This is a genomic window from Shewanella colwelliana, assembly GCF_001735525.1.
In the GTDB taxonomy this organism is placed as follows: Bacteria; Pseudomonadota; Gammaproteobacteria; order Enterobacterales; family Shewanellaceae; genus Shewanella; species Shewanella colwelliana.
Genome location: NZ_MCBT01000041.1, coordinates 1 through 57,671, shown reverse-complemented (window position 1 = coordinate 57,671; position 57,671 = coordinate 1). Strand labels below are relative to the sequence as shown.

Genomic DNA, 57,671 nt, shown 5'->3' with positions numbered 1-57,671 from the left:
TGTAAGTAGCAGTTAGGTAGTGTGCCCAACCAGTTGTTTCTAGACCTACGATACCAGCGCCATCTTCAAGAAGATAAACGTCTTTATAACCTTTTAGGCCATAACCCAGTGCGTAGTTGTCTGAATGCCAGTGAACACCGAAGTATGCTGCACCACCGCTTGAAGTTTGAGGAACGAATTCATTACCGTACTCGTCGTCAGCACCAAACTGATAATCAACATAACCTTGGAAAGCTACGAAGCTACCGTTGTCGAAGTTAGCAAATGGCTTGAACCAGTTTGCAGAGAACTGGTAACCGTTCCACTCTTTACGGTTCATGTCATAGTGAGCGTACAAGTTCATGCCAGTTTTACCTAACCATGGAACCATAACGTCAGCACCAACACCCCAGAAAGAAGCGTTCACGTCTTCACCAACTGCTCCACCACCCCAGTTGAATAGAGTAGAGAAATAAACTTCTTGGATAGGACCAGCTGAAAGATCCCAACCAGTGATCGCGTCGATAGAGAAACGAGGCGCGAACTTCATGAACATTTTGCTAGCACCAGAACCAGCGGCTTTATCACCTGAATCACCAGTGAATAAGTTGAAAACATCAACATAACCGTATAGGTCAACAACACCAGCGCGGCCGCCGAATTCCATTTCTAGGTAATCGTGTCCGCTTTCACCTGAGCTTGGTAGCTCATCGAAAGCATACATTGCATTGAACTGCATCCAGCTGTAGTCGCCAGCGCGAAGGTCTGTACGATCTGCTGCGAAAGTCGGTGCAGACATTGCTGCTACTGCTGTTGCTGCTAAAGCTAAAGTTTTAACGTTTTTCATCATCAACCCCATTATCTTATGGTTTTGCCGCTCTTATCGAGTCAGCGTTTCTTTCTTTGTTGGCGCCGCATTTTACTCAAATTCTACCAAAGCACAATAAAATTAATGTAAAAATGCGAACACAATATTCTAACATTAAAACAAACTTCTGATTTATTGCCAAAATAAGTCTTACATCTCATTTCTGACTAAAGTTTGTTTGGGCACAGCTATCCTATAACAGTGATAAAGAATAGCTCTGTTTTACAAATCTGCTTGAAAATGGTTTGGTTAACTCTGACTCTGCTCTGTTGAGCAGAGTCATAGTTCAGGGGCATCCCCCCAAGGAATTACCTGAGAATTACAACGCTAGGAATAGACCTGCTAGCGTAGCACTCATCAAGTTAGCTAGTGAACCGGCGATTACTGCACGGATACCAAGCTTAGCTAGGTCATGACGACGTGATGGCGCCATAGCTCCTAGACCACCTAGTAGAATTGCGATTGAAGATAAGTTAGCAAAACCACAAAGTGCGAACGAGATGATAGCTTTAGTTCTATCAGACATTACCGCTTGAGTTGCTTCAACCAAGATACCGCCGTCAGCAACATCTTTTAGGTATGGAGCAAAGTTTAGGTAAGCAACGAATTCGTTAACAACAATCTTCTGACCGATGAAAGAACCCGCAACAAGTGCTTCGTTCCAAGGTACACCAATTAGGAATGCCAAAGGCATGAAGATGTAACCTAAGATTAGCTCTAGCGTGATACCTTCAAGACCGAATATACCAGTTACGCCACCGATGATACCGTTGATCATAGCAATTAAGCCTACGAAAGCGATCAACATTGCACCAACGTTTAGTGCTAGGTGCATACCAGATGAAGCACCCGCTGCAGCTGCATCAAGTACGTTAGCTGGCTTATCAGGGTCTTCTGGAAGATCATCCATCTCATTAACAGTTTTATCTGTTTCAGGATGCATAAGCTTAGCCATCAATAGACCACCTGGAGCCGCCATGAATGACGCTGCTACTAGGTACTCAATTGGTACACCCATCTGCGCATAACCAGCAAGTACTGAACCAGCGATAGACGCTAGACCACCAACCATGATGGCAAATAGCTCTGACTGAGTCATAGTCGCGATAAACGGACGAACCACTAGTGGCGCTTCAGTTTGACCAACGAAGATGTTAGCAGTAGCTGACATTGACTCTGTGCGGCTTGTACCTAGTGCTTTTTGTAGACCACCACCGATAATACGGATGATCCACTGCATGATGCCTAGGTAGTAAAGCACTGCGATTAGAGACGAGAAGAATACGATAACTGGTAGAACGTTAATCGCGAAAATGAAACCAACTTTAAACTGGGCTAAATCGCCGAATAAGAAGTTGATACCGTCTTGAGCATAACTGATCACGCTTGATACGCCGTCAGAAACACCTTTTAGAATGTCTTTACCTACTGGAACATATAAAACGAAACCTGCAAAGAACGCTTGAATCGCTAGTGCACCGAACACAGTACGTATATTGATAGCTTTTTTGTTATTTGATAACAAGAAACCTATTGTAAGTAAGGTGACCACCCCTACTAAACTCATTAAAATATCCATTAACCATCACCCTATTGTTAATACTTTTTAATTATGTTGTTAACCAACCTTTTTCAACGTCAGATTATACCCGACGCTATGGTTAAAATCGTCGTTTTGATCAAGTTTTTGAAGTTTTATTTCAAGACGTTAGAAAAAAAAGTTGATGCGATTTACATCTGTTTGTCAAAAAATAAACTAGAGGTCAAAGAGTTGCAGTGTATTTTGAAACACTTGTTCTGATACCAGAACGTTAGTTTTTTTTTGCAAATTTGCGATTTTCTCAATTAGCAAATGCAAAATTAAGCTGGATCCGTTGATTTTATCGGCAAATGGGTATTTTTGGAGGTCAGATACCATGGCTAAATCGGTCTCAATGACAAAAGATGTCAATGGTAAGTTGACAATGGCTTCTGGTAGTTTCTTAGCTTTTTCGTCTAACAAGAGATGTCCAATACCCAACTTGAAACCAAGATCGAGGTATCTTTTCGCTAACTCAGAGCCACCATAAAAGCCATGAATTACCCCACCACGATCCAAAGGGTAACGTTTGAGCAACGCGAGCACCTCATTATGGGCCTTGACGCTGTGAACGATGATCGGCAGTTGGTAACGTTGCGCCAGCACTAAATGAGCTTCAAAACATGGCAACTGCCATTGCCAATTATCACGATAAAAACCATCTAAACCACATTCACCAATGGCCACCAAAGACAGCTCTTTATTACGTGACAAAATATGCCGTTCCAGCGCTGCCACCCCCACTTGCCAATCTTGATTGCAATACCATGGATGGATACCTAACCCATAATGGCATTGATATTGTTTTGCGACCTCTGTCGTTCTGTCCCAGCTCTCACTCGATACACCAGGAATCACCGCATTCACGAGGCCCAACTTTCTCATCTGTGCAATAAGCTGCTCACGCCGCGCATCAAATTCACTAAAATCGAGATGAATATGGCTATCAATAACCTTTATAACATCACTTCGCATTGTCTTTTGTCTCGTCGACTATCACTTCTGGCGCTTGCTGCTCACGCTTTAATGGTGGGTCAGAGAGATTCGGGGCGCAACAACGTTTATTATCCGCGGTCAAGCCCATGCGATCGCACCACGCAATATAAGCGCGCCACCATTTTCTAATCATCACAGTTACTCCGTTATCACATCTCTAGTCACTCTAACAAAACGGGTAAATTTTGGGCACAAAAAAAGCAGACGAATCTGCTTTCTAGTGATGCTTGAGCGATTAATTTTCGCGAGTTTTCGCAAACGAGATATCGGGATAACGCTCCATCGACAAGTTCAAGTTAACCATAGTCGGTGCTACGTACGTTAAGTTATCACCACCATCTAAAGCTAAATTGTTACTGCATTTGCGCTTAAACTCTTCTAACTTTTTATGATCGTCACAATATACCCAGCGCGCAGTAGCCACACTTATCGCTTCATAGATAGCTTCGACCTTATATTCGCTCTTTAATCGCTGTACCACCACTTCAAACTGCAGCACACCCACAGCACCGACGATAAGATCGTTGGTATCTAGCGGTCTAAACACCTGTACAGCACCCTCTTCTGAAAGCTGCACTAAACCTTTTAGCAACTGCTTTTGCTTGAGTGGATCTTTGAGACGAATACGGCGGAACATCTCTGGCGCAAAGTTTGGAATACCAGTAAAGCGGAACTTCTCACCTTGGGTAAAGGTATCACCAATGCGCATGGTTCCATGGTTATGCAGACCGATAATATCACCCGGATAAGCCATTTCGGCTCGGTTACGGTCACCCGCCATAAAGGTCAAGGCGTCACTCACGTTGACATCTTTACCTAAACGCACGTGATGCATCTTCATGCCTTGCTCATAACGACCGGAACAAATACGCATAAAGGCGACACGGTCACGGTGTTTAGGATCCATGTTGGCTTGAATTTTAAACACAAAACCACTGAACTTTTCCTCTTCAGGCTCAATGGCCCTCAGCTCAGTTTCTCGAGCTTGCGGCCGTGGTGCCCACTCAACAATACCATCTAAGATATGGTCAACACCAAAGTTACCCAGTGCGGTACCGAAAAAGACTGGCGTAAGCTCACCTTTAAGGAATGCGTCTAAATCAAATTCGTTTGAGGCACCCAGCACAAGTTCCATCTCATCACGAATATCATCAGCATAGCTGCCAATCGCTTCATCTAACTCTGGGTTATCGAGCCCTTTAATGACTCGAGAATCCTGAATCGTATGACCCATGCCATTTTGATACAGGATCACTTCATCACGCAGCAGATGATAAACACCTTTAAACTCTTTACCCGCCCCGATAGGCCAAGTGATCGGCGCACAGGCGATATTTAGCACGTCTTCGACTTCATCCATTAACTCAATCGGATCACGGATATCACGATCCAACTTGTTCATGAAAGTAACGATTGGCGTATCACGCAAACGCGTCACTTCCATTAACTTAATGGTACGTTGCTCAACACCTTTTGCTGAATCGATGACCATCAAACAAGAGTCAACAGCCGTAAGCGTACGATAGGTATCTTCAGAGAAATCTTCGTGACCAGGCGTATCGAGTAAGTTGACCAATGCATCGTTGTAAGGAAACTGCATCACAGAGGTGGTGATAGAGATACCACGGTCTTTTTCCATCTCCATCCAGTCAGACTTAGCGTGTTGGCCTGATTTCTTCCCTTTTACTGTTCCCGCTTTTTGAAGGGCGTTCCCGAACAAAAGAACCTTTTCAGTAATTGTGGTTTTACCCGCATCGGGGTGAGAGATGATGGCGAAAGTACGACGCTTGTCGACTTCAACTTTATAGCCTGACATGTTTACCTGCGAATTGATGGAGTGCTAAAAGCCGGCAATTATAGCGCCTAGGCTTCAAGTTGGCTAGGCGCGCGAGGTCAAATAGCCTATCTAGACAGAATACAGTAAAAAACGCGGTGATCTGAAACTAAAACAGCCCTAATTATTAGGGCTGTTTTCTACTGTTCGGCTATCATTTGAGAGACTTTAGCCAGTTCGACTCGGGCATAACGATGCTCGACAAAGTCATAAATGTTAGTCGCCAATGCTAACCGGAAATAGTTAGCCGCATCGTTATATCGGCCCTGCTTTTGGGCTACTTTAGCGATATAAAAATACGCTTCGCACAGACGTTCAGCATATTCGTTGGGATGATTAACGCCCTCTTTTGCGGCGCTAAATACTTGTTCACGGGTAAGCTTCCCTAAATAGAAGTCGACCAAGGTTGTTGACCATGCGGAATCAGTAAGCTTCTCACGGTGACTCATTAAATGTGCTTTCGCTTGTTCAGCATCAATTTCAAGCTCAGTGATAAACAACCACAACGCACGATAGCCATCTTGCTCATCAGCACCATAAAAAGATTGCATATCGGACACAGCTAATTCATTTCGCTCGCCATAGTAGAGCGCGATTCCACGATTTAAATAGGCATAATCATACTCAGGTGCCAGCTCAAGTACGGCATCAAATGCCTCATAGGCCGCTTCGAACTCCCCTTCTTGCGTATAGTAAATACCGATGAAGTTATAAGCATCTGCTAAGTTAGGTTGAAGTTTTAATGCCTGATGAAAATCAATTCGGCTAAGAATGCGAAGACCGACACTGTCATATATCACGCCTCTATCATAATGAAAGCGCGCGCGCTGTTCTGGCGTTAACTCTGCAGAGGTTAAGATGTCATTCAGTCTAGCAAGCGTCACTTCCAATTTATAATCCGGCATAACCGGTGCAACCATCAGTTTACCTTGCTCTGCACTCGCGCTCGATTGGGTTGATACACATCCTGTCAGTAACATACTCAGACCTGCCATAACTGCTACTGTGGCGGTGCGCAATTTATAAGTCATCCATTTAACCTTTTAACTTCAGCATGAGCCTCAATCATAGCAATCCCAAATACTAACGGCTATCTGCATTTAAAAAAAACCAATAAAAAAGGAGACCTAGTGGTCTCCTTTCTTCAAACAGTTAGCAATTACTCGCTAGCAGCTTCTTCTTTAGGCTGTGCTTCTTTCATAGAAAGACGTACACGACCTTGGCGATCAACTTCCATCACCTTAACTTTAACTTCTTGACCCACTTCTAGGTAGTCAGACACATTTGCTACACGCTCTTCAGCGATTTGAGAAATGTGCACTAGACCATCTTTACCTGGAAGGATTGTGACGAATGCACCGAAGTCAACGATACGAACCACTTTACCGTTGTAAACCGTGCCCACTTCAACTTCAGCAGTGATCTCTTGAATACGACGAATCGCTTCTTGAGTTGCTTCACCATTTGAAGACGCAATTTTTACAGTACCGTCATCATCAAGTTCAATTGTCGTACCGGTTTCTTCAGTCAATGCACGAATAGTCGCACCACCTTTACCAATAACATCACGGATCTTCTCAGGATTGATCTTGATAGTTGTGATACGCGGTGCGTGATCTGAGATATCTTCACGGTGACCAGAGATAGCTTGATCCATAACGTTTAGAATATGAACACGAGCACCATAGGCTTGCTGAAGAGCAATCTGCATGATCTCTTGTGTGATACCTTCAATCTTGATATCCATCTGCAGTGCAGTGATACCGTCACGGGTACCCGCTACTTTAAAGTCCATGTCACCTAAATGATCTTCATCACCAAGGATGTCAGAAAGTACAACGAAATCGTCGCCTTCTTTAACTAGACCCATCGCAATACCAGCAACAGAAGTCTTAATTGGTACACCCGCATCCATAAGCGCAAGAGACGTACCACACACAGAAGCCATAGAGCTTGAACCGTTAGACTCAGTGATTTCAGATACGATACGAACGCTATATGGGAACTCCTCAGCAGAAGGCATAACCGCGTTGATACCGCGCCAAGCTAGCTTACCGTGACCAATTTCACGACGCTTTGGCGAACCAACCATACCCGTTTCACCAACAGAATACGGAGGGAAGTTATAGTGCAGCATAAAGCGATTTGTTGACTCGCCCATAATGCTATCAACTTTCTGTGCGTCACGCTCAGTACCAAGGGTACATGTCACTAACGCTTGAGTTTCACCACGAGTAAACAGTGAGCTACCGTGAGTACGTGGAAGTACACCAGCCATTACGTTTAACGCGCGGATCATATCTGGTTCACGACCATCGATACGTGGGTTGCCAGCAATAATACGGCTACGAACCACTTTCTTTTCTAAGCTAGCAAGAAGGCCATCGATTTCACGAGTATTAGCATCTGGGTTTTCAGCCAATAGTGCTTCTTTTGCTGCAGTTTTAACAACACCGACTTGAGCGTAACGGTCTTGCTTAACTTCAATTTGGTAAGCTTCAGTTAAACCAGCTTCAGCCAAATCTTTGATCTTAGCTACCAAGTCTTGGTCTTGAACTGGCGCAGCCCATTCCCATACAGGCTTGTTAACTTCCGCTTGTAGCTCTTTAATTGCTTTAATTACAACTTGTTGTTGCTCATGACCGTAAACAACCGCACCCAACATAACTTCTTCAGGTAGTGCGTTTGCTTCAGACTCTACCATCAATACAGCGCTTTCTGTACCGGCGACAGATAGCTCAAGCTGGCTGTCGACTAACTGAGATACTGTAGGGTTTAGAAGGTATTCACCATTCACATAGCCGACACGTGCCGAACCTAGTGGACCATTAAATGGAATACCTGAGATCGACAATGCCGCTGAAGTACCGATCATTGAGATAACTTCTGGGCTGATTTCTGGGTCAACAGAAACAACTGTGATGATGACCTGAACTTCGTTTTTGAAGCCATTAGGGAATAATGGACGGATTGGACGGTCAATTAGACGTGCAGTCAGCGTCTCGCCTTCAGATGGACGACCTTCACGCTTGAAAAATCCACCAGGGATCTTACCAGCTGCATATGTTTTTTCCTGGTAATTAACGGTTAGCGGGAAAAAGTCACGGCCTGGCTCTTCAAACTTCTTGCCAACAACAGTTACTAAAACTGTTGTATCACCCATACTAGCCAAAACAGCTGCATCTGCTTGACGTGCAATAACCCCAGTCTCTAGTGTGACTGTGTGCTGACCATATTCAAAACTCTTTACGATTGGATTCACGTGAACCATTCCTTAATATTTAATTACCTTAATTTCGCGGGTAAGTATACTTCAAGTCTATTCAATAGATAAAGAGCACATATAGATGACAAAGCGGAATCTTTTCTCTAAAGTGGAGAGTAATGGATTTTTTTATCGTCAATCGCTGCTTTTTCTTTAAATAGAATGTGAATGGTCCCTGATGTGAGGATTGGCAAATGAGCGCCAGCTTTAAATCGTTAACTTGGAAACAAACTAGCTTAGTTGTGTTTTCAGCGCTTTTTTTTGCAATTGCTATCTTTATCGTCGAAATAGCCCTAGTCGGCGTTTCGGCTCGCCAACAACTCATTGCAGCGCAAGATGAGTTGCTAGACTCTATTGAACAGCCAGCGGCCAACGCTGTCTGGGCGCTTGATGACAACCTTGCCACCCAAACCTTAGAAGGCGTATTGAAAGTTGAGCATGTTGGCGAAGCCCTTATCGAGCTCGATGATGGCAGTATGTTCGTCTCGATCAACAACCCTTCAACTGATAACGCTTTAGTACGCAAACTGAGCCAAAAATTATTTGGCGATTTGAAAAAGATTTCACGCACGCTTTATCGCCCCTCATTTTTTGAAGGCACAGACAAACAGCAGGTCATCGGCACGTTAACCGTGTTCTACAATACGCAAGAGCTCACCGACTCACTATTTTCTCAGTTAAGATTCAGTTTTTTCGCGACACTAGCGCGTGCCCTGTTAGTCACCTTAGTACTATCAGTTCTTTTTCATCGCTTTCTCACCAAACCCATTGCCGAGATCAGTGAAGCGATCGATAAGATTGATCCCGAACTGCCCGATGAAAACCTGCTCCCCATGTCAGAGGCGCATCAAGACGATGAACTAGGGCTCGTGACATCAAAATTTAATCAAATCTTAATCCAGTTTGGCCAAACCCAGACTAAATTACGCCGAATGGCCACCAGAGACCCATTAACAGGTCTGCCAAACAGAACGCTACTACTTGAGACTATTGCAGTATCGATTCAACGTGCTCGGGTACATAAACATCAATTTACTATGCTGTTTATTGACCTCGACCGCTTTAAAAACGTTAACGACTCCCTAGGCCACGCATTAGGCGATCAATTTTTAGCAAGGATTGCTCGAGTACTTGAACGCGTAGTTGGAGATAGAGGCACTGTCGCGCGCCTAGGTGGAGATGAATTTGTCATTTTGGCCGATGAAGCTAGAACACCCGACCAAGCAGCAGACTTTGTCGACAAGTTATTGATGCAACTTAATGTGCCATTGCAGCTTAATGAACATACTATTCATCCAGCGGCTTCGATTGGGATATCGGTTTACCCTGATGATGGCCTCAGTGCAGAAGATCTCATCCGCCATGCTGACATCGCAATGTATAGCGCCAAAGCGGCAGGTTCTAATCAATGGGCATTTTTCAAACAACAGATGACCGAACGGGCAGCAGTGCGTTTAAGAACAGAGGCATCACTTCACGACGCATTGAAAAACAATGAATTCTTACTGCACTTCCAACCGAAATTTAATATTAAGACAGGTGAAGTATTAGCGTGCGAAGCGCTGATTCGTTGGAAAAAAGATGGCCGCTTAATCAGCCCAATGTCATTTATTCCTGTCGCAGAAGAAACGGGCATTATTATTCCTTTAGGGCGTTGGGTGATCGAAGAGGCTTGTAAAACATTAAAGCATTGGAAAAAGCGCTATAACTTCGCCATCCCCATTGCCGTAAATGTTGCATCGCAGCAGTTCGCAGATCCAAGTTTAGTGCCCGACATTAAGCAATTGTCATTACGTTATCAAATCGACCCAAGCTTATTAGAGATAGAGATAACCGAAACCTCATTGATGAATGATATCGAGTTGGCAATCACTAAACTTGAGCAACTTAAATCATCAGGCTTTGGTATCGCTGTTGATGATTTTGGCACGGGATACTCATCACTTTCGTACCTTAGACACTTACCCATCACGACCATGAAAATTGATCGCTGTTTTGTCACCGATCTCCCTCAGGAGAGCGCAATAGCATCAACAATTTTGATGCTCGGAAAACAGCTTAATCTGCATATTGTCGCGGAAGGTATTGAAAATGAACAGCAATTAGATTGGCTAAAAGAGATGGACTGCCAGATAGGACAAGGGTTCTATTTCAGTCAGCCGCTGCCATTAGATGAGTTTGAAAAAAACTATATCGCCCCAAAGACCGCTACCATAAGTCAAATTGACACCATCTAACATGCGCGTCGCTTAACTAACCAAAGTAACCGACGACACTCACATTTGTCCATTTCAAGAATGCGATTTGAACCCAGCACAAACTTTGACGCCTATAGCTAAAGCCCTCTCACACCCTAAGCGGCTTTAGCTTATGGATCTTAGGCACAAAAAAAGGAGGCTAAGCCTCCTTTTAAACTACAGCGTTAATGAAAGATTAACGACGTAGACCTAACTTTTTGATTAACTCTTGATAGCGAACGTTTTCAGTGCGCTTAAGGTAAGCAAGAAGCTTACGACGAGTGTTAACCATACGAAGCAAACCACGACGTGAGTGATGATCATGGATGTGCTCTTTAAAGTGACCTTGCAGATGGTTGATCTGTGCAGTCAAAAGCGCAACTTGAACTTCAGTAGAACCAGTATCATTTTCACAACGACCGAATTCAGCTAGGATCGATGCAGTTTGTTCAGCATTTAGTGACATGTTTTTCTCCAAAAATAATATAAAGGCTTCAGCCGATCACTAACTCAGCCGAAGAGAGCGCAGTATAATAACGATATTAGCCTTCGCTTGCAAGCGCTATGCTTGCTGATCGCGCAATACAATCAAACGTTTCGGTGCCAGCAAGCCATCATCATTCATCGCACCAATGCCGACAAACTTACGCTCTTCACCTAAAGTGATACGGACTAACTCATCCACAGGTAGATTAGGCACCTGAACCGGATTACCATGCATCAAATACGTGGCCATATCGTCGGTAACATTGATCTCTTTAAAATTACTGACCGCTGTATCCATCGGTAACAAAAGTGGATCTAATCGCGTTTTAGGAGGCTGTTCCTCAGCCTCCGCTTGGGCTAATAGTGCCTCTAACTGTTCCAGCGTGACCATCTTGTCATAAGGGTAACCAGCAACACCAGTACGACGTAACATGACAACGTGAGCACCACAGCCCAACATCTCGCCTAAATCATCAGTGATAGTACGTATGTATGTCCCTTTAGAGCAATGAACCTCTAGTGTCAGCTCATCCCCTTCAAGCTTGATAAAATTAAGCTCAAAAACTGTAATTGGGCGCGCCTCTCTAGGTACTTCAATTCCCTCACGAGCATACTTATAAAGCGGTTGCCCCTGATGTTTCAATGCTGAGTACATTGAGGGAACTTGCATAGTGTCCCCTCTAAAGTGCTCTAACGCTTCGTCCAGCTGCTCTTGGGTAAAATCCACAGGGCGAGTTTGTACAACTTCACCATCGGAATCACTCGTATCAGTACGAACGCCAAGCTTTGCCGTCACCAAATAGCGCTTATCTGCATCAAGCAGGTGCTGAGAAAACTTAGTCGCTTCCCCCAAACAAATCGGCAACATACCTGTCGCTAAAGGATCTAGCGCTCCAGTATGACCAGCTTTGGCAGCATTATAAATGCGCTTAACGCGCTGCAGTGCAAAGTTAGAACTCATCCCAGTATCTTTATCGAGTAGCACTATGCCATCAACAAAACGACCTTTAGGTTTACGAGCCATTACTTATCACCTTGCTCTGTTTCATCGCCATCAGCCGTGTCAGAGCCATGCTGCTTCGCTTTGGCTTCATCAGAGCTAATCACTTGGCTTACCAAGTTAGACATGCGCATACCTTCAACCAGCGACGCATCGTAGATAAAACGAATTTCCGGCATTACGCGGAGTTTCATACGTCCAGCCACTAACGAACGCACATAACCTGCAGCGGTTTCGAGTGCGGCTAGCTTTTCCTCAACGACAGCTTTATCTTCTTCAAAGAAGGTCACATAGACCTTTGCGTAACTCAGATCTCGAGACACATCAACATCGTTCACAGTAACCATGCCGATACGAGGATCTTTAATATCGCGCTGTAATACTTGAGCAAGTTCTTGTTGAAGCTGCTGAGCAATACGACGAGTACGACTAAATTCTTTTGCCATAATTATTGCATCTCTTAACTAAAAAAGGCGGCTTACGCCGCCCCTTTTCGATTATAAGGTTCGAGCGATTTCGACCGTTTCGAAGACCTCTATCTGATCGCCGACTCTGACGTCATTATAGTTCTTCACACCGATACCACACTCCATACCATTACGTACATCATTAACGTCATCTTTAAAGCGACGAAGTGATTCTAGCTCACCTTCGTAGATAACAACGTTTTCACGAAGTACGCGAATTGGAGCGCTACGCTTGATGGTACCTTCGGTAACCATACAACCTGCGATAGCACCAATCTTAGGCGATTTGAATACATCGCGAACTTCAGCAAGACCAATAATCTCCTGCTTGAATTCAGGTGCAAGCATGCCACCCATCGCTGAGCGAACTTCATCAATAAGATGATAGATAACGCTATAGTAACGAAGATCCACGCTCTCGCTATCGATTGTTTTACGCGCTTGCGCATCGGCACGAACGTTGAAACCAACCATAATAGCGTTAGACGCTGCTGCAAGTGAAGCGTCAGTTTCTGTTAATCCACCTACACCGCTAGCAATGATGTTAACTTTAACTTCATCGGTAGAAAGCTTATTCAGTGAATCAGAAATCGCTTCAAGCGAGCCCTGTACATCGGCCTTAAGCACGATGTTAAGTTCTTGAACTTCGCCTTCAGTCATATTAGCGAACATGTTCTCAAGCTTAGACTTCTGCTGACGAGCAAGCTTAACGTCGCGGAACTTACCTTGACGGTAAAGAGCAACTTCACGTGCTTTACGCTCATCGCGCACAACAGTTGCTTCATCACCAGCAGATGGCACGCCTGAAAGACCCAAGATTTCAACAGGAATCGATGGACCTGCTTCAGTAATCGCTTTACCGTTCTCATCTTTCATTGCACGGACTTTACCGTACTCAAGACCACAAAGAACGATATCACCTTGCTTAAGTGTACCTTCTTGGACCAGTACCGTTGCAACCGGACCGCGACCTTTGTCTAGCTTAGACTCGACCACGACACCAGCAGCCATCCCTTCACGAACCGCAGAAAGCTCAAGTACTTCAGCTTCTAGCAAGATCCCTTCAAGTAACTCATCAACACCTTCACCAGACTTAGCTGAAACGTGACAGAACATGTTACTTCCGCCCCAATCCTCAGACATTACGCCATGTTGTGAAAGTTCAGACTTAACACGATCAGGATCAGCTTCTGGCTTATCCATCTTGTTTACTGCAACGATTAGCGGTACACCGCCCGCTTTCGCGTGCTGAATCGCTTCAATCGTCTGTGGCATTACACCATCATCGGCAGCAACAACTAGAATAACGATATCAGTCGCTTTAGCACCACGGGCACGCATTGCGGTAAACGCGGCGTGACCAGGAGTGTCTAAGAAAGTGATCATGCCGTTTTCAGTTTCAACGTGGTATGCACCAATGTGCTGTGTAATACCACCGGCTTCGCCTGATGCAACTTTAGCACGACGAATATAATCAAGTAGTGACGTCTTACCATGGTCAACGTGACCCATGATGGTCACAACAGGCGCACGAGGCTCAACCTTAATGTTGCCATCACGGTCGGAAAGCACTTGATGCTCTAGCTCGTTTTCGCGAGTTAGGACAACTTTATGCCCCATCTCTTCAGCAACCATCTGCGCAGTTTCTTGATCAAGCACTTGGTTAATCGTAACCATAGAGCCCATCTTCATCATCTGCTTAATGATTTCTGTTGCTTTAACAGCCATCTTCTGAGCAAGTTCAGCTACAGTGACTGTTTCACCAATGCTGATATCACGAGTAACGGCTGCCGCTGGCTTATTAAAGCCATGATCCATAGACTCAGGTGCATTACGCTGATTACGGTTATTACGACCACCGCGAGTATCTCTACCACCGCGCTTCTTATTGCCTGCCGCTTTATTTCCGCCAGCAGGTTTACGAGGACGACGACCGCGTTTCTCTGCGTTCATGTCAGCAGTATCTTCTGCCGCGCGCGCTTCAGTTGAAGTCGTTACGTGGTGATCGGCACTCTTTTCAGACTCTTTGCGAATGCGCTCTTCTTCAGCCCAACGCTTTTCGTTCTCTTCAGCTAGACGACGCGCCTCATCAGCGGCAGCTTTAGCTTCTTCATCAGCTTTCTGCTTAGTCGCAGCTTCTTTTGCAGCTAGCAAACGCGCTTCTTCAAGCTTGGCTGCTTTTTCTTCAGCCGTTTCAGCAATTGCAGGCTTAGCTTCAGCGGCTTTCTTTGCTTTAGCTTCTGCATCAGCTTTTGCCTTGGCTTTCGCAGCGGCATCAGCTTCGGCTTTCGCTTTAGCATCTGCGTCGGCTTTCGCCTTGGCAGCGGCTTCTGCAGCCGCTTTAGCTTCCAGTTCAGCCTTCTCTGCAGCTTCTGCCTCAGCAGCCGCATCGCGCTTAACAAAAGTACGCTTCTTACGTACTTCTACTTTGATATCTTTTGACTGACCACCGCTGCCGGCAACACTGAGTGTTGACACAGACTTACGCTGTAGTGTCATTTTAGTTGGTGCCGCATCGCCACCATGTTGTTTCTTTAAAAACTCAAGCAACTGCTGCTTCTCTTGTTCAGAAACCGTGTCACTCTTGTTCTTTTTAATACCAGCCTCAGAAAACTGCTCAACTAATCGATCAGCACTCTTCCCTACTTCTACGGCTAGTTTTTCTACTGTAGTATCTGCCATCTGTAAAATCCCCTCTGTTGATCGACTTATGCTTCTTCGCCAAACCAACAGATATTGCGGGCTGCCATGATGAGCTCACCAGCCTTTTGTTCTGTTAATTCTTCAATCTCGATCAAATCATCAATGCCTTGTTCGGCTAAATCTTCAAGCGTAATAACGCCTTTGCTTGCGAAAACATACGCCAAATGGCGCTCTAAACCTTCTAGGGCAAGCAAATCTTCGCTCGGCTCAGCACCGTCAAGTGCTTCTTCGGACGCCAGAGCCCGTGTAGAGATAGCGGCTTTTGCACGCTCTCTCAATGCTTCAACGATATCTTCGTCAAAACCTTCGATGTCCAATAGTTCCGCTTCTGGCACATAAGCAATCTCTTCTAATGAAGTAAAACCTTCATCAGCAAGTACCTGAGCGAAATCTTCATCGACATCCAGTGAAGCAACAAACAAATTAACCACCTTCGCACTTTCTGCTTGGTGTTTAGCTTGCATATCCGCCACTGTCATTACATTTAGCTCCCATCCCGATAACTGGGTGGCTAAACGCACGTTTTGGCCATTACGACCAATAGCTTGTGCTAATGAATCTGCTTCAACAGCAATATCCATTGAGTGATTGTCTTCATCTACAATGATTGATGCAACATCAGCAGGCGCCATCGCGTTGATAACAAACTGAGCTGGATTATCATCCCAAAGCACGATATCTACACGCTCACCGCCAAGCTCATTTGAAACTGCCTGAACACGTGCACCACGCATACCAACACAGGCACCGATAGGATCGATGCGACGGTCATTTGACTTAACTGCAATCTTAGCGCGAGAACCCGGATCACGAGCCGCCCCCATGATTTCAATCATCTCATCAGCAATTTCAGGTACTTCGACGCGGAAAAGCTCGATTAGCATATCTGGCTTAGTACGTGTCAAAAATAGCTGCGCGCCACGTGCTTCTGGACGTACCGCATACAGCAGTGCGCGAACACGGTCGCCAGGACGGAAGCTTTCACGAGAAATGAGGTCTTCTCTAAATAATACCGCGTCAGCGTTATTACCCAAATCAACCACTACACTTTCACGATTACTCTTCTTCACCACACCGGTGATCAACTCACCTTCTTTCTCGCGGAACTGGTCTACGATTTGGGCGCGCTCGGCTTCACGTACTTTTTGTACGATCACTTGCTTAGCCGTTTGCGTGGTAATACGGTCGAAAACAACAGATTCGATCTCATCTTCGATGTAGCCACCGATTTCGACTTCTGGGTCTTCATATTTTGCCGCTTCAAGAGTGATCTCACGAAATGGGTTTTCTAACGCTTCACCATTATCGTCAACCACCATCCAGCGACGGAATGTTTCGTAAGCACCAGTCTTACGGTCGATAGCGACGCGAACTTCGATATCGCCTTCATATTTTTTCTTGGTTGCTGTGGCTAGCGCAATTTCCAACGCTTCGAAAATCTTTTCGCGTGGAACTGCCTTCTCATTTGAAACCGCCTCAGCGACTAGCAGAATCTCTTTATTCATCCTCTTGCCTCGTTCACCTTGAATCCATCAAAACTTAGCGATTAAATTGCCTTTACGGATATTATCCAAGGCAATAATCAGTGCGTTGCCATCAACAGTTAGAGTGAGCATTTGCCCCTCAATACCGGTGACAGTACCTTTTAAATTACGACTACCCGCTACAGGCATAGTCAATTGAACCTTTACAGTTTCACCCATGTAGCGTTCATACTGCGCTGCATTAAATAGCGGTCTGTCGACGCCAGGCGATGAAACTTCTAATGTATATTCGGTAGAGATAGGGTCTTCGACATCAAGTACGGCGCTCACCTGACGGCTAACATCAGCACAATCTTCAATAAAAATGCCATTCTCATTATCAATATATACACGCAGAATAGAGTGCTTGCCTGCTTGCACGTAATCAATGCCCCAAAGACTGTGGCCTAATGCTTCAACTGGTGCAGTCAACATCTGTTCCAGTTTGCTTTCTAAAGTTGCCAAGGTAGCTATCCCCCGAAAAACAAAAAAGGGCATAAAGCCCTAGTACGACATCGCTTCTAAGCGATATTTCAAAAGTCCAGATAACAAAAAACCCCGTAATAACGAGGTCATAGCATTCAGAACCTGTTTCAGAAGCAGATGTAAATCTGATTCTGAGAAGCTGGTTGCGGGGGCCGGATTTGAACCGACGACCTTCGGGTTATGAGCCCGACGAGCTACCAAACTGCTCCACCCCGCGTCAACTGCTGCAATTATATTGATAGTTATCAATATTTGCAATAACAAAGCGACTAACCAATCACTTTGCTATATTCAAAATCAATCTAAAAGAGCGATTTAGAATTTGGTGCGGATGGGGGGACTTGAACCCCCACGAGCATAGCTCACCACCCCCTCAAGATGGCGTGTCTACCAATTCCACCACATCCGCATGTGATCGTTACGCTTTACTGTTTTCACCTTTGTGAGATAAATTGAGGAAACTATCTCAGTGTAAACAGTAGGCCCTATTTATTAGTTAAATAGCACCTAGATTTAATCATTATTAAATCTTAGTCAGGGATCTTATCTTCTGACTTATCGGCTTCGTTTACAGCGTCAGTCACTTGTTCAGTTACTGCAGCCGCATCTGCGCCTAACTCTTTCCACGAATCTTCAGATTTTGCATGGTTTGCACTTAAGTTACCAATGGTAAGACTTAGTGCGAAAAATGCTACAGCTAAAATCGCGGTAGAGCGTGTTAAAAAGTTACCTGAACCAGACGATCCAAATAATGTTGCTGATGCACCGGCGCCAAATGAGGCTCCCATATCAGCACCTTTACCTTGTTGGATTAGAATTAGGCCAACTAGACCTAGTGCAACCAACAAGTATATAACCATTAGAACTTCGTACATATTATGCGCTCATTGCTATCGAACATAAACTTAAAAACTCGGTAGAGTTCAAGCTTGCACCGCCTATCAGTCCACCATCTACATCAGGCTGAGCAAATAGATCTGCTGCATTACTCGGTGTTACGCTACCACCGTACAAAATCCTGATATTCTCTCCAATAAATGGAGATACTTCAGAGAGACGTTTGCGTATAAACGCATGAACTTCCTGTGCCTGCTCTGGCGTAGCGCTCTTACCTGTTCCTACGGCCCACAGAGGCTCGTAAGCGATAATTGCGTTATCAAAAGCCATGGTGCCATTTTTCTCAATGACCACGTCTAACTCTTCAGCAATCACCTCAAAGGTGCGTCTTGCTTCACGAGCTGGACCCGACTCACCAACACAGAGTATTGGGGTCAAACCGTGCTTTTGTGCTGCAGCGAACTTCTCCGCTACGATATCACTAGTTTCGCCGTACATACGACGACGTTCGGAGTGGCCGATAATCACATATCGACATCCTGAATCTTTTAACATCTGGCCTGACACTTCGCCAGTATAGGCACCAAAGTCATGTTGACTTAGGTTTTGCGCACCCATTCTAACTAGGCAACCGTTCAAGGCTTCCTTATTTGCGTCAAGCTGCTGACGTACACTTTCCAGAAATATACTTGGCGGACATAAGACAACTTCCGCTGAATCATTTTGAAGCTTGGTAGCGAATTTAGTGAATAGTTCCTGCGCAAGTTGTGCAGTACCGTTCATTTTCCAGTTACCAGCGACCATTGGACGTCTAAGGGCCATCACTGTCTCCTCTGAAAGCGGCGTGAATAATAGCGAACCACTTGTTAAGTTACAATACCTAAATCTCGAAATTTTGCGATAAACCGTCGAAGCGCTTACTTTTTATGCTTAACGTCGGTGCTATGCGCAGGAATTAATCTATTCGCGACTAACTCCTGTATCGAGGATTACGCGCTTTATACTAACGCCCGAATAGCGTCAGCAATAGTATTGGCATGGCGTGTTACATCTGCCGCCACATCGCCTTCAACCATGACTCGGATTAGCGGTTCTGTGCCTGACTTTCTCAATAATACTCGGCCACGTTCACCAAGTTGCTGTTCAACCTCTGCTTGCGCACTAAGAACAGACTCTGATACGAGCGGATCATGGCTGCCTTCAAAACGCACATTAACCAGCACCTGAGGTAACATTTTAATCCCTTCGGTGAGTTCTTCTAATGTGGCGTCTTTGCGGCGCATCGCCGCCAACACAAGGATTCCTGCAACAATGCCGTCCCCTGTCGTACCATGGTCAAGATTGAGAATATGCCCTGAGTTTTCACCACCAATACGCCACTCGTGCTGCTTCAATAACTCCATTACATAGCGATCGCCCACTTTAGAGCGCACAAACGGAATATCACGGGCTTTCAATGCTAAATCCAAACCAAGATTTGACATTAACGTGCCAACCACACCACCTTTTAGCACCCCTCTATCTTGGGCATCACACGCCAAGATATAAAGAATTTCGTCACCATCGATCACTTTACCATGGCGATTAACCATCATAATACGGTCACCATCGCCATCCAGTGCAATACCTAAATCCGCCTGTTCTGCAATCACTGTCTCACGGATTTTACCCATTGAGGTTGCGCCCACCTCATGGTTAATATTGATGCCATCGGGCTTATCACCGATAGCGATGACGTCTGCGCCGAGCTCTCTAAATACATTCGGTGCAATATGATAGGTTGCGCCATGAGCGCAATCGACGACAATTTTAAGTCCGTGGAGCGTATGCTCAGCAGGGAAGTTACCTTTGCAATACTCAATGTAGCGCCCAGGTGCATCATCAATACGCGATACCTTACCCAATAGATGAGATTCTACGCAGGTTAACTCTTTTTCCAATTCGGCTTCTATCTCTAACTCGATGGCATCACCGAGCTTACTGCCGTCAGTTGAGAAAAACTTAATCCCGTTGTCATAATAGGGGTTATGTGAGGCACTGATCACGACACCTGCTTCTGCACGAAATGTTCGCGTTAGATACGCGACTGCAGGAGTAGGCATTGGTCCCATTAACATCACATTCAGTCCGGCCGCAGACAAGCCCGCTTCCATCGCTGATTCAAAAAGATAGCCCGAGATTCGTGTATCCTTACCGATAATGACTTTCTTGGTACCCGTTCGCGACAATACACGCCCAGCAGCCCAACCCAGTTTCAAAGCCAATTCAGGGGTCATCTTGCCAGCCCCTACTTTGCCACGAATGCCATCTGTTCCAAAAAATTTTCTCAATTGACTAACCTCTAACGTTTGTAAACGTATACATTTTTATTTTCGGCATATCGCCATGCCGTAAATATCTATTCGTTATAATGCATCATAATACTTGCATGCTTGCATGACCTTGATCATATCCATGGTTTCTTTTACATCATGGACTCGCAATATATGAGCGCCGCGCTGCACTGCAATCATGGCTGCTGCGACACTGCCAACGACACGTTGCTCTACCTCTACCTGTAACAAGTTGCCAATCATGCTCTTACGCGACAAACCAATCAATAAAGGCAGCTGGAACTCACTAAAATCGGCTAAACGATGCAGCAGTTCATAATTATGTGAAAGCGTTTTACCGAAACCAAATCCGGGGTCGAGCACCAGTCGCTCCTTAGCAATACCGGCGGCCATACAAGCTGCTACGCGTTCATGAAAAAATGTGCTGATATCTTTAATAATATCGCCATATTCTGGTGATGCTTGCATAGAGCGAGGCTGGCCTTGCATATGCATCAGGCAGACAGGTACCTGTAACTTAGCGGCAGCCGCTAGCGCGCCAGGCACCTGTAAAGCACGAACATCATTAATTAAATGTGCACCTGCAGAGACAGCTGCGGACATCACTTGAGGTTTACTTGTATCCACTGAGATGCAAACATCGTGAGTATTACCCACATATTCGATGAGTGGGATAACCCTGTCTAACTCTTCTTGAAGCGAAACATCTTTGGCACCGGGTCGCGTCGACTCCCCACCAATATCGATAAACGCAGCACCGTCAGCGACCATCTGATCCGCATGCCGACAAGCGCGCTCGATGCTGGTGAACTTCCCACCATCTGAAAATGAATCTGGGGTCACATTGAGTATCCCCATAACCTGTGGCACGCTAAGATCTAACCTTTTGTCTGCACAAGTAAACAGCAAAGCTCAACCCTCAGTATTGTCTATACAAATTTTTAACGTTGATGTGCGACTGAACAGCGCAGCAGCCCCCCTCTACAAACCTAAACAGGGTCGCAGAGCAAGGTAACATCACTTACTGTATCGTCCACGATGTAGAAACACTATGTGAATCAATAACAAGAAAACCCCTTTCGGGGTTTTCTGAACTCACTGACTAACAACCGCTCTAGTGTCAATCAGCTATTTTGCTACAGGTGACTCATCAGTGCTGTCAGCCACTGACGTTTCAACCTCTTCGGGCTCAGCGGCATCGTCAATCTCTTGCGCTTTGCCACCTTTGTCACCGTTGCTACCATTCTCATCCATATTCCAATCGGCTGGCGCACGAACTTCACGACGCGCCATTAGATCATCAATCTGTGATGAATCAATGGTTTCATACTTCATCAATGCATCTTTCATTGCATGAAGTATGTCCATATTTTCAGTTAGGAAAGTATGGGCTCTTTCGTAGTTACTATCGATAAGAATTTTCACTTCGTCATCAATGACTTTGGCTGTCTCATCAGACATATGCTGTGACTTGCCCATACTACGACCTAAAAAGACTTCATTTTCATCTTCGGCATAGAGGACAGGACCAAGCTTCTCAGAGAAGCCCCATTGCGTCACCATGTTACGTGCAATCGATGTCGCATACTTAATGTCCTGTGATGCGCCTGTCGATACGCGCTCACTGCCGTAGATAAGCTCTTCGGCTAAGCGGCCACCGTACGCCACAGAGATTTGACTCTCTAGCTTTCTACGGCTCTGACTAATAGCGTCGGCTTCTGGCAAAAAGAAGGTCACACCTAAAGCACGGCCACGAGGAATAATAGTCACCTTATGCACAGGATCATGCTCAGGCACTAAGCAACCAACAATAGCATGGCCAGCTTCGTGATACGCGGTCATCTCTTTTTCATCTTCAGACATCACCATGGTGCGACGTTCTGCACCCATCATGATCTTATCTTTAGCGCTTTCAAATTCTTCCATGCCAACGACGCGGCGGTTACCACGTGCAGCAAATAGCGCCGCTTCGTTAACTAGGTTAGCCAAATCGGCACCAGAGAAACCTGGTGTACCACGGGCAATAACACTCGCTTTGACATCATCGGCCAACGGCACTTTACGCATATGGACTTTGAGGATTTGCTCGCGGCCACGCACATCAGGCAAACCAACAACAACCTGACGGTCAAAACGACCTGGGCGCAACAATGCTGCATCGAGTACGTCTGGACGGTTAGTCGCCGCGATAACGATAATACCTTCGTTACCTTCGAAACCATCCATCTCAACTAGCATCTGGTTCAACGTTTGCTCACGCTCGTCGTGACCACCACCAACACCAGCGCCACGTTGGCGACCTACGGCATCGATTTCATCAATAAAGATGATACAAGGTGCAGATTTTTTCGCTTGCTCGAACATGTCACGTACACGGGATGCACCAACACCAACAAACATCTCGACGAAGTCAGAACCTGAAATAGTAAAGAATGGCACTTTAGCTTCACCAGCTATCGCCTTCGCCAGTAGTGTTTTACCTGTACCTGGAGGACCAACAAGCAAAACACCCGTTGGAATACGGCCACCAAGCTTTTGGAATTTAGTGGGTTCTCTAAGGTAATCAACCAACTCTTTAACGTCTTCTTTGGCTTCATCACAACCTGCAACATCACCAAAAGTCGTCTTAATCTGGTCTTCACTCATCAATTTGGCTTTGCTCTTACCAAACGACATCGCGCCTTTACCGCCACCGCCTTGCATCTGACGCATGAAGAATATCCATACACCGATAAGCAGTAACATTGGGAACCAAGAGATAAAAATCTGGGTCAAAAAACCTGACTCTTCGGCTTCCTGGCCTTTCATGGTGACACCTTTACGATCAAGATCATTGATAAGATCTTGGTCATACATTGGCATAATCGTTGTGAACTTTTCACCAGTCCGTTTAGTGCCTTCAATAGTGCGTTGATCGCTCTTAACTTCGACAGTATTTATCTGTCCAGAACGCACGTCATCTAAGAATGCTGAATAATCCATCTTCAACGAAGTTGATGAAGAGGGGGAGTAGCCCTGAAACACTGACATCAACACTACGGCGATGACAACCCAGAGAATTAAATTTTTTGCCATATCACTCAAAATTACTAGACCTCATAAAGTCTTGCGGTTACTGACGTTAGGTTACTACAACTTGTATCCTGTCGCCACAAGATAGACTTCACGCGAACGCGGTCGCGAAGAGTCTGGCTTACGTGTTTTAACGGTTGTAAATGCTTCTTTAACCGCCTTCATATACTCATCAAAGCCCTCCCCCTGAAAGACTTTGACAGCAAAACTTCCATTTGGTGCCAACACTTGATGACACATATCAAGCGCCAACTCCACCAAATACATGGCCCGGGGTTGATCAACACCACCCGTGCCACTCATATTAGGCGCCATATCAGAAAGCACAACATCGACTTTAGCATCACCCACCCGCTCAAGTAAGGCGTCGAGAACTTTCTCTTCACGAAAATCTCCTTGAAGAAAATCGACACCAACAATTGGGTCCATAGGCAAAATATCACAAGCAATTACTTTGCCGTTATCACCGGCTAACTTAACTGCAATTTGCGACCATCCACCTGGTGCTGCCCCTAAATCCACCACAGTCATTCCGGGACGGATCAGTTTGTCTTTCTGTTGTATCTCTTCGATTTTAAACGCGGCACGGGAACGCAGCCCACGTTTTTGCGATAACTTAACATAATGATCATCGAAATGTTCCTGCATCCAACGGGAGGAACTTGCTGTTCGTTTTTTACCTGACATTTAAAATCCGCAACAAATAAAAGTTACACAAAGGCTATATGAGGGTAGAATAGCGGTTTTTCAACAGTAACTCAGCATAAAGTTGGTAGAAATGAACTTAACAACCAAACAAAAACAGCACTTAAAAGGCTTAGCACATAACTTAAAGCCTGTTGTACAGCTTGGTTCCAATGGTCTGACTGAAGGTGTACTGGCTGAAATTGATAATGCACTCTCTCATCATGAACTAATCAAAGTGAAAGTAGCTTCTGGCGACAGAGAGCTAAAAAATGCAGTCGTTGACGCCATCGTACGCGAAACCCAAGCTGTAAAAGTGCAGCTAATCGGTCACGTATTGGTCCTTTTCCGTCAATCTCCAGAAATGAAGATTGCTGTGCCTAAGGCAAAGTAATTCAGCAATGCGCTTTTAATTTATTAAAAAGCTCATTACTAGGTAAGCTAAAAAGAGCCGCTGTATCTACAGCGGCTCTTTTTTATTATGGCGTTTGACTAATCGGTGCTAATTGATAATGTTCGGCTTTCACCTTCAATAGCTCCGGTAAACACGTTCCCACCGAGATAGATGATATTGTGCCAATCATTATTCCAAGGAACATTGCGATAGAAAAACCCTCTAAGGGAACACCACCCATCCCCCACAGCGCAGCAACGGTAATTAATGTCGTGCCGCTGGTAACCATAGTGCGTGAAAACGTTGCTTTCACCGCCGCACTGCATACTTCATCAACAGCCATTTTCGGTTTTGCTATCAATAGTTCTCGGATCCTGTCAGCAATCACAATTGAGTCATTCAGCGAATATCCCAATATGGCTAACACTGCCGCCAATATGGTCAAATTAAACTCCATTTGCATCAAAGAGAAAAACGCCAAAACAAAGACCACATCGTGAAACAAAGCAAGTAACGCCCCACTCGCTAAACGCCATTCAAAGCGAAAACTTAAGTATCCTAGAACACATAGCATAGCAACCAGTAATGCTAATCCCCCTTGCTCCGCAAGCTCTTGACCAATTTGCGGTCCGACAATACTGGAATTAAGCACTTCGACATTGCCACTTAACGGCGCAAGTACACTAACAATATCCGTACTCGACTTCGCATCAACCTGGCTGTATCTCAATACCCAACGACCCGACTCACCGGCAGAGATGACACTTACTTCCTGTTCAGAGTGCTGTGCTAACAGTTCACTCAATTCAGTCGCTTTAATATGACTGTCCAGCCGCACTTCTGTTACCACTCCACCAGTGAAATCTAATCCCCAATTGAAGCCATTACTAAAGATAATACCTATCGATGAGATGATAATCATTAGCGATAATACACTCGACAGGTAACGGGCCTTGGTTAACTTGCTCATTTTTATTACGTTCATCTTATACCCTCACATCGCGGCGAAAATCGCGGCCATATACCCAATTCACTAAAGCTCTAGAAGCAAAAATCCCCGTAAACATACTAGTTAATAAACCAAGGCCTAAGGTCAATGCGAAACCTTGTATCGGACCATTACCAATGGAATACAGCACTATAGCGGTGATCATCGTGGTGAAATTTGCATCGACAATGGTCGATAGAGCACTGTCGAACCCGCGTTCAATGGCGTGAGCGAAGCTCCTGCCCTCCTTGATTTTGTCTTTAATCCGCTCAAAGATAAGCACATTAGTATCAACCGCCATGCCAACAGTTAACACCAACCCTGCAATACCTGGTAAGGTCAATACAGCTCCTGGTATCAGGGCTAATAATCCGAACAACACCACCATGTTAGAAATAAGCGCCACATTCGCTATCCAACCTAAGCGGCGATACCAAAGCCCCATAAAAAGCAAAGTGAAGGCCATTCCTAACGCCAGCGCCGAAAAACCATTAGCAATATTTTCCTCTCCTAAACTGGGGCCAATAGTCCTCTCTTCAGCGATGGTAACAGGTGCAGTCATCGAACCTGCCCGCAGCAGCAACGCAAGCTGTTGCGCACTGGCATAGTCCCCCACTCCGGTGATACTGAAACGGTCACCGAGCTGAGAACGAATCGTAGCCACACTGATCACCTCGGTAGATTGACTTATTTTGCCTTTATCATCGCGACTGTATTCGCTATAAGAGGTCGCCATCGGTTTACCGATATTGTCACGTGAAAAACCTGACATGATTTTGCCACCTTTTCTATCGAGATGAATCACAACCTCCGCTAACCCCATCTCGCCAAGCTGTGCTCTGGCATCAACAATATGTTCTCCGCCTAGCACCGCCCGTCGTGAGACCGATACTGGTCCATCTTTTTCGCTGTCCAATACTTTGGAGTTCAGCGCGCCCGGTTGCATCACCTGATAAAACGCTAAGCTTGCTGTCGCCCCAATAACTGATTTAGCCGCAGCGGGGTCTTGGACGCCTGGCAACTCAATACGAATGCGTTGCTCTCCTTGGCGCTGAACGAGCGCTTCGGTAATGCCTAGCTGTTCTATACGGCTGCGCATTATCTGCAGGTTTTGCTTGACCGTCAGATCTCGAATATTGACTTTTTCGCTATCAGACAGATTAACCCCGAGTGCATTGAGCCCCGAGTTGGTTACTTGCCAATGTGGATATTGCGCCACAATAAACTGACGCAACTTTTGGCGTTGCCTCGAGTCTGAGGCAGATATTTGTACACTCCCGCCAGCCTGAGGTTGAACAGTTATTCCAACGAGAGACTCATCACGCACAAATTGTCGAGTTGCCTCGACAAACGTATTGTTGTGCAATTGATACACAGGATCGATCTCAACATCGAGTAAAAACTGCACACCACCACGTAAATCTAAGCCTAGTTTAATTGGAGAAAAACCTAACGACAGCAGCCAATTAGGAGCGGACGGTGCTAGTGTAAGGGTGACCTCGGATGGGGTTTTAACTTGCTCAACTAGCAGGGATTTAAGTTGAGCCTGCTGTGAGCTATCAGTGAGCACGACCAAGGTTTTTCCCATTGTTTGATCAATACGCTTAACTTCAATCCCAGCGGAGATGAGCCGTTGGTGCAACATCAAAGGATCGAGCTTGAGCCCGGCCTCTTTACTAACTTGAATGGCTGCATCTTCACCATAAAATGTCGGTAAGGCACTCAATAACATAATGATGATCGTGACAACTAACAGCACATACTTCCATGCACTGTAGTGGTTCAACAGGGTTGCTTTATTTTGTTTTCTCATACTTCTTTGCTCTTTATCTTCACTAAATACGCAAAATGTCGACGACTGAACAGTGAAAAACCGCCCCTAGAAGGTGGGTTAATCGTTAATCTGCGTTGCCGTCGAAAATGTCGAGAACAGTGCCTTAGCGCGGATAACCTGTAACGATTTGTAGGTAAATGATAGGCGCTAGAACAAACTCACAGGTGCTAAAGATAAGCACGCTGTATTGACCCACCAGATAAAGCGGGAATGGACTGTTCTCGATTGATAAGCCTGAAAGGGCTTAATAGTATTTAGCTAGCGGAGCGGGTATGAGATAAACGGTAAAGAAGATTAGATTCTTTCCATGCAGAAAGCCTAAAAGATGAGCCATCAATATGCAGCTGCCAATCGACGGCAGGTTTAAAATCCATACGATAGCCCACGGTTAATGAAGGAATTGGTGGGGAGATAAATTCAAATACCAGTTGGTAGTCAGGCCGACTATGCAGACGTTCATACTGTGCGAAGCTGATTAATCGTTGCGACACCAGCGGCGCATATTCTGAGCTCTTGCTCTCTTTGTGTTGCAGATACCGACCTTGAACATCACTTTCTATATCCAGTGACGTCTTTAGTGATGACTCCATGATGTTAAACATTGTGGCAGTATCGACCTTAGCACTTTGAACAGATAGTGGCTGACCCTCAGCATTCAAATTGTTCCCAGCGATCAGCGTATGCTGTTGGTTTATGGCAGACGCACTTGCTGACATAGGTGACAAACAGAGTCCCCCAATGAGCAACAAAATAGATCCTACCAACCACAATAATCGCACTAAACCACCTTACTCACTACATTACTTTACGCTGATATATAAACACAGCACTCTAAGGATTAAAACCATTAATCACGCTGTTATGAGCTTTATATCAAACAAACATAAAAAAACCGCTATAAAGCGGTTTTTATGGACATCAAACGATGAAATTAGATGTACTCAACTTTAATGATTTCAAAATCACTGGTACCGCCAGGAGTGGTGATAGAGATTTCATCGTCTAAGCTTTTACCCACTAAACCACGCGCAATAGGCGAGCTCACTGACAGTAAGTTCTCTTTGATGTTAGCTTCATCTTCTCCCACAATACGGTAGGTTGACTCCTCTTCGGTATCTAAGTTCAGAATGGTCACCGTGGTACCAAAAATAACACGCCCAGTGTTTTCCATTTTGGTCACATCAATGATTTGCACATTTGACAGCTTACCTTCGATGTCACGTACACGAGCTTCGCACAGGCCTTGCTCTTCGCGGGCTGCATGATATTCGGCATTCTCTTTCAAATCACCCAGCTCTCTGGCAATACCAATGGCTTCAGCAATCTTAGGACGCTTATCGAACTTTAAATAATCTAACTCTTTGCGCAACATCTCTGCGCCAACAACTGTCATCGGAACCTTATTCATAGGAACGATTGTCTCCTTAAAACAAAAGCATCCTAGCCAGCCTGACCATTATCGGGTCACTGACTAAGTAAAATAATGCATGGAATAGCTCTATTCTATATCGTGATGCCGCGAGATGCTATTTAATCACACACAGATAAGCATAGCGCAGATAGAACTGTGTTTTCTATCCCATTACTAACACCAAAATCAAGCATAAAAAAGGCCGCGAAGCGGCCTTTTTGCAACTCAAAGACTATTAGCCTTTAATGCGCTGATGAAGCTCTTGTACCGAGGTCACTGTCGTGCGGTCATCCGCAGCATGCGCCATGCATGTTGCAAAGGCGGCATTCAATGTTGTGGTGTAGTTCACTTTATAACGCAATGCACCGCGGCGTAACTGACGCGAGTCTTCAATTGCTTGACGACCTTCAGTGGTGTTCACAATGTAGGTGTATTCATCGTTCTTGATACGGTCAAGAATATGAGGACGACCTTCATGAACCTTGTTCACTAAACGCGGATTAATACCCGCTTCGCCTAACACAACTGCGGTACCGTGAGTGGCATCGATTTCGTAACCAAGCTCAATTAACTTAGCCGCTAAATCGGCAACGCGGTTTTTGTCACTGTTACGCACTGACAGTAATGCACGCCCAGACTTAGGTACTTCTGATGTCGCACCAAGCTGCGCTTTTGCGTAGGCTTCGGCAAACGTATCACCTACACCCATCACTTCACCGGTTGAACGCATTTCAGGGCCAAGCAATGGGTCAACACCAGGGAACTTGTTGAATGGTAAAACCACCTCTTTCACTGAATAGAAAGGTGGGATCACTTCTTTTGTGAAGCCTTGCTCTTCAAGTGATTGGCCAGCCATCACACGTGCTGCGATTTTAGCTAATGGCACACCGGTTGCTTTCGATACGAATGGCACGGTGCGCGCGGCACGAGGGTTAACCTCAATCATGTAGATGTTGTTTTCTTGTACGGCAAACTGCACGTTCATCAAGCCAATAACACCTAGTTCCATTGCAAGCTTTGTCACCTGTTCACGCATCTGGTCTTGGATCTCTTGACTCAGCGTGTAAGGAGGCAGTGAACAACCAGAGTCACCTGAGTGAACACCCGCTTGTTCGATATGCTCCATGATAGCGCCAACCACTACCGTCTTACCGTCACAGATTGCATCAATATCGACTTCTGTCGCATTATCTAAGAAGCGATCAAGCAATACTGGCGATGCATTGGATACACTCACAGCTTCATTGAAGTAACGACGCAAGTCTTGCTCGTCATACACTATCTCCATCGCTCGGCCACCTAATACATACGATGGGCGCACAACCAATGGATAACCAATACGCTCAGCAGAAATAACCGCACCTTCAACCGTTGTCACGGTATCGTTTTCAGGTTGCTTCATCTCTAAACGCTGAATCGCTTGCTGAAAACGCTCACGGTCCTCAGCGCGGTCGATAGCATCAGGGCTAGTACCAATGATAGGTACACCCGCAGCCTCTAGATCGCGAGCCAATTTAAGCGGTGTCTGGCCGCCATATTGTACAATCACGCCCTTAGGCTGTTCGATACGAACAATTTCCAAAACATCTTCAAGCGTCACTGACTCAAAGTAGAGTCTGTCTGAAGTATCATAGTCGGTTGAAACCGTTTCAGGGTTACAGTTAACCATAATGGTCTCGTAACCATCTTCACGAAGCGCAAGCGCCGCATGAACACAACAGTAATCGAACTCAATACCTTGGCCAATACGGTTTGGACCACCACCCAATACCATGATTTTGTCACGGTTAGATGGATTAGCCTCACACTCTTCCTCGTAGGTCGAGTACATATAGGCTGTATCCGTTGAGAACTCAGCCGCACAGGTATCAACACGCTTATAAACAGGGTGGATCTCATGGCGATAGCGCAGCTTGCGCATCTCAGATTCGCTGACCGCCATCAGTTCGGCAAGACGAGAATCAGAAAAACCTTTACGCTTTAGCTTGAACAAGAAATCCTTGTCCATACTAGAGATACTTGACTCTTTTACTTGGCCTTCAAGCGCCAGTAGCTCTTCAATCTGAACCAAGAACCACGGGTCGATATTAGTTAACTTAAAGACATCATCAAGACTGAGTCCCGCACGGAAGGCATCGGCAATATACCAAATACGTTCGGCACCAGGCTCTTTAAGCTCATGGCGAATACGCGTTAGCGCATCGGCTTCTTGGATATCGATAATGGAATCTAAACCATTCACACCAACTTCAAGGCCGCGCAGTGCTTTTTGCAATGACTCTTGGAATGTACGACCTATCGCCATCACTTCACCCACAGATTTCATCTGAGTGGTGAGTCGGTCATTTGCACCAGCAAATTTTTCGAAATTAAAACGTGGCACTTTAGTCACCACGTAATCGATGGCTGGCTCAAAAGATGCCGGTGTCGCACCACCAGTGATATCGTTACTTAGCTCATCAAGGGTGAAACCAACTGCCAACTTAGCCGCGATTTTAGCAATCGGGAAACCCGTCGCTTTCGATGCTAGCGCAGAAGAGCGTGAAACTCGTGGGTTCATCTCAATGATCACCATACGGCCATCAATTGGATTAATACCAAACTGTACGTTTGAGCCGCCGGTTTCAACACCAATCTCGCGTAACACAGCAAGTGATGCATTGCGCATCAGCTGGTATTCTTTATCAGTTAATGTTTGCGCTGGTGCCACAGTGATAGAGTCACCCGTATGAACACCCATTGGATCGAAGTTTTCAATTGAACAGACAATGATGCAGTTATCATTGCGGTCACGAACCACTTCCATCTCATACTCTTTCCAACCAATTAACGACTCATCAATAAGCAGTTCGTTGGTTGGTGACAGGTCAAGGCCTTGAGAGCAGATCTCTTCAAACTCCTCCTTGTTATAGGCGATACCACCGCCACTACCGCCCATCGTAAATGATGGACGAATAATACAAGGGAAACCCACTTGTTCGAGTACGCCATAAGCATCTTCCATGCTACGAGCAATACCTGCACGTGGACACTCGAGACCAATGGCTTTCATCGCTTCATCGAAGCGGCTGCGATCTTCAGCCTTATCAATCGCATCGGCAGTCGCGCCAATCATCTCGACATTAAATTCGGCAAGCACGCCTTCGCTTTCTAGACGCAGTGCACAGTTCAATGCAGTTTGACCACCCATGGTTGGTAGAATCGCATCAGGACGCTCTTTGGCGATAATGTTGCGTACCACTTCCCAATGAATTGGCTCAATATAGGTCGCATCGGCCATCTCAGGGTCGGTCATAATGGTCGCTGGGTTCGAGTTGACCAAAATGACACGGTAACCCTCTTCACGCAGCGCTTTACAAGCCTGGGCACCCGAGTAGTCAAACTCACATGCTTGACCAATCACAATTGGGCCTGCACCCAGGATTAGAATACTTTTTATATCTGTACGTTTTGGCATTGCTGAAACCTTCTCCCGGACTACTTAGCGTTGTGACGATACTGTTCGATCAACTCAATGAAATGATCAAACAATGGGGCCGCATCATTAGGGCCTGGACTCGCTTCAGGGTGGCCCTGGAAGCTAAATGCAGGTTTATCCGTTAGATGAATACCTTGTAATGAACCATCAAATAGCGATTTATGGGTCACCTTAATGTTAGCTGGCAGGCTAGTTTCATCGGCAGCAAAACCATGGTTTTGACTGGTGATCATCACATTGCCTTGTTCGATATTACTCACAGGGTGGTTAGCACCATGATGACCAAACTTCATCTTCAAGGTTTTTGCACCAGAGGCCAGTGCCAATAATTGATGGCCTAAACAGATACCAAAAACAGGAATGTCAGTCTTCAAGATATCTTGAATCGCTCTAATGGCATAATCACATGGCTCTGGGTCACCAGGACCGTTAGACAAAAATATACCATCAGGATTCATTGCAAGTACGTCTGCAGCAGAAGTCTGTGCAGGAACAACCGTCACATCACAACCGCGATCAACCAGCATACGTAAAATGTTGCGTTTAACGCCATAATCATAGGCAACAACTTTAAACTTAAGCTCGGACTCAGGGGTATCAAGGGGTAAACCACCCACAAGACGCCAGCTTCCACTACGCCATTGATACTGAGATGCAGTGGTCACTTCTTTGGCTAAATCCATGCCTTTCAATCCAGGGAACGCCTTAGCCGCTTCAAGTGCTTTAGCTTCATCCAAATCACCGACTAATATTGCGCCAGCCTGAGCCCCTTTCTCCCTTAAAATACGCGTCAATTTACGTGTATCGATATCTGCAATACCGACAACATTGTTGGCTTTTAAGTAGTCACTTAGGGATTGCTGATTTCTGAAGTTACTTGCAATTAGAGGCAGATCTCTAATAATTAACCCACATGCATGAACTGCATTAGATTCGGTATCTTCACTGTTGGTACCTGTGTTACCAATGTGAGGGTAAGTCAAAGTAACGATTTGACGAGAATAGGAAGGATCTGTAAGAATCTCTTGGTAACCAGTCATTGAAGTGTTAAAAACAACTTCACCAACTGCAAGACCATCGGCACCAATTGCTGTGCCAGAGAATACGGTTCCATCTTCGAGTACGAGTAAGGCAGACTTTGTCAACGCGACCTCCGAAAAAGAGCCAAGCCACTGAATAATAGGGTTTTATGTTATATTTAAAATACCAACTTTCGCTAAAATACGAAATTTTGACAAATTCCGTCAATTCTATAGGTCAAACCTAAATTCGTCTATAGCTAGTGGGTAAGTTTTTCAAAAAAAAACGCCATATAGGCGTTTTTTTAAATCAATCTTTCAGGCCTAAGACCTGCTGCATATCGTAAAGGCCGGGACCTTGGTCACCAAGCCAAAACGCGGCGCGCATTGCACCATTGGCAAAAGTCATGCGACTCGAAGCCTTATGGGTGATTTCCAGACGCTCACCAATATCAGCAAACATCGCAGTGTGCTCACCAACGATATCACCGGCACGAATGGTTGAGAAACCTATGGTCTCACGACTACGCTCTTCGGTGATCCCTTCGCGGCCATAAATGGCACACTTTTCAAGATCACGTCCCAGCACCTCGGCAATCACCTCTCCCATTTTCAACGCTGTACCTGACGGCGCATCTTTCTTATGGCGATGGTGACCTTCAATGATCTCAATATCAGTGTAATCACCCATTACTTCGGCCGCCAACTCAAGCAGGCGCCACATCAAGTTGACGCCAACAGACATATTGGGTGCCATCACGATAGGAGTGGATTCACTGTAAGCAGCAATCTGCTCTTTCTGTGCATGATTAAAACCCGTGGTTCCAATCACAATCGCCTTACCATTACGCGAACACCAATCGGTATGTACGACACTAGCTTCTGGCGAAGTAAAATCGATCAGGACGTCGAAATCATCGACGGCATGATCAAGAGAATCCGTAATAGCAACATTCATGGCACCAACACCTGCGAGCTCGCCGGCATCTACTCCAATCAATGTCGAACCAGCACGCTCAATCGCAGCACCTAAAAAGATATTGCTACTTAACTTGGCCGATTCAATAAGAGTTCGGCCCATACGACCGCTGCCACCAGTAATAGCCACTCTTACTTGCTCTGTCATCTACTTCTCCCTGCACAAATTATTGATACCAATCGTACACTGCACTATGGCAACAGCTCTAGACTGATAATGGTTTTTCTATTTCAAAAAAAAGCCTAAGCGATAGCTTAGGCATTTTTATTAAATGATGTCGAGTAACTCAACTTCAAATACTAACGCTGAGTATGGAGGAATTGAAGCACCCGCTCCACGCTCGCCATAGGCTAGGTGATGAGGAACATATAGCTTCCACTTAGCACCCACAGGCATAAGTTGAAGTGCTTCTGTCCAACCAGCAATCACACCTGATACTGGGAATTCAGCTGGCTGATCACGCAATACAGAGCTATCGAAAACATCACCAGAGATGAAAGTACCGTGGTAGTGAGTACGTACAGTTGAATCGTAACCAGGCTTGTCACCGTTACCTTCGTTAATGATTTCGTACTGTAGACCAGACTCAAGGGTAACAACACCATCACGCTTTTGGTTTTCAGCTAAGAAAGTATCGCCCTCTGCAGAAGCTACCGCTGCGGCTTCTTCTTGAACCTTCTGAATACGCTGACTGATTTCAGTGAAGGCAGTTTGAAGATCTTGCATAGAAACAGCGCTCTCTTTACCGTCAAATGCGTCAGATAAACCAACTTGAACAGCTGAAATATCAATACCTTCAAAAGAGTTTGCAGCTAATTGCTCGCCTAGTTGACGACCGACACCATAGCTTGCGTGCTGTTCAATTGTGGTGAACTTCTCAGACATAATGATTGTACTCTCATAGATTCAATTAATTTCGCGCGGAATTTTAACATAGAATGTGATAAAAAACCCATTAATAGCAGTTTACTCACAGCTATTTTTTACACTGGATTGTGTGTTCTGATATAACGGCAATACCTTAGCTTGCATCTGTTGCAAATCAGCAATTCGGTGATCATGTGAAGGGTGAGTCGATAATAGTTCTGGCCCCTGGCTGCCACCCGCTTTAGCCATATTCTGCCATAACAATATGCTTTGGCTAGGATCAAAACCTGCTCGAGCCATCAACTCAACGCCCATAATATCGGCTTCGCTCTCCTGCTCACGCCCATAAGGGAGAATAAAGCCAACCTGAGCACCCAAGCCTAACGCTGACATATAGAGATCTTTATTACTCACGCCACCCGCATCCAATGCAACGTTGGCAAGCTGCATACCAACCCCCGTCATTTGTGCACGCGACACCTGCTCATTACTATGATTGGCTAAAACGTGGGCCACCTCATGGCCAATGACTGTCGCAAGTTGATCTTGATTATTAGCGACCTTAAGTAAACCGGTATAAACACCAATGTGTCCGCCGGGTAGCGCAAAAGCATTAACCTGCTCAGACTCAAACACAACGACTTCCCAGTTAGGTTGTTGGCCCGGCAGTACCGCTGTGATTCGCTCAGCAACACAAGCCACGTACTGATTGACTTGACGATTCTTACTGAGTGGTTGCTGCTTTTTCATCTCTTCAAATGAAGCGGCCCCCATCTGATCCATTTCCTGAGCAGAAAACAGCAAGGTTTGCCCTCGCCCAGTAGGTGACTGATGTGTCGCGCAACCAGCAAGCAGCGTTAAAATAACAAGCATCATAAGCGGTTTCATGGGGCGATAATCCTTTATTGTCGTTGGGTAGTATTGAGCTAGCTATAAAAAAACCTCGCATAGCGAGGTTTTTATTTTCTTACAAATAGACTTAACTATTCAAGTCTTGGAAAAACTTCTTCACGCCATCGAAGAAGCCTTCAGCCTTAGGGCTATGTTTCTTTGACGAACCAGTAAGGGTATTGTCAAATTCACGCAACAGCTCTTTTTGCTTGTCGCTCAAATTAACCGGTGTTTCCATCACCACCTTACAAAGTAGATCACCGACAGCATGACTACGAACAGACTTAACACCCTTACCACGTAGACGGAACATACGGCCAGTTTGCGTCTCAGATGGGATCTTAAGGTTAACCTTACCATCTAACGTCGGCACTTCAATCTCACCGCCCAAGGCTGCCGTGCTAAATGAGATAGGCACTTCGCAGTAGAGGTTGTTACCATCACGAACAAAAATGGCATGTTCACGCACGGTGACTTGCACATATAAGTCACCAGGTGGTGCACCAAATTCTCCCGCTTCACCTTCACCAGAAAGACGAATACGGTCGCCAGTATCTACACCAGCTGGAATTTTAACCGATAGGGTTTTGCTCTTCTCAACACGGCCTTCACCATGACACTTGTTGCAAGGATCTTTAATGATCTTACCGCGACCATGACAGGTTGGACAGGCTTGTTGTACCGCAAAGAAACCTTGGCGCATCTGTACTTGGCCTTGACCATGACAGGTACCACAAGTGGTGGGAGAAGACCCTTTCTTAGCACCGCTTCCATCGCAGCTATCACACGCAGCCAGTGTTGGAATACGTAGCTCTTTAGTTAAGCCTTTAACGGCTTCTTCTAGCGATAACTCTAGGTTGTACCGCAGGTCACTACCACGTGCCGCTTGACGCTGGCCACCACGACGACCGCCGCCAAAAATATCACCGAAAACATCACCGAAAACATCACCGAAATCAGCGTTGCCACCGAATCCACCACCGCCGCGATTAGGGTCAACGCCCGCATGACCAAACTGATCATAGGCCGCTTTCTTATCGCTATCGGTTAGTATTTCGTAAGCTTCTTTAACTTCTTTAAAGCTGGTTTCAGCCGCTTTGTCGCCAGGATTGCGATCTGGGTGAAATTTCATGGCTAAACGTTTGTAAGCCTTTTTAATTTCACGTTCGCTGGCGTCACGACCTACGCCTAATACTTCGTAATAATCTCGCTTTGACATAATCTCACACTTTCTGCGCTAGAGTTGTACGAACGGGCGTTAGAGTTTCCCCGTAACGCCCGCTAGAAATAATTTAGGCTAGGCCCGAATTATTTTTTGTCGTCTTTAACTTCTTCAAACTCAGCATCGACAACATCATCAGCAGGCGCTTCACTTGATTGCTGCTGTGCTTGCTCACCTTGGCCAGCTTGTGCTTTAGCTTGAGCAATTTCCATTAATTTAGCAGAGGCTTCCATTAATGCTTGAGTCGCTTTTTCAATCGCTTCTTTGTCATTACCTTTAGAGGCAGTGTCAACGTCAGCCATCGCAGCTTCGATCTTCTCTTTGTCTTCGCTTGGTAGCTCATCACCCGCTTCTTCGATCTGCTTCTTAGTCGCGTGAACCATGCCATCAGCTTGGTTACGAGCAGTCACTAACTCTTCAAACTTAGCATCTTCGTCAGCGTGAGCTTCTGCATCACGAACCATTGCATCAACTTCTTCGTCACTTAGACCTGAAGAGGCTTTAATAGTGATGTTCTGCGCTTTACCCGTTTTCTTATCGGTCGCAGACACATGCAAGATACCATCAGCATCGATGTCAAACGCAACTTCAATTTGTGGCATGCCACGAGGAGCAGGCTCGATACCTTCAAGGTTAAATTGACCAAGTGATTTGTTAGCACTTGATTGCTTACGCTCACCTTGCAGTACGTGAATCGTTACCGCTGCTTGGTTGTCGTCTGCTGTTGAGAAAGTTTGACTAGCCTTAGTTGGGATAGTGGTGTTTTTCTCAATCAACTTAGTCATTACGCTACCCATGGTTTCGATACCAAGAGATAGTGGTGTAACGTCTAGTAGTAGTACGTCTTTTACGTCACCAGCAAGTACACCCGCCTGAACTGCTGCACCAATCGCAACGGCTTCATCAGGGTTAACATCTTGACGGATCTCTTTACCGAAGAACGCAGAGACTTCAGCGCGAACCTTAGGCATACGAGTTTGACCACCAACCAAAATCACTTCATTGATTTCTGATACAGATAGGTCAGCATCAGCAAGTGCAACTTTTAGTGGCTCAAGTGAACGAGCGATCAAATCTTCAACTAAAGACTCAAGCTTGGCACGAGTGATCTTAACCACTAAATGCTTAGGACCTGTTGCATCGGCTGTGATGTATGGCAGGTTAACTTCAGTTTGAGTGGTGCTCGAAAGCTCAATCTTAGCTTTTTCCGCAGCTTCTTTTAGGCGCTGCATCGCTAATGGATCTTTACGTAGATCGATTGCTTGTTCTTTCTTAAATTCATCCGCTAGGTAATTAATTAGACGGTTATCGAAATCTTCACCACCTAAGTGCGTATCACCGTTAGTTGCAAGTACTTCAAACGTTTGCTCGCCTTCAACGCTATCGATTTCGATGATAGAGATATCGAATGTACCACCACCTAAATCGTATACCGCAACGATGTTATCGCCTTGCTTCTTATCGATACCGTAGGCTAACGCAGCCGCTGTTGGCTCGTTGATAATACGTTTAACTTCAAGACCCGCAATACGACCCGCATCTTTAGTGGCTTGACGTTGTGAATCGTTAAAGTATGCAGGAACAGTAATAACGGCTTCTGTCACTGGCTCACCTAGGAAGTCTTCAGCCGTCTTCTTCATTTTCTTAAGAATTTCAGCAGAAACTTGTGGAGGAGCCATCTTCTTACCGTGCGCCTCTACCCATGCATCACCGTTATCTGCACCGATAATTTTAAATGGCATGATATCAACATCACGCTGAACTTCATCATCAGTAAAACGACGACCAATTAGGCGCTTAATTGCGAAAAAAGTGTTAGCTGGGTTTGTTACAGCTTGACGCTTCGCAGACTGACCTACGATAGTTTCTTCGCCAGTGAATGCAACAATTGAAGGAGTAGTACGATCACCCTCTGCATTTTCAATAACACGTGCTTTTCCGCCATCTAATACGGCAACACAAGAGTTGGTTGTACCTAAATCGATACCAATAATTTTACCCATGGAGTCCTCCAAAAAAACTTTTAACTAACGCTAAATTTGTCATCTGATTCAGATATGGGGGTAGGCTAAATAAATTTCAAGCCTAATTTCCGCGCCATTATCTTTCCTTAACACCCTATATTGGGTCGTCAAAAGTGATTACAAGGGGAGAAACATAAAAATTATCTTAATTGAGCATTTTTTTGATCTTAAAAGCTGCCGACAAAAGCAGAACAAGCGTATAATGAATACAATCGAAGAAAACTGAGTTCGCTTGCCACAAAGTAACCAGTATTTATGTAGTCTCGTTTAGTGAGAAGTTCAGTGAAATCATCCAACCAAGCTTATATTTATGCGCTAGTCGCCATATTACTGTGGTCTACCGTTGCAACGGCATTTAAAATTGCCTTAAGCCACTTCAGTCCACTGCAACTTGTGTTCGTTGCGGTATCTACCTCTATTGTTGCCTTAGGTTTGGTTTTGCTCTTCATGGGAAAACTTGCATTAATTAAGCAACAGTTTTTAGCCCGACCTTGGTTTTATCTGCAGACAGGATTACTTAATCCTTTCTTATACTACTTGGTACTTTTCAAGGCCTACGCTTTATTGCCTGCGCAACAAGCCTTATCGCTTAACTACACTTGGGCAATTTTGTTACCACTTCTGTCTGTGCCTCTACTTAAACAAAAGCTCAGAAAGAGTGACATTACTGCTGCACTCATCGCCTATTTAGGCGTTTTTGTTATCGCCACGAATGGCCACATCACAGATGTTGCATTTGATAGCCGTACTGGAGTCATCTTAGCCCTAACCAGCACCCTACTCTGGTCACTCTATTGGATAGTCAATACTAAAGATAAGGGCGATCCGGTTGTAAGCTTACTGCTTAGTTTTATCGTCGGACTGCCTTTTATCACAGTAACCTTACTCCTGACCGAGTCTATGCCAGTATGGGATAGCAAGGCATTTGCCGCCGGTGTCTATGTTGGCCTGTTTGAGATGGGCGTGACGTTTGTGCTTTGGCTGATTGCATTAAAGAAAGCCGACAGAACCGCCAGCATGAGTACCTTGGTGTTTATCACACCGGTATTATCCATAGGTTTTATTGCATGGATTCTACAAGAGACAATTACCCGCTCTACGTTTATCGGACTTGGACTTATTTTAACGGCACTGGCACTGCAACAACTTTTACCGCAGCTAAACCGTTTACGCACTAAACCCGCTATCAGCCCAGAACTATAAGTTAAAAAAATAACAATTGGGTTTAAGTTTGGGAGCATAAATTTGTACGCATAAGCACTGAGGCTTTGGCTAAAAATCAGCATAAAAAAACCGACAAATTTGTCGGTTTTTATGTCTTTACTGATATTAATTATTGATATCAATCTCACCAACACCAACATTAACATATAGGTGCTGCTTACTTGCTCCATCTTTACTATGCTAGCTAGCGCTGACTAAACTACGCTTAATCGCTTGATGCTGGCCATTTTTACTAATAGACACTTCACCAACACCAGACTCTAATGACACATCACCATAGTGGCCTTGATGCGCCACTTCAGCGCGTCCAACACCAAGGTCGACATCGATATTATTTACAAATCCATCAACAACCACTTCACCAACACCAGCTTCAACAGCGATGGCAGCATCACGAGGTAGGTATACTCTCCACTCCTGAGAGAGATCGTCTTGTTCGCTAAGCTTAATCACTATCTTATCTTGGTTTTCGTTGATGGCCAGCGCCACGCTAGAGATATCACTGTTACTCCAAAAGCCAAACCAATTGGAATCTGACGGCTTAACAACAACCTCAATACGAACTTCAGACTCATCTGTCGCAATCAGCTGTGCTGTACCGACCTCCATATCGAGCACGATCGCTTGTCCGTTATAATCTAGCGTATCATTGAGTGTCACCGAGCTATCAGCAACTGCTGAAAGTGAAACCGCACTCAAAAGTAAACCTAATCCAGCAACCGTTTTCATTAGTCTTGTCATGCTCATTGTTATAGCCCTTATTGATTCCTTGTTTATTAACTAGGACAAAGCAAACGACATACCAATATTGCAAGCCAATGATTATAAAGGATTAAGATGATTTTCAATACAGCCAGCTAAACCTGACACCTCCAGCTTTTAGTGATATTCACTAAATTTTGTGAAATAACACCGCAAAAATAAGTGAATAAAAAAAACCTCGGGGAACCTGTCATCCACGAGGGGGTTAGTCTGTTTAAAAGCAAATAGTCTAGCGTAGGGTTAACTTCTGGCGGTGTAGTCACCCACCCCAATCCATTTATAAGTGGTCAATGCTTCCAGACCCATTGGGCCACGCGCATGCAACTTTTGAGTACTGACAGCAACTTCGGCACCAAGGCCAAATTGTCCGCCATCGGTGAAACGCGTGCTGGCATTAACGTATACGGCCGCTGCGTCAACTTGATTAAGAAAGTGAGCCGATGCGTGAATATTGTCAGTTAAGATCCCTTCCGAGTGGCCACTCGAATAGGTTCTGATATGCTCGATAGCAGTATCGATATCACTAACCACTTTTATACCCAAAGTGAGTGCTAACCACTCATTGCCATAGGTTTCTTCGGTCGCCTTTGAGATGGCTACGCCCAGTTTATCGGCGATAACTTGTGCACCTTGGCAACCATAGAAAGTGACGCCTAATGCGCAGAGGTGAGTATAAAGCTGAGGTAATAACGCCTCAGCAATAGACTCGTGCACTAAGACAGTATCGAGTGCGTTACAGACTGTTGGGCGCTGAACCTTAGCATTGGCAATCACATCAATTGACTTAGCAATATCCGCATCCTTATCCGCATAGAGGTGACAAATTCCAATACCGCCTAAAATCACCGGTATAGTAGCCTGCTCGGCACAGAGCCGCTGTAAATGCTGACCACCGCGCGGGACAATCATATCCACATATCGATCAAGCTTTAACAAACCCGATACGAGAGCACGATCAGCGCTTTGGATCAGTTGCACCGCATCAGCCGGCAAGCCTTGCTGAGTTAACGCATCTCTAATGGCAGCACTTAATGCAAGGTTTGATTGCAAGGTTTCCTTACCGCCACGAAGAATGACCGCATTACCTGTTTTGAGCGCTAATACCGCAATATCGACGGTAACGTTCGGGCGGGCTTCATAGATCACCCCAATCACCCCAAGTGGCACTCGACGACGGGAAAGACGTAACCCATTATCAAGCAACTGGCTTTCAAGCTCTGTTCCAACGGGATCGGCAAGATTAATCACATTATCAATATCTGCAATCACGCCACTCAAACGTTCGTCGTTAAGCAGCAAACGATCGATCATCGCCTCATTAAGGCCGTTATCTTTTGCCATGGCAACATCGCGCATATTTGCTTCAATGATGGTAGCGCGATTCGCCTCAAGACTGCTGGCGATTTGACTCAGTAGCGCCTGCTTTTCAGCCCCAGTTAAACTGGCAAGGGAGTAGCTTGCTTGCTTAGCTTGTTGTCCCAGTTGGATTAAATACTGCTGATTATTCTCTATCACTTTGAGTTACCTATATCTCTTGGCTATGGCATTTAACCCTAGCTCTTAATCCTAATTGGCTATAGCACGACCATATCATTACGGTGAACGATGGCATCACCATAGTCATAGCCCAGCAAGGACTCTATTTCGTCTGAGTGTTTGCCAGCAATTTTAAGCAAATCTTTAGCACTATAGCGGCTCATCCCTCGTGCATATTCGCGCCCCGTTGCATCAACTAACTGCAATGTGGCCCCGCGCTCAAATTGACCACTTACCTCAAGAACGCCTTTTGACAACAAGCTACGCCCTTTTTGCGTCACAGCGTTGAGCGCCCCGGCATCGAGTACCAATTTACCTCTGGTCGCCGGCCCCGCCAAGATCCACTGTTTACGGCTTTCAAGCGGGTTTTCCAGTGCGGTAAAGTGAGTACCAACAGCTTCTTTACACACGGCATTTTGAATCACTTTAGGGTGATGACCTGATGCAATAACCACCTCAATACCAGCGCGGCGCGCTATATCAGCGGCTTGGAGTTTTGTCGCCATGCCGCCAGTGCCTAGACCTGACACGGCGCCACCAGCAAGGCTGCGCAGGCTATCATCAATATTGACCACTTGCTTGATTAACTTAGCATCGGGATTAGCGCGCGGATCAGCATCGAACAGCCCTTTCTGATCCGTCAGCAAAATCAATAGGTCGGCATCACAAAGTAGCGCAGCTCTCGCAGATAAGTTGTCATTGTCGCCAACTTTAATCTCATTGGTCGCCACGGCATCGTTTTCATTGATAATGGGAACAATGCCATTAGCGAGCAGGGCGTTAAGGGAGTCTCTTGCATTGAGGTAGCGCTCTCTGTCATGCAGATCGGCGCGCGTTAGCAATAGCTGACCGACATGCAGTCCATAAATACTGAACAGCTGTGACCAAGCAAGAATAAGCTGACTTTGCCCCACCGCGGCAAGCAACTGCTTGTTGGCCACGGTATCGGGGAGACTGGGGTAACCTAAATGTTCGCGACCAGCGGCAATGGCCCCTGATGTACACAATACAACTTCAACACCTGATTTCATTAAACTTGCCATTTGACGAGCAAGCTCAACCATATGCGCCTTATCCAGCTGACGAGAGCCAGAAGTTAAGACGCTTGTCCCCAACTTTACCACCACGCGGCGATAACCAATCTCACTTAAGTTCATTTTAAATAAAGTAAATAAAGCCGAACTTAGCGTTATACCCAATCCACATAAAAATTGATAGCGATTGAACTAAAAGATTAGCATCTTGCTAGGCTAGAACAGATCTAAACGACCTGCCGAGCCGATGTCTAATGGGTTTAGCGTGATCACACTCTATTTGGCAAAGGTCTTATAGCTTCGATATTTCACCTTAAAGAAAATGATATAGAACACGGGCACAATCACTAGCGTCAGCACCGTTGCCACCCCAAGACCAAACATTACAACAGCCGCAAGGGACTCGAAAAATGCATCAGTAATGAGCGGTAACACCCCTAAAATGGTCGTGACGGCCGCCATACAAACAGGCCTTACACGGCTCACTGTGGATGAAAACACCGCCTCAAACACCTCGGTCCCAGACTCAATCTCGGTATTAATTTGATCTAATAGCACAATCCCATTTTTCAATAACATTCCCGAAAGACTTAACATTCCTAACAGGGCCATAAAACTAAAGGGTTTATCGAGCACCAATAAGCCCGAGGTAATACCAATAATGGCCAACGGCACACAACACCAAATAACCAGCGGCTTACGTACCGAATTGAAAAGAAAAACGGTGATCAAGAACATAAATAGAAAGCCCATAGGCAAGGTCGCAAACAAGGATTCTTGAGCATCATTAGATGATTCATACTCACCGCCCCAATTAAGCTCATAACCAGAGGGGAGTTCTATCGCCTCGACACTCGACTGCATCTTTGAAAGCAGCTCCGTCGGCAATATGTCATAGGCAAAATCGGCATCGGCAAATACTGTGATGGTACGTTTACGGTCTCTGCGTTGAATAATCGGATCTTCAAACTTTACATCAAAGCCATCGACAACCTGCTGCATGGGAACATAAACGCCCAACACTGGACTCCAAATCCTTAAACTCTCCAAGGATCCAATATCAACTCGCTCCTCTTCAGGTAAACGAGACACAATAGGCAATAATGTCGTCCCCTCTCTATAGACACCGACATTCACCCCGGCAAACGCAAACTTAAGGTTTTCATCAACGTTGCTTTTCACTATGCCTAAGCGGCGAGCTTGAGACTCATTGAAGCGTGGTGAGATAAATTTAACACGCTCACGCCAATCATGGCGTACGTTGACCGTTCCCAGTGTGCTATTAAATACCGTCATGACTTCGGATGCTAACTCCCTCAGGACATCGGGGTCAGCACCACTAATTCTGGCTTCAATTTTTGCATCGGTCGAAGGACCAATTTCCAAACGCTTAAACTTAAACTGTACTTGTGGAAACTTAGCTTCAACCTGCTCACGATAAGTGGTCATCGCGGGCAACAAGGCATCGAAGCTTGTCGTACGTAATGCCAGTTGTGAATAGGATGAATAGTTCTTCTCTGGTGCATAAGTGAGTAGAAAACGTGGGAACCCTTTACCCACAGTAGAAGCCGCAAACTCGACGTTGTCAATTTGTGCAGCCATTATTTCCATCTCTTGAGTGACCCGCTGTGTTTCACGGATGTCAGTCCCTTCAGGCAACCAAACATCAACCAGAAAAATGGGCGTCGTAGATGGCGGGAAAAAGGACTGTTTCACATACGCAAACCCTGCCAAAGCCGCGACAAAAGCGCTGCACACAAGCAAGACGCTGACCCAACGAAAACGCATACAGATATCTAATAGCGCTTTATAGGCGGTAAAAAATGCACCGCCATAGGGGTCTTTCTCATCGCCTTTAACAACGGCCTCCCCTTCAGCACCAAAGAACAGCTGCGCAAAGAAAGGCGTGATTGTAATAGCCGTGATCCAAGAAAGCAGCAGAGAAAATAGTAATACCCAGAACAGGGATCCCGCAAACTCGCCGGTAGCATCAGGCGACAAGCCAATGGGTGCAAATGCAGTAACTGCGATAACCGTGGCGCCAAAGAGTGGCCACATGGTTTGTTTGACTATGCCTTGCGCGGCTTGTAAGGTTGTTTCACCCCGTTGTCGACCAATTAAAATCCCCTCAACCACCACAATGGCATTATCGACCAACATCCCCAGTGCAATGATCAGCGCGCCCAAGGAGATCCTTTGCAGTTCAATATCAGCCTGCAACATCAATATAAAGGTGCCAAGACAGGTTAAGAACAGGATTAAACCAATCAATATCCCGCTCTTTAGCCCCATAAAGACCAGTAACACACCAATGACGATTACAACGGCTGCAATCAGGTTCCATACAAAGCTACTGACTGATTTATCAACCTCTTCTGGTTGATTGTACATGGTTGCTATCTTCATCCCCGCTGGGCGAGCATCATCTATCTCGGCTAACTTTTCGGCCACCGCGCCGCCTACTGACACGACATTGACACCGGATGAAAATGAGACACCAATATTGATGGCGCTATCTTGGTTAAAACTCAGGACATTACTAGGGATGTCTTGAAAGCCGCGTTGAATAGTGGCGACGTCTCTAAGGTAAATCAGTTTCGAACCCGCCGCACCTGGAATGATCAGATCGCCGAGCTCTGTGACCGTTTTGAAGCCACCACTGGTGCGGATCCTTAAGTTATCACCCGCGACGCGAATATTGCCCGCATCAGACACCATGTTCTGCGAATTTAAAAGGTTACTGATGGTGTCAGGGTCAATATTTGAGTTAGATAACTTGTTGAGCGAAATCTCTAGAAAAATCTGTTCCTGCTGCGCACCAGCCAATGACACCTTACCCACACCAGGCACCAATTCTAATTCGCGCTTAACAAAATCAACATAATCAAGCAGGTCTCGATAACTGTAATCTGGTCCACTGACCATATACATAATGCCGTAGACATCGCCAAAATCATCATTGACCATCGGCGGGTTTATCCCCGGGGGCAACTGAGCGGACATATCATTGACCTTGCGGCGCAACTCATCCCAAATTTGTGGCAATTCATCTGGGCCATAATTGTTCTTCATGGTAACGGTTATTTGTGATAATCCCGACGTGCTCAAGGAACGGATCTTATCCACATAAGGTAATGCCTGAATGGCCTTTTCTATGGGATAAGTGACCTCTTCCTCAACCTCCGTTGACGTTGCACCGGGATAGAGCGTCACCACCACCGCATCTTTAATAGTGAAAGGAGGATCTTCTAACTGACCGAGACCGGTAAAGGCCATTAGCCCACCTATTAGTAAGATCAGTGAAAACATCCAACTGATCACGGCATTTTTTACAAAGTACCCTGCTACATTCATTGTAACTATCCCTTAATCAGCTCAACTTTCTGTCCATCAACTAAGCGCTTACCGCCACCAGTAATGATGACCTGCCCATCGGCCAATCCTTCGACGACCTCAATCATGTCACCAACAATGACACCAAGCTTAACCTGCTGATACGTAACGCTGTTGCTGTCTGCCTGATAAAGCCATACGCCCCCCTCTTGCGCATTGATTTCACTGCCATCTCGCATCAGCACCGCGTTAATTGGCACCAAATGTTGCCGACTGTAGGTGTAAGTCAAATGACTTAAGTTAGCTTTGACTTTGGCGGGCATGCCCTCAAGCACTTTATATTTTTCATCTAATGGCACCGCGAGGGTCGCGATAAACGTATAGGATGAGGGATCCTTTTCCGTGTTCATTTCTAAGATGGTGCCTTTGAAAACCACATCAGGAAAGGCTTCAAATGTTACGTCATACTCCTGTTTCTGGGCCCTCGCGTCATGACGCCTTGAAACTGCGAGTAAAATATCTGGGATCTGCACCTCGACATCAATGCGCTCAATTTTGTGCATGGTCACAATTTCTGACCCAGGTTGAATATTCTCGAAAGACTCTACAAGCACATCGCTGACAACGCCGTCAAATGGCGCACGCAGTTCTGTGTAATCTAAATACAATTGCGCCTGTTTGGCTTCGGCACTCGACACTAAGTACTGGGCATTTATCTGGTCATATTCTGATTGTGCAATCAGCTCTTTATCAACTAACTGCTTGGTCCGCTGAGCTTGCTTACTGGCAACCTCCATCCTCGCCCTGCGATCGTTAAGCACAATTTGATAATCTTGCTTATCCAATGCCGCCAGCAAGGTCCCTTTTTTCACCCGCTGCCCTTTAACGACTGGGATGCTACTGATTCTGCCATCTACGCGAAACGAGAGCGGAGTGAGATCCTGCGCCCGGGCCACCGCATTAAATTCGCGAATCACTTGATTATTAGTATGTGGTAGAGTGAAAGTTTCAACTCGAGCCGCGGACGATTCAATCACCATTGGCTCACTGCAACCAATCAGAGCTAGTCCGCCAACGAGACATGAGGCCATAAGTGTTTTCATATTAAAGCCCCCTCTCTTTTATCCAGCGCACCGCGTTTTGCCCATCGACCAACTCCGATGCCCCCGCGACAACAAGCCAATCACCATCGTTTAGGCCCTTAATAATTCTATTTGACTCAACAACAACAGGGACTTTCTCTACACGATTAAGCCCTTCTAACCATCGAAATACATAACTTTGCCCATCAGACTCAAGGATGGCACCCTCAGAGACTTTCAACCCGCCATCATTAACATCTGAAGGCAATACAGCTTTGACACTCGCCGCCATGCCCGGCAAAACATTGAGTTGTTCTGGGATGGGTAAGGTCACCACCAAGGTATAGCTGCCAGTGTCAGGATCTGCGACAGTATTGAGCTCTTTCAGGCCGGCAACAAACCATTCATCACGGCTGTCAAACTTTACCTGTATCGCCGCATGGTCATTATCAAATCGGTTGAGCCGTTGCAGTGCACCAATAAATTGCTCGGGCAGTTGAAAACTCACATCCACTGCAGATTCAGTTTGGATGCCCAATACTGGCTCCTGCATCTGTGCATACTGAAACACACGCATATAACGCTTAGAGATGACACCATCATAAGGCGCTAATAATCGCGTATAAGTGAGGTCTGAATTTGCTTTGTCTAACGCAGCTTGTGCCACGGTGAATTCACTTTTTGACTGGTCAAAATCTCCGCGCGAGACCACGCCCTGTTCAACTAGGTTGCTCGCTCGTTCAAACAAAACTTTCGCCAACTCAAATTGAGCTTTAGCAACGGCTCTTTGCTGCTCGTAAATTGCTGGGTCTAATGTGGCCAAGGGATCTCCCATACGCACTTCGTCACCCGGGCTGACCAAAATGTTGGCAATCTCACCCGCGACACGAAATGATAGAACCGCTCGATCGGACGCCCTCACTTCTCCAGGTAAAATCCGCTCGCGCGTACCCTGCCCATATACAAACTGAGTTACCTTTACAGGTCTAAACTCTGCCTGAGGTATATCGGATGACACGGATTTAACGGGTGGGCTAAAAAGCAGGAAGGATGAACTGATAAGGAGTAAAGACAAGGCGCTGAAATATGATTTCATGGCAAGGTTTCCAATGTCCAACAAAAGTAGAGATTAAGTTATCAACCTGTAAAAAAATATAGCATACACCTATTTTTAATACACCTGATTTTGTCAAAATCCATTGATTTATTTAACTGTTTTCGTCCTTTTACCTAGTGTAAATATCAAGTATTGGAAACGAACATGAGAAATAAAAGTAAAAACCAGATAGGGCCTTAGGCAGCACAGATGCAAACACATCGTAGACTAACAAAAGGGACAAGTGCCTCACCCAAACATAGAAGGGTGAGACCCAATGAAGCCTGTTTAGCTAGTTAACCATAAATAAACTTGGCCAAAAATAGTGTAGCCAAAATCAGTACGCCAGCACTTAAATCCCGGTATCGCCCACTTAAGAGTTTAATCGCCGCATAGGCGATGAAGCCCATGGCAATTCCCGTCGCAATAGAAAATGTTAACGGCATCAAAATACAGACCACCACCACAGGTGCAGCTTCGGTCAAATCCTCCCAGTCAACATGTACTAAGCCTGACATCATCAATATTGCCACATAAAACAATGTTCCCGCCGTTGCATAAGCTGGCACCATACCTGCCAAGGGGGAAATAAACAGCGACAGTAAAAACAAAATACCGACAACGACAGCGGTAAGTCCAGTGCGGCCACCCGCACTCACACCCGCGGTGCTTTCGATATAACTGGTCGTCGTAGAGGTACCTAGCATCGCCCCTGCAATTGTTGCAGTGCTGTCAGCGGTTAAGGCTCGACCCAACCTTGGAAGCCGTCCCTTATCGTCAAGAAAACCACCACGCTGTGCAACGGCCACTAATGTGCCTGAGGTATCAAATAGGTCAACAAACAGAAAGGCAAAGACCACAGATAACATGCTGATCTCTAACACACTAGACAGATCCATTTTCATAAACGTCGGTGCAATAGAAGGCGGTGCGGAAACAAGCCCCGCATACTGTACATCACCAAATAATAACCCTAACGCTGTGATAGACAGAATGCTAACAATGACCGCAGACTTCATGCCACGGTGAACCATAGCAATAATCATGAAAAAGCCCAGTACCGACATCACGGCAGGAAACGCCGTCACATCGCCCATGGTCACAAGCGTCGCCGGACTGGCAACCACAATGCCGGCACTTTTGAGGCCAATCAATGCCAAGAACAACCCGATACCAGCGGCAATACCAAGACGCAAAGACATAGGGATGCTGTTAACAATCCACTCTCTAATTTTGACCAGCGACAAAACCAAGAAACAGATACCAGAGAGGAATACTGCACCAAGCGCGGTTTCCCAGCTATAGCCCATTTCCCCGACAACGGTATAGGTGAAAAAAGCATTAAGCCCCATGCCTGGTGCCAAGGCTATAGGATAGTTGGCGACCAACCCCATGATTAAGCAGCCTAAGGCCGCGGCCAAACAGGTCGCGACAAAGACCGCGCCATGATCCATGCCTGCATCAGCCAGCATCATAGGGTTAACAAAAATGATATACGCCATCGTTAAGAAAGTGGTTAGGCCCGCAACAACTTCTTGTTTTAACGTAGTTTGATGTTCTGTCAGTTTGAATAGTTTTTCTAACATGGAACTGGGTTCCTTGAATTAGTTATTAGTTATGAGGTAGGGATAGATGTAAACAGTAGGTTAATCCTGTCACATCGCGCGCAGATTATATACTTAACTGAGAGTTGAATGCGAGACACGCTAGAGTGATGGCTCAAAATCGTAGAGAACAGTGAATTTTAGGCAAAAAAAAGCCTGCTCAATGAGCAGGCGAGACATGTTTCAAGTGTTCCGAAAGGAAAGAGCTACCGCGCTAGCGGGTTACACTGGCATATCATTCAACGACTTAACGTGAGCAATATACGACTTGAGTCTAAAATCCCCAAAAGGGGTAAGGTTGATGGATGATGCAACTACTTTTATCAAGTGAACTAGGTTCAGATGATAATAGGGGTAGTTAGCCCTTAAAAGTCATAGCAAATAACCCGCCACGCAGAGCGTTCGTGCAAAACCAACTTTTCTGCCAATAAACGTGTTGAATTCCTGTGTAAGACATAGTCAAAACTCCTAACAAAGTTGTATTAAAATTACTCTAGTGAAACTTGGCGTGAAAGGCTTAAATCCAAAGCGCTTTCTGCCGCAGAGTCAACTTGTCGCTCGATTCCTTGGAGAATTATCCATCCTGGATAGACTAGAGGTGGTAGACACCGTGTCTAACCAACGAGAGCCATTATAAATAAATGTAGTTTTATTACAACCTTTTTTTGATATTTTTTTGTTTTAAGGCTTTAAATGTAATTTTACTACAAAAAGTAGGGTTAACAACCTTGCTGCACCCCACACATCAACACTGTTTTGTGACCTACCCACAAAAAGAGGCAAACTAAGGTATGTCTCCTTCAAATTTTTACGGCGGATCCCAGCAGCAAATGATCGACCACGCATATCTATCTATGAATGTGATCTATGGATATTACTTAAGAAATGGCTCAATGAGCGAGGCTAAATGATATTGTATTGCGTAAAAATGCAACCTATGGGAATTCACAACGCCTAAAGCTGTGCAAAGACCACATAGGTCGCTCAGGTACTTAAACCGCAGTAGGGTAAGTTACCGTTGAAGGGCAAAGAAAATGCTGGCGTTTAGCTTCCATGTAACGTCAGCCACACGCTATAAAAAGCCGTGTTCACTATTAAGCTGTGATATGGGCGAACAATCCCACCAACGGCGCTGCCGTCGGTTTACCATAAAGTGGGTCCCCTTCTGTTGCACTGCCAGCAATATCAACGTGGGTGTATGCCATTGGCGTTGTTGCCGTTAAGCCATGCGCCTCTAACCCCGATGCCTTCAATAAGAAAGCAGCAGGATATTGATGACCGCGAGCGGTTACAGATGATGGCGCATTATTTGATGACAAAATATCGGCCGCACCAGAGGGATCAACAATTTTACTGTAATCATCACGGCGTAAACGTGAAACCTCTATTGGCTCCCCCCATTCATCACCAATAGTTTGCAATCGCAGCCCAACCTGATTCTCTCTTGCAACGGAATTTTCAACAACCGCCGTATAGCTGCCATAGCAGCGAACCACATGGCCGGTTAAGGTCGCGACCGAAAAGAGCTGCGGCGAAACGGCCTTCTCAGCCTTTATCCGCAAGTGCGATAATAGATCGGCGAGCACGAGTCGCCCCTCTGCGTCCGTATTACCGATACGTACTCTAACCCCTGCATGGCTAGTAATGATCTCGTCAGTAACAAAGGCTTCGCTACCTATGCTGTTGCGCACTAATCCAAGCTCAGCCACAACCCTAACCCCTTTAGGTTTGAGCATTGATAATGTTTTCATTAACCCAGCAACGGCCGCGGCACCGCCTTTGTCTCGGCTCATACCCGCCATGCCGCCTGCAATCTTGATATCTGCGCCACCCGTGTCATATACAACCCCTTTGCCTGCAAAGAAATAGCTATGACTTATCTCGCCCTCAGCACAATACTCAACTTTCACGACTCTAGGTTGATGGCGGGGTACCCCAAATGAACTTCGACCCACAGCACTGAGTAGTGGATAGTCACGCTCAAGTACGTCGCGGTCTTCCACCACACTCACCTTGAGGCAAGAGTCTTGATAAGCCTCTACACAATATTGAGCAAATGCCGTCGCTGACATGCGTTCAGGCTCGGTACCACAAAGATCCCGAGCAAGAATACGCCCCGCTTCCATGGCATTAAGCACCGCTGCGTTGGCTGACGTCGCTAACAGCCCAATAGCCTCAAATGCCGCCTCATCACCCAACGCTTCGCGGCGTTCTAATGCTTGCCAAAGCTGCTGACCACACGCCAGCGCTGACACAGATAAGGCTTGACGATACTTGTCACTTTGATGTTGATTAACAATTAATAGTGGCCGTTTAGCACCTGCGTCCAACGCAACCTGAAGTGCCTGTCTCGCAGCGTCACCATACAAACGTACATCTTGGCAATCGTTGTCAGTGTCATTCACTGGCGAGACAATTAATCGACCTCCTGCAAGCCCTGGGGCAAACAGTAAGGTGGGCGATCGCCCGACTCTCGCATCGATATTTTTGCCATGATTGGCCAGTAAACGGATCTCATCGATACCAAGGGCATCAATGTCGGAAGTCACTACAACAACAGCGTCATAACCATTGCCTTCAAATATTGCATCGTTGTCTTTTACATCAATAAAATTAACCTGAGCCATGCCCCATCATCCTTATGCTTGTGAATTCAATTTCGATCTATGTCGATTATTAAGGGGCATTATTCCCATATTAAGCCGACAAAGCCAAGGGAATTGACGATAGTGCGATCAAGCATTGGCAACTTTGTATGACACTGGGTCGACAGCATTACGACCTAAGCGGGTCAACAGCTTTGACTCTGTGATAGACTATTGCCAATTTTGACAGCAACGACCTTTTATTTAGAGGAGTTAGTCCGTGAGCACATTAAGTCAACTGCAACCTCAAGCATTATGGCAATGGTTCGAGCAGATCTGCGCCATTCCACACCCATCCAAGCATGAGCAAGCACTTAGTCAATACATACAAAACTGGGCTAAAGATAAACAGCTCAGCATCGTAGAAGATAAAGTGGGTAATTTGATCATCAAAAAGCCTGCCACACCAGGTATGGAAGATCGTAAAGTCGTTGTACTACAAGCCCATATAGATATGGTGCCGCAGAAGAATGCAGACAAAGTACATGATTTTGAAAAAGACCCAATTGAAGCTTATGTCGATGGCGACTGGGTCAAAGCCAAAGGCACAACCTTGGGCTCAGACAACGGTATCGGTATGGCGTCAGCCCTTGCCGTGTTGAGCAGTGATAATATCCCTCACGGCCCACTTGAAGTCTTGCTGACCATTGATGAAGAAGCTGGCATGACAGGCGCATTTGGCCTTGAAGCGGGTTATCTCGATGCAGAGATCCTTATCAATACCGATTCAGAGCAGGAAGGCGAGATCTACATGGGCTGTGCCGGCGGTGTCGATGCACAAATCACCGTACCTATGGTATGGCAAGCGCCTGAACCTAGTAATTCAACTTACACCTTGTCTCTTTCTGGCCTAAAAGGGGGTCATTCAGGTGTAAATATCCATTTAGGCCGTGGTAATGCTAACAAGCTACTGGCTCGCTTCTTGTTTAACCACGCCGATGAACTCGCGCTTGAATTAACAAATTTCACTGGTGGTTCATTGCGTAACGCTATTCCTCGCGAAGCCAGCGTGAGCTTTATGCTGCCTGCTGAAAATGTTGCACGCCTAGAAGCGCTTATGGCTGACTATACCCACTTAGTTCGCCAAGAGTTGGCCATTGCAGACCCAGATATGCTGTTGACGCTACAAGAGTCGCCAGCCGCTAAGCAGGTAATGAGTGAAGATGCACAGCAAACTTTAATCGAGTTATTACATGCCTGCCCTAATGGTGTCATCCGCATGAGCGATGAGATTGAAGGCGTAACAGAAACCTCATTAAACGTTGGCGTTATCAGCACTGAGGCCGAATCAGTCGATATTCTTTGCCTAATACGTTCATTGATAGATTCTGGACGTGAAGAGGTTGAAGGCAACTTAACTGCACTCAGCAGTCTTGCTGGCGCAGAAATTGAATTTAGTGGTGCCTACCCAGGTTGGAAACCTGACAGCAGCTCACCTGTTATGGCAATTGTTAAAGATACCTACGAGGCGATTTATCAAAAAGAGCCAACGATTATGGTGATCCACGCGGGGCTTGAATGTGGTCTGTTTAAGAAGCCATATCCGGATATGGACATGGTATCGATTGGCCCCACCATTCGCTTCCCACACAGCCCTGATGAGAAAGTGCTTATCGAGACCGTCGATCAATACTGGAAGTTACTACTCGCCGTATTGGAGCGGATTCCAGCGAAAGCTTAATCATACTTAGTCAATCTAAGGCGTCGATGTTAATCCATCGGCGCTTTTTTTTGTCGGCCCACAAAATGTTGCTGTTATGCCGCATTCAACCTTATAGGTGTTTACCTAACACACGCTAGCGTTACCCTTCATTAATTTGAATTGCTTGCAACAGTTGCAGTGTATGGCACGGTTAGTGCGACCTTACATTTACACAACTTAGGTATTTAAATAGGGAGTTTTAAACCCTAGCTGCATGGTTTATCGATTGCTTGCAGCTGGCCTTTTGTGCAGGTACTTCTGTGACACGGTGCAGGTACAATCCCTGTCGCGGAAGGTCACAGCCGCACCTACACTGACTTTTCTATCTCTTCGATTTAGCCGCTATTGGTATTCACAGAACCGTTAAAAGCTAAATCGTTTTTGGACAAAAGTGTGTTTGCCTTGAAATGAAGGTGTTGGCATTTTTGTAATTTAACATATGGCTGTATTGGTTTATATCTCGCTGATGGTAGCGTTGACTTTCATTGTTTTGAATTGCTTGCAGCAGGCTATTCGTGCAGGTACTTCTGTGACACGCCGCAAGTACGTTCCCTGTAGGCTCTGCCGTGACATCCATGTCACGGAAGGCCACAGCCGCACCTACACCGAGTTTTAATTCTCTTCGATTTAGCCTTATTAGTATGACTTAGGCAATCAGAAGTTAAATCGATTTTGGACAGAAATTGGTTAGAGTCAAAGCTCTTAAAGTGATGATTATTATTAGGGAAAGAATGGCAAGCTGATATACGGTAACGCCTTGCTAACCGGCAGCCGTGCGCGAAGCGCGCTTTAGGCTGTCCAGTGGAGGCCGCTTTTTGGCCGGAACGGTGGTTGAGCAACTTGTTAAGAGGCTTTACTTCCATAGCTGCCACCACTTTTTTTCACTGCCTATATTAAGTTGCTTGGCGCGATCATAACACGCGCCGCATATTAGCTTTACGCCTGCAAATGCTTCAGATTCGTCATTCCATGCGCCGCCAGTTTTATTAACCATATCTTCGCAGGCACTACACCAAGAATCTGGACGATTATCGCCATCCTCGGGCTCTGCCGACCAGAAGCCTCTGGCAACATTATCGCTAAGAGTTTGCACTGTGTGCTGACAAACATATGTAGCTTGCTGTTTTCCATGCTCGCAACACTCTATATATTTTTCGGCTTCGCTCATTAATTGGGTTGCCTCTTAACGATCTAGTTCACGAGCCGAAGGTCTCGTGTAACGGCTTGTTCTTTACTTTCGGAGAGAGGAGGTTATCGCTACTCAATCCGTGAGTTTATATTCCATGCCCTTGGGGCCTAATTAATGCCCCCTGCGGCGTGAGGGAAGCATCGCTGCTTTACTTGAAGTCAATTGCAGGTCTCTTAAAAGCTTCGCTTTACGAGCCTTAGCAAGTGCCTTCAAGCTATCATAAATTAGGCGTTTCTTCCATCGCGTTTGGCTCTATCTATTCCTTCGGCTAGACTTAAATATCACTTCTTTTTTGCTAAAAATCGTCTACCGCAGGTCAAGAACATTTTATTAGTGCGCATGCGCGTTTACCTCGTTGGACCAGTGAATACGCGCACAGTTAACTATCTGTATAAAATGAACTTATCAGCATTTTGCTAAATATACCATCTGGAAAAACGCGCATGCGCGTTTTCCAAACCTATTATCTACTTGGCGAATAGCATAAGCGATTAATTTTAAAGCAATTTATTCAAACCAAAATGAGAAAGCGCGCATGAATACAGGATGAAAATTGTTCAAAATCCTGATGATTTGAATATGACTGTATAGTTATTCAGTTTTTGGTTGGGAAGTAGTGAATTACATCTCGCTGGTGTCGCGATGAAAATGTCTAGGCCAGAAAGCCCATTAGGTACTGATCCACCGACAACGTGTTAAGTCATTTTGAGGCAAAATCAAGTCAGTTTTTTACTCCCCCCTTTCGACATCCGCCAAATCGAAGAGACGTTGAGATACCGAGTGTAGATACGCCGGTGAGCTTCCGAAACAGGGATGTTTCGGCAGAGCCTAAAGGGACTTATTCACGGCGTCTCACAGGCGTATCTGCACATCCCTCGCCGGGCAGACGTTAGATGGCGATAAAGGTATGACCTTCACGCACACACCCCAATAACAATGAACCAAAAGAGAAAATGTAACCAGCCTTCATTCGAAGGCTAACAAGTTTTGGGGCAAAAGCACGTTAGC

43 protein-coding genes and 2 tRNA genes (1 of these 45 running past the window's edge) are annotated in these 57,671 nt (G+C 45.6%); 4 read left to right on the top strand and 41 right to left on the bottom strand.

Annotated elements, in window-relative coordinates; genetic code table 11:
* The 7 genes from BEL05_RS12640 to pnp all read right to left on the bottom strand — a co-directional run.
* On the bottom strand, positions 1–826 hold the 5' portion of the coding sequence (locus BEL05_RS12640) for a nucleoside-specific channel-forming Tsx family protein (protein WP_069671370.1). 8 nt of this gene lie to the left of the window's left edge; 826 of the gene's 834 nt are visible here — the first part of the coding sequence; the start codon lies at positions 824–826; its stop codon lies off the left edge, out of view.
* A 340-nt stretch (positions 827–1,166) separates the two neighbouring features.
* Entirely contained in the window at positions 1,167–2,426 is a 1,260-nt protein-coding gene (locus tag BEL05_RS12635; RefSeq protein WP_069671369.1) for a NupC/NupG family nucleoside CNT transporter, read from the bottom strand.
* A gap of 177 nt (positions 2,427–2,603) precedes the next feature.
* Positions 2,604–3,401 carry a TatD family hydrolase gene (locus BEL05_RS12630; protein ID WP_028763260.1) on the bottom strand — a complete coding sequence of 266 codons (798 nt, stop codon included), beginning with the start codon at positions 3,399–3,401 and terminating at the stop codon, positions 2,604–2,606.
* On the bottom strand, positions 3,391–3,555 hold the full coding sequence (locus BEL05_RS21045) for a DUF5363 family protein (RefSeq protein WP_220756768.1): 165 nt from the start codon (positions 3,553–3,555) through the stop codon (positions 3,391–3,393). The genes BEL05_RS12630 and BEL05_RS21045 overlap by 11 nt, the downstream gene beginning before the upstream one ends.
* A 102-nt stretch (positions 3,556–3,657) precedes the next feature.
* The gene (prfC, locus tag BEL05_RS12625) at positions 3,658–5,238 is read right to left on the bottom strand and encodes a peptide chain release factor 3 (RefSeq protein ID WP_069671368.1); all 1,581 of its coding nucleotides are present in this window, start codon (positions 5,236–5,238) and stop codon (positions 3,658–3,660) included.
* Between the two features lie 158 nt (positions 5,239–5,396).
* Positions 5,397–6,287 (bottom strand): lipoprotein NlpI, encoded by an 891-nt coding sequence (gene nlpI / locus BEL05_RS12620; RefSeq protein ID WP_069671367.1) that lies wholly within the window; start codon positions 6,285–6,287, stop codon positions 5,397–5,399.
* Between the two features lie 128 nt (positions 6,288–6,415).
* Positions 6,416–8,518, bottom strand: coding sequence for a polyribonucleotide nucleotidyltransferase (gene pnp / locus BEL05_RS12615; RefSeq protein ID WP_028763257.1), 2,103 nt, complete (start codon positions 8,516–8,518; stop codon positions 6,416–6,418).
* A gap of 197 nt (positions 8,519–8,715) precedes the next feature.
* On the opposite strand from pnp, the gene BEL05_RS12610 reads away from it, so the two are divergent.
* Positions 8,716–10,758: a putative bifunctional diguanylate cyclase/phosphodiesterase gene (locus BEL05_RS12610; protein ID WP_069671366.1), complete on the top strand. Its 2,043-nt coding sequence runs from the start codon at positions 8,716–8,718 to the stop codon at positions 10,756–10,758.
* 196 nt (positions 10,759–10,954) lie between these two features.
* Here the strand turns inward: BEL05_RS12610 and rpsO are convergent, their stop codons facing one another.
* The 14 genes from rpsO to rlmE all read right to left on the bottom strand — a co-directional run bounded on the left by rpsO (position 10,955) and on the right by rlmE (position 24,352).
* Complete coding sequence (gene rpsO, locus BEL05_RS12605) at positions 10,955–11,224, bottom strand: 30S ribosomal protein S15 (RefSeq protein WP_069671365.1); 270 nt, start codon at positions 11,222–11,224, stop codon at positions 10,955–10,957.
* A 96-nt stretch (positions 11,225–11,320) separates the two neighbouring features.
* Positions 11,321–12,268, bottom strand: a complete 948-nt coding sequence (gene truB, locus BEL05_RS12600) for a tRNA pseudouridine(55) synthase TruB (protein ID WP_069671364.1) — start codon at positions 12,266–12,268, stop codon at positions 11,321–11,323.
* Positions 12,268–12,690 carry a 30S ribosome-binding factor RbfA gene (rbfA, locus tag BEL05_RS12595; RefSeq protein ID WP_069671363.1) on the bottom strand — a complete coding sequence of 141 codons (423 nt, stop codon included), beginning with the start codon at positions 12,688–12,690 and terminating at the stop codon, positions 12,268–12,270. Before rbfA ends, truB begins: the two co-directional genes overlap by 1 nt.
* 51 nt (positions 12,691–12,741) lie before the next feature.
* The gene (infB, locus tag BEL05_RS12590; RefSeq protein WP_069671362.1) at positions 12,742–15,393 is read right to left on the bottom strand and encodes a translation initiation factor IF-2; all 2,652 of its coding nucleotides are present in this window, start codon (positions 15,391–15,393) and stop codon (positions 12,742–12,744) included.
* 26 nt (positions 15,394–15,419) lie between these two features.
* Positions 15,420–16,919, bottom strand: coding sequence for a transcription termination factor NusA (gene nusA, locus BEL05_RS12585; RefSeq protein ID WP_028763251.1), 1,500 nt, complete (start codon positions 16,917–16,919; stop codon positions 15,420–15,422).
* A gap of 27 nt (positions 16,920–16,946) precedes the next feature.
* Positions 16,947–17,402, bottom strand: coding sequence for a ribosome maturation factor RimP (gene rimP / locus BEL05_RS12580; protein WP_028763250.1), 456 nt, complete (start codon positions 17,400–17,402; stop codon positions 16,947–16,949).
* Between the two features lie 161 nt (positions 17,403–17,563).
* A tRNA-Met gene (locus tag BEL05_RS12575) sits at positions 17,564–17,640 on the bottom strand.
* A gap of 106 nt (positions 17,641–17,746) precedes the next feature.
* Positions 17,747–17,832, bottom strand: a tRNA-Leu gene (locus BEL05_RS12570).
* A 121-nt stretch (positions 17,833–17,953) separates the two neighbouring features.
* Positions 17,954–18,298, bottom strand: a complete 345-nt coding sequence (gene secG / locus BEL05_RS12565; protein ID WP_028763249.1) for a preprotein translocase subunit SecG — start codon at positions 18,296–18,298, stop codon at positions 17,954–17,956.
* 1 nt (position 18,299) lies between these two features.
* Complete coding sequence (gene tpiA, locus BEL05_RS12560; RefSeq protein ID WP_028763248.1) at positions 18,300–19,082, bottom strand: triose-phosphate isomerase; 783 nt, start codon at positions 19,080–19,082, stop codon at positions 18,300–18,302.
* Positions 19,083–19,258: 176 nt separating this feature from the next.
* The gene (gene glmM, locus BEL05_RS12555) at positions 19,259–20,590 is read right to left on the bottom strand and encodes a phosphoglucosamine mutase (protein ID WP_069671361.1); all 1,332 of its coding nucleotides are present in this window, start codon (positions 20,588–20,590) and stop codon (positions 19,259–19,261) included.
* 75 nt (positions 20,591–20,665) lie between these two features.
* On the bottom strand, positions 20,666–21,451 hold the full coding sequence (gene folP, locus BEL05_RS12550) for a dihydropteroate synthase (protein ID WP_051413035.1): 786 nt from the start codon (positions 21,449–21,451) through the stop codon (positions 20,666–20,668).
* A 270-nt stretch (positions 21,452–21,721) separates the two neighbouring features.
* Positions 21,722–23,668, bottom strand: coding sequence for an ATP-dependent zinc metalloprotease FtsH (ftsH, locus tag BEL05_RS12545; RefSeq protein WP_037428203.1), 1,947 nt, complete (start codon positions 23,666–23,668; stop codon positions 21,722–21,724).
* A gap of 54 nt (positions 23,669–23,722) precedes the next feature.
* Positions 23,723–24,352 (bottom strand): 23S rRNA (uridine(2552)-2'-O)-methyltransferase RlmE, encoded by a 630-nt coding sequence (gene rlmE / locus BEL05_RS12540; RefSeq protein WP_028763244.1) that lies wholly within the window; start codon positions 24,350–24,352, stop codon positions 23,723–23,725.
* 91 nt (positions 24,353–24,443) lie between these two features.
* On the opposite strand from rlmE, the gene yhbY reads away from it, so the two are divergent.
* Positions 24,444–24,743 carry a ribosome assembly RNA-binding protein YhbY gene (gene yhbY, locus BEL05_RS12535; protein WP_028763243.1) on the top strand — a complete coding sequence of 100 codons (300 nt, stop codon included), beginning with the start codon at positions 24,444–24,446 and terminating at the stop codon, positions 24,741–24,743.
* 85 nt (positions 24,744–24,828) lie between these two features.
* On the opposite strand, the gene secF is transcribed toward yhbY, so the two are convergent.
* The 11 genes from secF to dnaK form a co-directional block, all read right to left on the bottom strand.
* On the bottom strand, positions 24,829–25,719 hold the full coding sequence (gene secF / locus BEL05_RS12530) for a protein translocase subunit SecF (RefSeq protein WP_028763242.1): 891 nt from the start codon (positions 25,717–25,719) through the stop codon (positions 24,829–24,831).
* A gap of 10 nt (positions 25,720–25,729) precedes the next feature.
* Positions 25,730–27,544, bottom strand: a complete 1,815-nt coding sequence (secD, locus tag BEL05_RS12525) for a protein translocase subunit SecD (RefSeq protein ID WP_069671360.1) — start codon at positions 27,542–27,544, stop codon at positions 25,730–25,732.
* A gap of 275 nt (positions 27,545–27,819) precedes the next feature.
* A complete protein-coding gene (locus tag BEL05_RS12520; RefSeq protein WP_245686989.1) occupies positions 27,820–28,344 on the bottom strand; it encodes a hypothetical protein in 525 nt (174 codons plus the stop codon).
* A 152-nt stretch (positions 28,345–28,496) separates the two neighbouring features.
* A complete protein-coding gene (greA, locus tag BEL05_RS12515) occupies positions 28,497–28,973 on the bottom strand; it encodes a transcription elongation factor GreA (RefSeq protein ID WP_028763239.1) in 477 nt (158 codons plus the stop codon).
* 238 nt (positions 28,974–29,211) lie between these two features.
* A complete protein-coding gene (carB, locus tag BEL05_RS12510; RefSeq protein ID WP_028763238.1) occupies positions 29,212–32,433 on the bottom strand; it encodes a carbamoyl-phosphate synthase large subunit in 3,222 nt (1,073 codons plus the stop codon).
* A gap of 20 nt (positions 32,434–32,453) precedes the next feature.
* Positions 32,454–33,599 carry a glutamine-hydrolyzing carbamoyl-phosphate synthase small subunit gene (gene carA / locus BEL05_RS12505; RefSeq protein WP_028763237.1) on the bottom strand — a complete coding sequence of 382 codons (1,146 nt, stop codon included), beginning with the start codon at positions 33,597–33,599 and terminating at the stop codon, positions 32,454–32,456.
* A gap of 184 nt (positions 33,600–33,783) precedes the next feature.
* Complete coding sequence (gene dapB / locus BEL05_RS12500) at positions 33,784–34,599, bottom strand: 4-hydroxy-tetrahydrodipicolinate reductase (protein ID WP_028763236.1); 816 nt, start codon at positions 34,597–34,599, stop codon at positions 33,784–33,786.
* A gap of 120 nt (positions 34,600–34,719) precedes the next feature.
* A complete protein-coding gene (bamJ, locus tag BEL05_RS12495; protein WP_028763235.1) occupies positions 34,720–35,337 on the bottom strand; it encodes a BamJ family beta-barrel-assembly machinery protein in 618 nt (205 codons plus the stop codon).
* An 81-nt stretch (positions 35,338–35,418) separates the two neighbouring features.
* The gene (locus BEL05_RS12490; RefSeq protein WP_028763234.1) at positions 35,419–36,207 is read right to left on the bottom strand and encodes a M48 family metallopeptidase; all 789 of its coding nucleotides are present in this window, start codon (positions 36,205–36,207) and stop codon (positions 35,419–35,421) included.
* A gap of 91 nt (positions 36,208–36,298) precedes the next feature.
* Positions 36,299–37,429: a molecular chaperone DnaJ gene (dnaJ, locus tag BEL05_RS12485; protein ID WP_069671359.1), complete on the bottom strand. Its 1,131-nt coding sequence runs from the start codon at positions 37,427–37,429 to the stop codon at positions 36,299–36,301.
* Positions 37,430–37,518: 89 nt separating this feature from the next.
* Entirely contained in the window at positions 37,519–39,435 is a 1,917-nt protein-coding gene (gene dnaK, locus BEL05_RS12480) for a molecular chaperone DnaK (protein ID WP_028763232.1), read from the bottom strand.
* A 303-nt stretch (positions 39,436–39,738) separates the two neighbouring features.
* Between dnaK and BEL05_RS12475 the strand changes: the two genes are divergently transcribed.
* Complete coding sequence (locus tag BEL05_RS12475) at positions 39,739–40,659, top strand: DMT family transporter (protein WP_028763231.1); 921 nt, start codon at positions 39,739–39,741, stop codon at positions 40,657–40,659.
* Between the two features lie 201 nt (positions 40,660–40,860).
* Here the strand turns inward: BEL05_RS12475 and BEL05_RS12470 are convergent, their stop codons facing one another.
* From BEL05_RS12470 to BEL05_RS12435, 8 genes are all read right to left on the bottom strand, one after another.
* Positions 40,861–41,427, bottom strand: coding sequence for a hypothetical protein (locus tag BEL05_RS12470; RefSeq protein ID WP_139151879.1), 567 nt, complete (start codon positions 41,425–41,427; stop codon positions 40,861–40,863).
* A 255-nt stretch (positions 41,428–41,682) separates the two neighbouring features.
* A complete protein-coding gene (locus BEL05_RS12465) occupies positions 41,683–42,957 on the bottom strand; it encodes a glutamate-5-semialdehyde dehydrogenase (RefSeq protein ID WP_028763229.1) in 1,275 nt (424 codons plus the stop codon).
* A gap of 59 nt (positions 42,958–43,016) precedes the next feature.
* Positions 43,017–44,135 (bottom strand): glutamate 5-kinase, encoded by a 1,119-nt coding sequence (gene proB / locus BEL05_RS12460; protein ID WP_028763228.1) that lies wholly within the window; start codon positions 44,133–44,135, stop codon positions 43,017–43,019.
* A 153-nt stretch (positions 44,136–44,288) separates the two neighbouring features.
* Complete coding sequence (locus BEL05_RS12455) at positions 44,289–47,366, bottom strand: efflux RND transporter permease subunit (RefSeq protein ID WP_069671358.1); 3,078 nt, start codon at positions 47,364–47,366, stop codon at positions 44,289–44,291.
* A gap of 5 nt (positions 47,367–47,371) precedes the next feature.
* A complete protein-coding gene (locus BEL05_RS12450; protein WP_069671357.1) occupies positions 47,372–48,448 on the bottom strand; it encodes an efflux RND transporter periplasmic adaptor subunit in 1,077 nt (358 codons plus the stop codon).
* Position 48,449: 1 nt separating this feature from the next.
* Positions 48,450–49,523: an efflux RND transporter periplasmic adaptor subunit gene (locus BEL05_RS12445; protein ID WP_028763225.1), complete on the bottom strand. Its 1,074-nt coding sequence runs from the start codon at positions 49,521–49,523 to the stop codon at positions 48,450–48,452.
* A 296-nt stretch (positions 49,524–49,819) separates the two neighbouring features.
* Entirely contained in the window at positions 49,820–51,109 is a 1,290-nt protein-coding gene (locus tag BEL05_RS12440) for an NCS2 family permease (RefSeq protein WP_069671356.1), read from the bottom strand.
* Between the two features lie 1,112 nt (positions 51,110–52,221).
* The gene (locus BEL05_RS12435; RefSeq protein ID WP_069671355.1) at positions 52,222–53,754 is read right to left on the bottom strand and encodes a M17 family metallopeptidase; all 1,533 of its coding nucleotides are present in this window, start codon (positions 53,752–53,754) and stop codon (positions 52,222–52,224) included.
* Between the two features lie 238 nt (positions 53,755–53,992).
* Here BEL05_RS12435 and BEL05_RS12430 point away from each other — a divergent pair, with 238 nt between their 5' ends.
* The gene (locus BEL05_RS12430; protein ID WP_069671354.1) at positions 53,993–55,453 is read left to right on the top strand and encodes an aminoacyl-histidine dipeptidase; all 1,461 of its coding nucleotides are present in this window, start codon (positions 53,993–53,995) and stop codon (positions 55,451–55,453) included.
* An 874-nt stretch (positions 55,454–56,327) separates the two neighbouring features.
* Here BEL05_RS12430 and BEL05_RS12425 read toward each other — a convergent pair.
* Complete coding sequence (locus BEL05_RS12425) at positions 56,328–56,642, bottom strand: hypothetical protein (RefSeq protein ID WP_069671353.1); 315 nt, start codon at positions 56,640–56,642, stop codon at positions 56,328–56,330.
* Positions 56,643–57,671 lie beyond the last annotated feature (1,029 nt).

Excerpts from the sequence above, each read along its gene's own strand:
- BEL05_RS12610 (WP_069671366.1), top strand. The coding sequence starts at position 8,716 with ATGAGCGCCAGCTTTAAATCGTTAACTTGGAAACAAACTAGCTTAGTT.
- bamJ (WP_028763235.1), bottom strand. The coding sequence starts at position 35,337 with ATGTCTGAGAAGTTCACCACAATTGAACAGCACGCAAGCTATGGTGTC.
- BEL05_RS12490 (WP_028763234.1), bottom strand. The coding sequence starts at position 36,207 with ATGAAACCGCTTATGATGCTTGTTATTTTAACGCTGCTTGCTGGTTGC.
- BEL05_RS21045 (WP_220756768.1), bottom strand. The coding sequence starts at position 3,555 with ATGATTAGAAAATGGTGGCGCGCTTATATTGCGTGGTGCGATCGCATG.
- secD (WP_069671360.1), bottom strand. The coding sequence starts at position 27,544 with ATGAGAAAACAAAATAAAGCAACCCTGTTGAACCACTACAGTGCATGG.
- BEL05_RS12445 (WP_028763225.1), bottom strand. The coding sequence starts at position 49,523 with ATGAAATCATATTTCAGCGCCTTGTCTTTACTCCTTATCAGTTCATCC.
- secG (WP_028763249.1), bottom strand. The coding sequence starts at position 18,298 with ATGTACGAAGTTCTAATGGTTATATACTTGTTGGTTGCACTAGGTCTA.
- BEL05_RS12455 (WP_069671358.1), bottom strand. The coding sequence starts at position 47,366 with ATGAATGTAGCAGGGTACTTTGTAAAAAATGCCGTGATCAGTTGGATG.
- folP (WP_051413035.1), bottom strand. The coding sequence starts at position 21,451 with ATGGGGATACTCAATGTGACCCCAGATTCATTTTCAGATGGTGGGAAG.
- prfC (WP_069671368.1), bottom strand. The coding sequence starts at position 5,238 with ATGTCAGGCTATAAAGTTGAAGTCGACAAGCGTCGTACTTTCGCCATC.
- infB (WP_069671362.1), bottom strand. The coding sequence starts at position 15,393 with ATGGCAGATACTACAGTAGAAAAACTAGCCGTAGAAGTAGGGAAGAGT.
- ftsH (WP_037428203.1), bottom strand. The coding sequence starts at position 23,668 with ATGGCAAAAAATTTAATTCTCTGGGTTGTCATCGCCGTAGTGTTGATG.
- greA (WP_028763239.1), bottom strand. The coding sequence starts at position 28,973 with ATGAATAAGGTTCCGATGACAGTTGTTGGCGCAGAGATGTTGCGCAAA.
- dnaK (WP_028763232.1), bottom strand. The coding sequence starts at position 39,435 with ATGGGTAAAATTATTGGTATCGATTTAGGTACAACCAACTCTTGTGTT.
- truB (WP_069671364.1), bottom strand. The coding sequence starts at position 12,268 with ATGGCTCGTAAACCTAAAGGTCGTTTTGTTGATGGCATAGTGCTACTC.
- dnaJ (WP_069671359.1), bottom strand. The coding sequence starts at position 37,429 with ATGTCAAAGCGAGATTATTACGAAGTATTAGGCGTAGGTCGTGACGCC.
- yhbY (WP_028763243.1), top strand. The coding sequence starts at position 24,444 with ATGAACTTAACAACCAAACAAAAACAGCACTTAAAAGGCTTAGCACAT.
- BEL05_RS12440 (WP_069671356.1), bottom strand. The coding sequence starts at position 51,109 with ATGTTAGAAAAACTATTCAAACTGACAGAACATCAAACTACGTTAAAA.
- nlpI (WP_069671367.1), bottom strand. The coding sequence starts at position 6,287 with ATGACTTATAAATTGCGCACCGCCACAGTAGCAGTTATGGCAGGTCTG.
- dapB (WP_028763236.1), bottom strand. The coding sequence starts at position 34,599 with ATGACAGAGCAAGTAAGAGTGGCTATTACTGGTGGCAGCGGTCGTATG.
- carB (WP_028763238.1), bottom strand. The coding sequence starts at position 32,433 with ATGCCAAAACGTACAGATATAAAAAGTATTCTAATCCTGGGTGCAGGC.
- nusA (WP_028763251.1), bottom strand. The coding sequence starts at position 16,919 with ATGAATAAAGAGATTCTGCTAGTCGCTGAGGCGGTTTCAAATGAGAAG.
- BEL05_RS12470 (WP_139151879.1), bottom strand. The coding sequence starts at position 41,427 with ATGAGCATGACAAGACTAATGAAAACGGTTGCTGGATTAGGTTTACTT.
- BEL05_RS12450 (WP_069671357.1), bottom strand. The coding sequence starts at position 48,448 with ATGAAAACACTTATGGCCTCATGTCTCGTTGGCGGACTAGCTCTGATT.
- BEL05_RS12635 (WP_069671369.1), bottom strand. The coding sequence starts at position 2,426 with ATGGATATTTTAATGAGTTTAGTAGGGGTGGTCACCTTACTTACAATA.
- BEL05_RS12425 (WP_069671353.1), bottom strand. The coding sequence starts at position 56,642 with ATGAGCGAAGCCGAAAAATATATAGAGTGTTGCGAGCATGGAAAACAG.
- BEL05_RS12630 (WP_028763260.1), bottom strand. The coding sequence starts at position 3,401 with ATGCGAAGTGATGTTATAAAGGTTATTGATAGCCATATTCATCTCGAT.
- tpiA (WP_028763248.1), bottom strand. The coding sequence starts at position 19,082 with ATGGCCCTTAGACGTCCAATGGTCGCTGGTAACTGGAAAATGAACGGT.
- rbfA (WP_069671363.1), bottom strand. The coding sequence starts at position 12,690 with ATGGCAAAAGAATTTAGTCGTACTCGTCGTATTGCTCAGCAGCTTCAA.
- rlmE (WP_028763244.1), bottom strand. The coding sequence starts at position 24,352 with ATGTCAGGTAAAAAACGAACAGCAAGTTCCTCCCGTTGGATGCAGGAA.
- proB (WP_028763228.1), bottom strand. The coding sequence starts at position 44,135 with ATGAACTTAAGTGAGATTGGTTATCGCCGCGTGGTGGTAAAGTTGGGG.
- rpsO (WP_069671365.1), bottom strand. The coding sequence starts at position 11,224 with ATGTCACTAAATGCTGAACAAACTGCATCGATCCTAGCTGAATTCGGT.
- BEL05_RS12435 (WP_069671355.1), bottom strand. The coding sequence starts at position 53,754 with ATGGCTCAGGTTAATTTTATTGATGTAAAAGACAACGATGCAATATTT.